The following is a 56740-nucleotide window of genomic DNA, read 5'->3' on the forward strand; positions in this document are numbered from 1 at the left end:
CGCCTGGTTGCTCGGTCATCACCGAGAAATCCACAGACTTGCCGTCGATACGTGGTGGTGTACCGGTTTTCAGGCGACCGACACGCAGTGGCATTTCACGCAGACGGTGAGCCAGGGCGATTGACGGCGGATCACCGGCACGGCCGCCGGAAAAATTCTGCAAACCGATGTGGATAAGTCCACCGAGGAACGTACCGGTGGTCAACACCACGGAATCGGCGAAGAACCGCAGACCCATTTGCGTGACAACACCACGGACTTGTTCCTGCTCGACGATCAGGTCGTCAGCAGCCTGTTGAAATATCCACAGGTTCGGCTGGTTTTCCAGAATTTCGCGGACAGCAGCTTTGTACAGAATCCGGTCAGCTTGCGCACGGGTCGCCCGTACCGCTGGGCCTTTGCGGCTATTCAACACGCGAAACTGGATGCCGCCCTTATCGGTAGCCATGGCCATCGCGCCGCCGAGGGCGTCGATTTCCTTGACCAGATGGCTTTTGCCAATGCCACCGATGGCCGGGTTGCAACTCATGGCACCGAGGGTTTCCACGTTATGCGTCAGCAACAGGGTTTTTGCCCCCATACGTGCTGAGGCCAGTGCTGCCTCGGTACCGGCATGACCGCCGCCGATGACGATCACTTCAAAACGGGAAGGGAAATCCACCACGCACCTCGTGCCTGCTTAAGTAGGTAATTCAGGAATAGTTTGAGATCAGGTTTTCGGACCTGGTCGACAAGTATAGGGACTTCGCCCTTCCTAAAGAACCCTTTGCACAAAATTTAACCAGCTGTGGAGAACTCGAGGTTAAAAGAATAAAAAAGAGAGAAATTTATAAAACCTTTGTTTTTATGTTTATTTCTACTGAACCACCTTTCTGTGGATAGATCCCTACAGCCCTTTATATTCAATATGTACAGAGATTCAAAACCCTGTGTTCATGTGCCAATGAGGTCCTTGGATAACCGGTTTAAGCCTGTGGATGAAAGGGGTGGTTATCCACAGAGGGGTTTATATCCAGTTTTCAGGCCCTGTTATCAACTGCCCTTAGTGGCAGTTATTCACAGGGCTTAATCCCCAGAAAATCGATAAAACGGCGTTTTCCAGACGCAAAAAAAATCGCCAACGAGGGTTCGCTGACGACAAAGAAGCCGATGGAGGGAAGTGCGAGGGCTATTGTGAGAGAACGTAACAGAGGCTAATAATAGGCATTATCATTAACTCGCCTATTTTCCCATGTCCCTAACCGCCCACACTGCTGCGATCGAGCAAATCTACGAGCAACACCATTCGTGGCTATACGGTTGGCTCAAGGGAAAACTGCATGACGCCTGCGATGCCGCCGACGTCGCGCATGACACGTTTGTGCGGATTCTGGCGGCGCGCAATGCTGCACAAATACGCGAGCCACGGGATTATCTAGCGACCATTGCACGCGGTATGGTCATTGATCGTTATAGAAGACACGCCATCGAAGTCGCCTATTTGCAGACTCTGGCGGCTCGACCGGAAGCCACCGCCATCAGCGAGGAAGACAAGGCGCTGATCATCGAAACCCTGGTTGCTGTGGATAAAGCCTTGGCCGGGCTCGGTGCCAGGACCCAACACATCTTCATGCTGTCGCAGATAGATGGCCTGACTTATCAACAGATTGCCCTGCAGTTAAAGGTTTCGCTGACGACAGTGAAGAAGCACATGATCCGCGCCCTGACGGAATGTGCCCTGATCATGGCGCAACGTTGATGGCCATCGCCCCCAATCGCCAGATATTCGAAGCAGCCGCCAGTTGGTACGTGCAGTTTCAGGCAGATCCGCCGACGCTCGCCGAACAGAAGGCCTGGCAGCTGTGGATAGATAGCGACCCGGCGCATCTGGCGGCGTGGAACCAGATGGAACAATTGCAGCGCCACCTCGGCACGCTGCCACAGGATCTGAAACGTCGCGCGCTGAATAACGGCCAGCAACGCCGCCAGGTGCTGAAGTTATTGCTGCTTGCGGCGGGCACGGGGTTCGTGGGCTGGAATGTTCAGCAACACACTTCCTTGGGGAATGTCTGGGCGGACTATAAAACCGGCGTTGGCCAGCGTCGTAATATCACATTGGCGGATGGCAGCCAGATTCAACTCAACACCGACACTGCCATTGATGTGTCTTTCGACCCGGCGCAGCGGCTGATTCGCCTGCGCTCCGGCGAGATCCTCATTCAAACCGGCAAGCTTGGCGATCAACGGCCCTTTTTCGTCGAAACCCGGGATGGCCGGATTCAAGCGCTGGGCACGCGTTTCTCCGTTCACCTGTTATCTGGCTCAACTCGTGTTGGAGTGCTGGGAGATCGGGTCAGTGTTCAGCCCGGTGATACTTCAACGACCGCAAAAATCCTGCAGGCAGGCGAAGGCGCGGATTTTGATCGTCAGCACATAGGGCTCATTCACCCCTTCAAATCCTCCGAAGTGGCGTGGATCAACGGCCAACTGATCGTTCTCGATGCACGCTTGGGCGATGTTATCGAAGAATTGGGCCGTTATCGCAGCGGCGTTTTGCATTGCGACGCGCGTGCCCGGGAGTTGCGGGTATCCGGGACATTCCGCCTCAATTCAACCGACGCAGTCCTGGCGAATCTTCAGGCGTCACTACCGATCAACGTGCGCTATTTCACTCGTTACTGGGTCTCGATCAGCCACAACGTTTGAACGGAATTTCACCTGGGGAAAATAAATCGACAACAGGGTTATCTTTTTTTGCCCTGACCCGGCCTTACAGGTAATCGCGATAAACGCGGCTCTTTGCCACCTTCAGGGCTTATCCACACATGCGTCTTCCCACGTTTCGTCAGCGTTTTGCCTACCACTGCATTGCCTATAGCTTACTGATGACCAGTGCTGCTTCCTGCCTGGTACTGAGCCAAAGCGCCTTCGCTGCGACAACAGCCCAGCGTTACGCCATTGCTGCCGGTCCGCTGGACAATGCGCTGAGCCAGTTCGCCTCCGCCGCCAACGTGATTCTGTCGTTCTCGCCGCAACAGACCAGCCGCTTGCGCAGCGCCGGGCTCAACGGCAATTTCACTGTCGATCAGGGATTCGCTCAACTGCTGCAGGGCTCGGGTTTGCAAGCCGTACCGCAGGCACCGGGCAGTTATATTCTGCAGGCGCTACCGAATGGCGACTCACTGGAACTGGCCCCGACCAACATCAACGGGCAGTTGGCCAACCCGATGAACCTCGATTACGCCGCCGATATCGGCTACAAGGCGCAGAACAGTCGGATCGGTACGAAAACCAGTACGCCGTTGTCGGAAACGCCGCGCTCAGTGTCAGTCGTCACCGCCCAACGCATGAAGGATCAGAAATCTCAGACGCTCACCGAAGTGCTCGGCTACGTGCCGGGAATCTTCGCGCCACCCTTTGCCGCCGGCGACAGCCTGGCCGGGGATCTGTTCTACATTCGCGGTTTCAACGCCACCGATTACGGCTACGGTCTATTGCGCGATGGACTACGCGTTCAGGGCAATCGTTATGACACCAGCACCGAGCCTTACGGACTGGAGCGCGTCGAGATCTTCCGTGGCCCGTCTTCTCTGCTGTATGGGGAAAACGCTCCGGGCGGTCTGGTCAATCTGGTGAGCAAACGTCCGACTGCCGCCCCCCATGGCGAAGTGCAATTGGGTTATGGCTCGAACAACCGCCGGCAGATCGGCGTCGATGTCTCCGGACCACTCAATGACAGCGGCGATGTTCTCGGGCGCGTGGTGATGCTAGGGCGCAAGTCGGACACCCAGACCGATCATGTCCCGGACGACCGGATCTACATCGCGCCATCCCTGACCCTGAATTTCGATGATTTCAACACGCTGACTCTGCTGGCCAACTACCAGAAGGATCACACCAACATGGAACTTGGCCTACCCGCCGCCGGGACGTTGCTGACAAACCCCAACGGCAAATTATCCAAAGGCACCCTGCTCGGCGATCCGGACTGGAACACTTTCGAACGGGAAACCTGGAGCACCGGTTACGAATTCAGTCACTCGTTCAACGACGACTGGCAGTTCCGGCAGAACTCGCGCTACATGCAGTCGCGCATCACCCGTCACGAAACCTGGCCGGGTAACCTCAATAACGGCGGGTTCGGCACGCGCCTGAACATGACCGCGTACGATCGCTTCAACAAATCGATGGTGTATTCGCTGGATAACCAACTGGAAGGCAAATTCCAGGTCGGTGGTCTGGAAAACACCGTGTTGTTCGGCGCCAGCTACGACCGCACGTCGTTCAACCAGGACTGGAATGCCGGCATCGTCGGGCCGATCGATGTGTATAACCCGGTTTACCTGCGTGATCCGACCACGCCGATTGCGGTGCAAAACACCTTGCTCGAGCAACAGATGAAAGGCGTTTATGCACAGATCCAGAGCAAGTATGACCACTGGCTGTTCCTGCTGGGTGGCCGTCAGGACTGGGTCGACAGCGATTTCCGCGACAAGGTCGCCCAGTCGAGCAATATCAGTTCCGAGGACAAGAAGTTCACCTATCAGGGTGGGGTGATGTATCAGTTCGACAATGGCATGACGCCGTATGTCAGCTATTCCACTTCGTTCGTCCCGGTGCAGCAGATTTCCAATGCCGGCGCGCCGCTCGACCCGATCACCAGCAGCCAATACGAAGTCGGCCTGAAGTACGAACCGATCGGCTGGGACAGCGCATTCACTGCATCGGTGTATGACCTGCGTAAAAAAGACGACACCTACTTTGACGCCACCACGTCGAGCTACCGCCAAGTGGGCGAAAGCCGTTCCAAAGGCGTGGAACTTGAGCTCAACAGCAATCTGACCCAAAACCTCAATGTCACTGCGGCCTACACCTACACCGACGCGCGTATCACCAAGGATGCCGCCACCTCGTTGGTCAAAGGCCATCAAATGACCGGCGTGCCGCGCAATCAGGCCTCGGTCTGGGCGAAATACCGCTTTCACGATGGCGACTTGAAAGGCCTGTACGTGGGTGGCGGTGTGCGTTACTTCGACAGTGCGTTCGCTTACACCTCGCCGTCTCTCTACGGCAAGCTCGATGCCGGCGATGTCACGTTGGTGGATGCGGCGATTGGTTATCAGATCGACACGCACTGGAGCGTCGACTTGAACGCGAAGAACCTGTTCGATAAGGAATATGTGTCGGGATGCAACGATGCTGGCCGTTGCTATTGGGGTGAAGACCGCACCCTGCTCGGTACGGTCTCGTACAACTGGTAAACGAAATAGGGGCTGTGGATAAATTGTCCACAGCCCCCTTTTTTCATTTGCCGATACAGAAACTGGAAAAGATCCTTCCCAGCAGATCATCAGAGCTGAAGGCTCCGGTGATTTCCCCTAGAGAATGCTGGGCCTGACGCAAATCTTCGGCAAGCAATTCACCGGCACCCGCCAATGTCAGTTGGGCGCGACCGTGTTCCAGCGCGGCGCTGGCGTGACGTAGAGCCTCCAGATGGCGCCGGCGTGCACTGAAGCTGCTTTCCGAGGTTTGCTCATAACCCATGCAAGCCTTGAGATGGTCGCGCAGCAAGTCCAGTCCTTCACCGGCCGATTTTGCGCTCAAACTGATCGTCACGTGGCCGTCTTCGCTGGTTTCCAAGGTGATCTTTTCCCCGGTCAGATCGGCTTTGTTGCGGATCAGAGTGACTTTCGCAGGGTCCGGTCGGGTTTCGAGGAATTCCGGCCACAGGGCAAACGGATCCAGCGCTTCCGGCGCAGTGGCGTCGACCACCAGCAACACCCGATCAGCTTCGCCAATGGCTTTCAAAGCGCGCTCGACACCGATCTTTTCCACATGATCATCGGTATCCCGCAGCCCCGCCGTATCGACAACGTGCAGCGGCATGCCGTCGATGTGGATATGTTCGCGCAGGATATCCCGCGTGGTGCCGGCAATCTCGGTCACGATGGCCGCTTCACGTCCAGCCAACGCATTCAACAAGCTCGACTTGCCAGCATTCGGCCTACCGGCAATCACCACGGTCATGCCATCGCGCAACAACGCGCCCTGCCCGGCTTCGCGCAGTACTGTGGATAATTCATCGCGGACTTTGTCGAGCATGTTCAGCACATGGCCATCGGCGAGGAAGTCGATTTCTTCTTCCGGGAAGTCGATAGCGGCTTCGACGTAGATGCGCAGGCCGATCAGTTGTTCGGTCAAGTTATGCACACGCTGGGAAAATGCGCCCTGCAAGGAGCGCAGGGCATTGCGCGCCGCCTGTGCAGAACTGGCCTCGATCAAATCGGCAATTGCCTCAGCCTGGGCCAAGTCGAGTTTGTCGTTAAGGAAGGCACGCTCACTGAATTCACCCGGACGGGCCAAACGGCAACCCAACTCCAGGCAGCGCTTGAGCAACATATCCAGAACGATCGGGCCGCCGTGGCCCTGTAGCTCCAGCACATCTTCGCCGGTGAACGAGTTTGGCCCCGGGAAATACAGTGCCAGGCCTTCGTCCAGCACTTGCTGGTCGTCACTGAAAAACGGACCGTAATGGGCGTAACGCGGTTTCAATTCGCGGCCGCTGATGGCTTTCGCCGCCACGCTGGCCAGCGGCCCGGAAATACGGACGATGCCGACACCACCGCGACCTTGAGCGGTGGCGACAGCGGCGATGGTTTCACGAGGTACGCTCATTAACCGGAATCCAGACAAAAATGACAGATAGCAAAACGCCCCACTAGGGGGCGTTTTGAGTGGTTATCCACAGTGTAAATCAAGCGGCTGCTTTGGTAGCCCGTTCGATCTTACGCGTGATGTACCACTGTTGGGTGATGGACAGGCAGTTGTTCACAACCCAGTACAGCACCAGACCAGCCGGGAACCACAGGAAGAAGAAGGTGAAGATGATTGGCATCATTTTCATGACCTTCGCCTGCATCGGATCCGGAGGAGTCGGGTTCAGCTGCTGCTGGATAAACATGGTTGCGCCCATGATGATCGGCAGAATGAAGAACGGATCCTTGATCGACAGGTCCGTGATCCACAGCATGAACGGCGCCTGGCGCATTTCCACGCTTTCCAGCAGCACCCAGTACAGCGAAAGGAAAACCGGCATCTGCACGAGGATTGGCAAGCAACCACCCAGCGGATTGATCTTCTCTTTCTTGTACAGCTCCATCATGGCTTGCGACATTTTCTGCCGGTCATCGCCATGTTGCTCTTTCAGAGCAGCCAGTTTCGGCGCAACGGCACGCATGCGCGCCATCGATTTGTAGCTGGCGGCCGACAGAGGGAAGAAAAGACCCTTGATCAGCATGGTCAGGAAGATGATCGACCAGCCCCAGTTACCGACAATGGCGTGGATGTGTTGCAGCAGCCAGAAGATTGGCTGGGCAATGAACCACAGAATGCCGTAGTCGACGGTCAGTTCCAGACCTGGGGACAACTCTTTCAGCACAGCCTGGCTTTTCGGACCGGCGTACAGCACAGCGCTGGTTTCAACTTTGGCACCCGGTGCAGCGGTCAATGTAGGACCGGTGTAACCGATGATGTAGTTGCCTTTGCTGTCTTTACGGGTCTGGACGATATTGTTTTCGCCCTTGGCCGGAATCCACGCGGTCACGAAGTAGTGTTGCAGCCAGGCTACCCAACCACCGGTGACGGTTTCTTTCAGTTGTGCCTTGTCCATGTCCTTCATGGACACTTTCTTGTACGGCTCCGAACTTGTCCACAGGGCGGCGCCCAGGTAAGTCGCGGTGCCAGTAGCAGTAGTGGACGAAGGATCAGCGCTGTTATCACGCTTCAATTGAGCAAACATTGCGCCGTTCCAGGGCTGAGCGCTCTGGTTATCCACAATGTAGGAAACAGCTACGTCATACAGGCCGCGTTTCAGGGTGAAACGCTTGATGTAATTGACGCCGTCCTTGCTGAACTTCAGGTCTACGACCAATTGGTCCTGACCGTCAGCCAGTTGATAAGTCTTCTTCTCCGAGGAGTAGACCGGGCGACCGGCCGGATTTGCGTCCGGGCCATTGGTGCCGATCAGACCGCTTTGGGCCAGATAAACACGTTCGCCGCCGTTATCGAACAGCTGGAACGGAACATCAGGACGATCCTGACGACGTGGATACAAAGGCAAAGTCAGTTGAGCAACATCGCCACCTTGTGGATCGATCGCGAGATCGAGCACGTCGGTTTTGATCTGGATCAGATCCTTGCTGGCGGCTACCGGCGTTTCGGCTGGTGCGCTGGTATCGCTAGCGGCGCGCGGAATATCGTCACTGGCGGCAGCATTATTGCCAGTGGCGGTGTCCGGCAAACCGGATGTAGTCGTACTGGAAGCAACATTCTGAGTCGGCAAGGCAGCCTGACCGTAGTCCTGGTTCCATTTAAGGACCATAACGTAGGCCACGATTGCCAGGGCGACGATCAGGATCGTGCGTTTGATATCCATGATTACTCGGCCATCGAAGAAGAACGGGAGGTAGGGATAGGTGGAACCGGGTCATAACCACCGGGATTCCACGGATGACAGCGACCTAAACGACGAAAGGTCAGCCAGCCACCGCGCAGAAGGCCATGATTTTCGATGGCTTCATACGCGTAGCAGGAACAACTGGGGTAGAAACGACAGTGGCTGGCCATCAAAGGACTAATGGCATAGCGATAAAACTGGATCGGAACGAGGGCCAGTTTACGCATCGGTACTGTCTACCCCTACAGTTTCGGTTTTGACTTCTGGAACTGGCTTGCTGCGTGCCAGACGCTTCCAGAGCTTGCCGAAATGCTGAATCAATTCGGGGTTTTCTACATCGCCCAGACCTTTGCGCGCGACGATTACGATATCCCAGCCGACCAGTGATTCCTGGTGCAGACGGAACGATTCGCGCATCAAACGTTTGAGGCGATTGCGCTCAACGGAGAGCTTTACGCTCTTTTTCCCGATAACCAGCCCGAGACGGGGGTGATCAAGATCGTTGTTGCGTGCAAGGAGCAGGAGATTTTTCCCCGGAACCTTGCCGGTAGGGGAGTCAAAGACTGCCTTGAAATGCCGGGGGGTAAGCAGACGCTTTTCCCGACTGAAGTCCTGACTCACCTCCAGTACCGGATTATCAAACTGCCAGACGCGCACGACCTTTGGCGCGGCGACGCGACAGGACTGCACGGCCGTTCTTGGTAGCCATGCGAGCACGGAAACCGTGAGTACGGGCGCGTTTGATAGTGCTTGGTTGGAAAGTACGTTTCATTGTCGTGTTACCTGGTTCGTCCACAACGGGCCGGAATGGCCCCCGTTTTAAGAGACCGGGGATTCTAGAGAAAGCAAGCCTTCAGGTCAATTTCCAACCAGCGTTTCCTTATAAATAGATCTCGAGGTGTTCTTTGCCTGATCACCAGCTCGCCATACATAAAAATAAAGAAGGGAATTATTTAAAGCTTTTCTGTAAAGCTTATAAAAGCTAGGCACGCCTTCTTCTGTGGATAAGTGACACCAGGCCATGTTTTACCTGATGTACAGAGAATGACAACTACAGTGGAAAACCGTGTTCAGCCTGTGCTGCGCCATCGGATAACCTGTGCGTGGAATGGGCTGTTATCCACAGGCGAGTTATCCACCGAGTTCAACCCCCAGTTGTCCAGTGCCCTTAGAGGCGGTTATCCACAGAGCTTATTCACACACCGTTGGTCGCTTTGTTAACGGTTTACGCATTGATAAATCATGGTCACCGGGCAACCTGCATGTGGATAAGTGGACGGCTCGCCGCTACAATGGCCGCTTGTTTTTGCCTCACCGGCTTTCAACTTAGGGGATATCCGTGTCAGTGGAACTTTGGCAGCAATGCGTGGAGCTTTTGCGCGAGGAGCTGCCTGCCCAACAATTCAACACCTGGATCCGTCCACTACAGGTCGAAGCCGAAGGCGACGAGTTGCGCGTCTACGCACCGAACCGTTTTGTGCTGGACTGGGTCAACGAAAAGTACCTCGGTCGCGTCCTTGAACTGCTGGATGAGCATGGCAACGGCATGGCGCCTGCGCTTTCCTTGTTAATAGGCAGCAAACGCAGTTCCGCTCCGCGTGCCGCACCGAACGCGCCGCTTGCAGCCGCGCAGGTTTCCCAGCAGGCCCAGGCAAATGCCACGCCTGTGAATACGCCGGCACCCACGCAGACGCCAGCGCCGGCAGCCAAGCGTTCGACGCAGAAAAGCCCTGAAGTCAGCGATGAACCGTCTCGCGACAGTTTCGATCCGATGTCCGGTGCCGCTTCGCAGCAAGCCCCGGTCCGCGCCGAACAGCGCACCGTGCAGGTCGAAGGTGCGCTCAAGCACACCAGTTACCTGAACCGCACCTTCACTTTCGAAAACTTCGTCGAAGGTAAGTCCAACCAGCTCGCCCGAGCGGCGGCCTGGCAAGTGGCGGATAACCCGAAGCACGGCTACAACCCACTGTTCCTTTATGGTGGCGTTGGCCTGGGTAAAACTCACTTGATGCACGCGGTGGGTAACCATCTATTAAAGAAGAACCCGAATGCCAAGGTCGTGTACCTGCATTCCGAGCGTTTCGTGGCCGACATGGTCAAGGCGCTGCAGCTGAACGCGATCAACGAGTTCAAGCGTTTCTACCGTTCGGTGGATGCTTTGCTGATCGACGACATTCAGTTCTTCGCCCGTAAAGAGCGTTCGCAGGAAGAGTTTTTCCACACCTTCAACGCCCTGCTTGAAGGTGGCCAGCAGGTCATTCTCACCAGTGACCGCTATCCGAAAGAAATCGAAGGCCTTGAAGAGCGCCTCAAATCCCGCTTCGGCTGGGGCCTGACGGTAGCCGTCGAGCCGCCGGAACTGGAAACCCGAGTCGCGATCTTGATGAAGAAGGCCGACCAGGCCAAAGTCGAGTTACCGCACGATGCCGCGTTCTTCATTGCCCAGCGTATTCGCTCCAACGTCCGTGAGCTGGAAGGCGCACTGAAGCGTGTGATCGCTCACTCGCACTTCATGGGCCGCGACATCACCATCGAGTTGATCCGCGAATCCCTGAAAGACCTGTTGGCGTTGCAGGATAAATTGGTCTCTGTGGATAACATTCAGCGCACTGTCGCCGAGTACTACAAGATCAAGATTTCCGACTTGTTGTCCAAGCGCCGTTCGCGCTCGGTCGCTCGTCCGCGTCAGGTAGCCATGGCGTTGTCCAAGGAACTGACCAACCACAGCCTGCCGGAAATCGGCGATGTGTTTGGCGGCCGCGATCACACCACCGTGTTGCACGCCTGCCGCAAGATCAACGAACTTAAGGAATCCGACGCGGACATCCGCGAGGACTACAAGAACCTGCTGCGTACACTGACCACTTGATGAACACCAGCGCAGCTTATTAAGGCAAGGGACTAGACCATGCATTTCACCATTCAACGCGAAGCCCTGTTGAAACCCCTGCAACTGGTCGCAGGCGTCGTCGAGCGTCGACAGACCTTGCCGGTACTGTCCAACGTGCTGTTGGTAGTCGAAGGCCAGCAACTGTCGCTGACCGGTACCGACCTTGAGGTCGAGCTGGTCGGTCGTGTGCAACTTGAAGAGCCGGCTGAAACAGGCTCCATCACCGTGCCTGCGCGCAAGCTGATGGACATCTGCAAAAGCCTGCCCAACGATGCGCTGATCGACATCAAGGTCGACGAGCAGAAGCTGGTGGTAAAAGCCGGCCGTAGCCGTTTCACCCTGTCGACCTTGCCGGCCAACGATTTCCCGACGGTTGAAGAAGGCCCGGGTTCGCTGACCTGCAGCCTTGAGCAGAGCAAACTGCGTCGTTTGATCGAACGCACCAGCTTCGCCATGGCTCAGCAGGACGTGCGCTACTACCTCAACGGCATGCTGCTGGAAGTGTCCGAAGGCATCATTCGCGCCGTGGCCACCGACGGTCACCGTCTGGCCATGTGCTCGATGAAAGCTGATATCGGCCAGCCGGATCGCCACCAGGTGATCGTGCCGCGCAAAGGTATTCTGGAACTGGCGCGTCTGCTCACCGAGCCGGACGGCAATGTCAGCATCGTGCTGGGTCAGCACCACATCCGCGCGACCACCGGCGAATTCACCTTCACCTCGAAACTGGTCGACGGCAAATTCCCGGACTACGAGCGCGTGCTGCCTAAGGGTGGCGACAAACTGGTACTCGGCGATCGCCAGGCGCTGCGCGAAGCGTTCAGCCGTACCGCGATTCTGTCCAACGAGAAGTACCGTGGTATCCGTCTGCAACTGGCCAGCGGTCAGTTGAAGATCCAGGCCAACAACCCGGAGCAGGAAGAAGCGGAAGAAGAAGTGGGCGTTGAATACAACGGCGGCTCCCTGGAAATCGGCTTCAACGTGAGCTACCTGCTCGACGTGCTGGGCGTGATGACCACCGAGCAGGTTCGCCTGATCCTGTCCGACTCCAACAGCAGTGCGCTGGTGCAAGAGTCCGACAACGACGATTCGGCTTACGTTGTCATGCCGATGCGTCTGTAATCAGCTGACCCTGGATGTCCTTAAGTCGTGTTTCGGTCACCGCGGTGCGCAACCTGCACCCGGTGACCTTCTCCCCCTCCCCCCGCATCAACATTCTTTACGGCGCCAACGGCAGCGGCAAAACCAGTGTTCTGGAAGCCATTCATCTGCTGGGGCTTGCCCGTTCGTTTCGTAGCACGCGGCTTTTGCCGGTCATCCAGTACGAACAGCTCGCTTGTACCGTGTTCGGTCAGGTCGAATTGGCCGAGGGTGGGCACAGCGCGTTGGGCATTTCCCGTGATCGCCAGGGCGAGTTCCAGATCCGCATCGACGGCCAGAACGCCCGCAGCGCTGCGCAACTGGCGGAGATCCTGCCGCTGCAGTTGATCAACCCCGACAGCTTCCGTCTGCTCGAAGGCGCGCCGAAGATTCGCCGGCAGTTTCTCGACTGGGGCGTGTTCCACGTCGAGCCACGGTTCATGGCCACCTGGCAGCGTTTGCAGAAGGCCTTGCGCCAGAGAAACTCATGGCTGCGGCATGGTACACTTGACGCCGTTTCGCAAGCGGTTTGGGACAGGGAACTGTGCCAGGCCAGCGCTGAAATCGATGAATACCGCCGCGCTTACATCAAAGCCTTGAAACCAGTCTTTGAACAAACCTTGAGCGAACTGGTTGAGCTCGAAGGTTTGACGCTCAGCTATTACCGAGGCTGGGACAAAGACCGGGAATTGAGCGCCGTATTGGCTGGTTCCGTGCAACGGGACCAGCAAATGGGTCATACCCAGGCCGGACCGCAACGGGCTGATTTGCGTCTTAGATTGGGCGCACACAACGCCGCGGACATTTTGTCCCGGGGTCAGCAGAAGTTGGTGGTCTGTGCACTGCGGATTGCCCAAGGGCATCTGGTCAGCCAGGCCCGCCGCGGTCAGTGTATTTATCTGGTGGATGATCTGCCGTCCGAGCTGGACGAGGGCCACCGTCGCGCGCTGTGCCGCTTGCTGGAAGACTTACGCTGCCAGGTGTTCATCACCTGTGTAGATCACGAATTATTGAGGGAAGGCTGGCAGACGGAAACGCCAGTCGCTCTGTTCCACGTGGAACAGGGCCGTATCACCCAGACCCACGACCATCGGGAGTGAAGGCATTGAGCGAAGAAAATACGTACGACTCAACGAGCATTAAAGTGCTGAAAGGCCTGGATGCCGTACGCAAACGTCCCGGTATGTACATTGGTGACACCGACGATGGCAGCGGTCTGCACCACATGGTGTTCGAGGTGGTCGACAACTCGATCGACGAAGCCCTCGCCGGCCACTGCGACGACATCAGCATCATCATCCACCCGGATGAGTCCATCACCGTTAAAGACAACGGCCGTGGCATCCCGGTAGACGTGCATAAAGAGGAAGGCGTTTCCGCCGCCGAGGTCATCATGACCGTCCTCCACGCTGGCGGTAAGTTCGACGACAACTCCTACAAAGTATCCGGCGGTCTGCACGGTGTAGGTGTGTCGGTAGTGAACGCCCTGTCCGAAGAGCTGGTACTGACTGTTCGCCGCAGCGGCAAGATCTGGGAACAGACCTACGTCCACGGCGTACCTCAGGCACCGATGGCCATCGTTGGCGACAGCGAAACCACCGGTACCCAGATCCACTTCAAGGCTTCCAGCGAAACCTTCAAGAACATTCACTTCAGCTGGGACATCCTGGCCAAGCGCATTCGTGAGCTGTCCTTCCTCAACTCCGGTGTCGGCATCGTCCTCAAGGATGAGCGCAGCGGCAAGGAAGAGCTGTTCAAGTACGAAGGCGGCCTGCGTGCGTTCGTTGAATACCTGAACACCAACAAGACTGCGGTCAACCAGGTGTTCCACTTCAACATCCAGCGTGAAGACGGCATCGGCGTGGAAATCGCCCTGCAGTGGAACGACAGCTTCAACGAGAACCTGTTGTGCTTCACCAACAATATTCCGCAGCGCGACGGCGGTACTCACCTGGTGGGCTTCCGTTCGGCACTGACGCGTAACCTGAACAACTACATCGAGCAGGAAGGTCTGGCGAAGAAGCACAAAGTCGCCACCACCGGTGACGATGCCCGTGAAGGCCTGACCGCGATCATCTCGGTGAAAGTGCCGGATCCTAAGTTCAGCTCGCAGACCAAAGACAAGCTGGTCTCTTCCGAAGTGAAGACCGCGGTCGAACAGGAAATGGGCAAGTACTTCTCCGACTTCCTCCTGGAAAACCCGAACGAAGCCAAGCTGGTCGTCGGCAAGATGATCGACGCCGCGCGTGCTCGTGAAGCTGCGCGCAAGGCCCGTGAGATGACCCGCCGCAAAGGCGCGCTGGACATCGCCGGCCTGCCGGGCAAGCTCGCTGACTGCCAGGAAAAAGACCCGGCACTCTCCGAACTGTACCTGGTGGAAGGTGACTCCGCGGGCGGCTCTGCCAAGCAGGGACGTAACCGCAAGACCCAGGCGATCCTGCCGTTGAAGGGCAAGATCCTCAACGTCGAGAAAGCCCGATTCGACAAGATGATCTCTTCCCAGGAAGTGGGCACCTTGATCACCGCGCTGGGCTGCGGTATCGGTCGCGACGAGTACAACATCGACAAGCTGCGTTATCACAACATCATCATCATGACCGATGCTGACGTCGACGGTTCGCACATCCGTACCCTGCTGCTGACCTTCTTCTTCCGTCAGTTGCCGGAGCTGATCGAGCGAGGCTACATCTACATCGCTCAGCCGCCGCTGTACAAGGTCAAGAAAGGCAAGCAAGAGCAATACATCAAAGACGACGACGCCATGGAAGAGTACATGACGCAGTCGGCCCTGGAAGATGCGAGCCTGCACCTGAACGAAGAAGCCCCGGGTATTTCCGGTGAAGCGCTCGAGCGTCTGGTGAACGACTTCCGCATGGTGATGAAGACCCTCAAGCGTCTGTCGCGCCTGTACCCACAGGAACTGACTGAGCACTTCATCTACCTGCCGGCCGTGAGCCTGGAAAAGCTCGGCGACCACGCAGCGATGCAAGAGTGGCTGGCCCAGTACGAAGCGCGTCTGCGCACCGTCGAGAAGTCCGGTCTGGTCTACAAGGCCAGCCTGCGTGAAGATCGTGAACGTGGTGTGTGGCTGCCAGAGGTCGAACTGATCTCCCACGGCCTGTCGAACTACGTCACCTTCAACCGCGACTTCTTCGGCAGCAACGACTACAAAACCGTCGTCACCCTTGGCGCTCAACTGAGCACCCTGCTCGACGAAGGCGCTTACATCCAGCGTGGCGAGCGCAAGAAAGCGGTCACCGAGTTCAAGGAAGCACTGGACTGGCTGATGGCTGAAAGCACCAAGCGTCACACCATTCAGCGATACAAGGGTCTGGGCGAAATGAACCCGGATCAACTGTGGGAAACCACCATGGACCCAAGCGTGCGCCGCATGCTGAAAGTCACCATCGAAGACGCCATTGGCGCAGATCAGATCTTCAACACCCTGATGGGTGATGCGGTCGAACCTCGCCGTGACTTTATCGAGAGCAATGCGTTGGCGGTTTCGAACCTGGATTTCTGATCCCGGTTTGCGTCAAACAAAAAAGGCCAACGCATTGCGTTGGCCTTTTTATTGGCGGATCAAAAGATCGCAGCCTGCGGCAGCTCCTACGGAGATAGGTGTAGGAGCTGCCGTAGGCTGCGATCTTTTGATCTTTTACTCGGATGCTGCAGACACACTCTCCAACCGATACCCATACCCATAAATCGTCAACAACTGCCAACCCCGATCCGCCGTTAGCCCGAGCTTGTTGCGCAGACGATAGATATGCGTATCCAGCGGCCGTGAAGAAGCCATCTCCTCATGCGGCCAAAACCGCTCGTACAGATAGTCCCGTGACAACGGCCGCCCCAGGTTGCTGAACAGACACCGCGCCAGCCGATACTCGCGTTCGGTCATGACAATAGGCTTTCCCTCACGAGTGACGGTCAGTTCAGCGTCATCAAACGTCAAATCGTTAAAGCTCAGCACTTCCGTCGCCGCTGTCCGCTGCTGGCTGTGCCGGCGCAGCACCGCAGCCACCCGCGCCTTCAACTCATTCGGTCGAAACGGCTTGCTCACATAATCATCCGCCCCCGCATTCAACGCCTGAACGATATCGCTCTCGCCATCACGGCTGGTAAGCATGATCGCTGCCGGTGGCGCTTCCATATGCTCGCGAGTCCAGCGCAGCAGGGCCAGGCCGGTGAGGTCGGGCAGTTGCCAGTCGAGGATCAGCAGGTCGAAGGTTTCCCGGCGTAGCTGTCGCAACAAGTCTTCGCCACGCTCGAAGCTGTGCAGTGACCACGGCTGTTCGCCGGCATCGGCCATTTGCTGCAGGGTTTGCTCGACCCGGCGCAGTTCGGCGGCTTCGTCGTCCAGTATCGCAACGCGCATACGCGGTGGTTCCTTGTTGCATGGGCAGTTGGGCGTCAACCATAGTCGCTTGGTCATCACCTTGAAAGTAAGCGGCCCGCCGTTGGTCGACGTCCGCTATGATTCTTCGAGTCTACGTCTCAGACCTGTGACCTATGAAAGCATTCACCCTGCCCTGCCCTTTTTCCCCATGAACAATCAGCGCCGGCGCGAAAGCCGTGAGCCGAGTCAGGTGCAGCGACTGTTTCGACAGTTGGTTCGCGAATGGTTGTGGATAAGTCTAGTGCTGTTGCCGCTGACTGCACTGCTGTCTTATCGCGCGCAGATCAGCTTGCACGATGCGACGCCGGCAGCGGGCGCTTTGTTGTCGGTGGTGCTGGTTGCCGGGATTCTCGGGCTGCTGCTCTGGCGCCCGCGCTGGGCGCTGTGGATTACGTTGATCGGCATGGCCTGCGCGCTGCTGGTCAGTGCCGGGCTGGCGGAGATGCGCCAATGGTGGTCGCCGACGCCGGCGGTGCTGGGCATGTTGTTCGGTTATCTGATCTGGAACTGGCGGCGCTTGAGTGTGGTGCTGACCTATTTCGGTTGGGAGCTGGCACGGCTCGACAGCGAACCGAAGGTGTTCCCCGAACGCCGTCGCTCGCAATTCACCGGCGCTGATCGCTTGCAGGGCCAGATCATGGCGCTCGAGCAGGCCATGAGCCGTACCCGTGATACTCGGCGTTTCATCGCCGATGGTCTGGAGTACCTGCCTGTCGCCACGCTGATCAGTGACCCCAAAGGCCAGATCCTGCTGGGTAACCGCAAGGCTCGCGCGCTGTTCGATGATCCTCTGGTGGGCGACGATGTGCTTGGTCAACTCGCCCGTCTCGGCTATCCGGAATTATCCACAGAGCAGCGCCCGCCACTGTCGGCCCTGCCGCTATTGGAGTTTCGCGATTACAAGGAGCGCAGTCTGCGTCTGGAACGTGCTGCGCTGCTGCCGGTGGACGGTGACACGCCGATTGGCTGGCTGTTGAGCCTGACCGACCTCAGCGCTGAACGTGCGGCCGAGGAGCAACGCAGCGTGTTGCTGCGCTTTCTCTCTCATGATTTGCGTGCACCGCACTCGGCGATCCTCGCTTTGCTCGATGTGCATCGGCATCAGGCCGGCGCCGACGCACCGCTGTTCGAACAGATCGAACGGCAGGTACGCCGCGCGCTGGATCTGACCGATGGGTTTGTTCTGCTGGCGCGGGCCGAATCCGAGACTTACCAATTTCAACCGACGCTGTTCGCGATGCTGGTGCTGGACGTGTTGGATCAGGCGTTGCCCATTGCCCAGCAAAAACGCATCGAGCTGTCGCATGACATGGACGAGCAATCCCAGGAGCGCCTGATCAATGCTGACCAAGGCTTGCTGACCCGCGCCCTGTTCAACCTGCTGGAAAACGCGATCAAGTACAGCCCGGCAGATACCACTATCACCCTGCGCGTCAGTTGCCGCGAGGAATGGTTGCACTGTGAATTGATCGATCAAGGCAAGGGCATTGCCGCCGACGAATTGCCCGACCTGTTCAGCCAATACCGACGTTTTTCTTCCGCGCAGGGCATCGACGGCGTGGGCCTCGGCTTGTCGATGGTCAAAGCGGTGGTCGACCACCATGGCGGTAAAATCGAATGTCACAGCGTGGTCGATCAAGGCACCACGTTCCTGCTCGAATTACCGCTGATCCCAGAATGAACAGGCACAAAAAAACCGGCTATATCCGCCGGTTTTTTTACATCCGAAAAACTTATGCACGTTTTATGGTGTTTTATGAGCTTGAGAAATATATAAGTAAATCAATCACTTATTACCAATATTCAAGCGGTTTCAACAAAACCGTACACAGGTTATCCACAAAATCTCAGACAGCGATCTGATCATTTGAGGCCGGCGCTTGTGGGGCCGGTGGCAGCGAGCCCATCTCGCGCTGAGTTTTCTCATTCCAGGCTTGCACTCGGTCGTTCAGCTCGGCGATGGCGCGCGGGCCTGTCCCCTCGGCGTACATCGGTTCGCCGATGACCACGGTGATCACCCCGGACTTCTTGCCCCAGCCGACTTTCGGCCAGAACTTGCCGGCATTGTGTGCAATCGGCAGTACCGGAAGCGCCGCATTCACCGCCAAAGCGCTGCCACTGCGGGAGAACTTGCCGACAGTGCCAAACGGCACGCGTGTGCCTTCCGGAAAGATCAGCACCCAAACGTTGTCCTTGAGCAACTCGTCACCCTTGGCCGCGACTTGTTTCAAAGCCGCTTTCGGGTTGTCGCGATCAATCGCGATCGGCCGCAGCATGGCCATCGCCCAGCCGAAGAACGGCACGTACAGCAGTTCGCGTTTGAGCACTTGGCTCAACGGCGAGAAATAAGCAGAGAGAAAGAACGTCTCCCAGGTGCTCTGGTGGTTCGATTGAATCACGCAGGGCCGGTCAGGCACGTTTTCCGCGCCTTTGATTTCGTAACGTATACCGAGAAACACCTTGGTCAACCACAAGGCGCAACGGCACCAGTACACGTTGATAAAACGATAACGCGCCTTGAACGGCAAAAACGGCGCGATAAAAAAACTCAAGCTGCACCACAGCAGGGAGGTGGTGCCCAGCAGCAGGTAAAAGAGAAAAATTCTGATGGCCCGCAGTATCGACATAGTGACGTTTACCGTTACGGGGCAATGCCCGAGTGTTCAAGCGCACTCCCGATCAATCCCTGGTCAGGAACTTCAGAAGTACTCTAGTTGTGGATAAGTTCTGCGGCAATCGCCGCCAGATCGTCAAAAATCAGAGTGCCAACCGGCAGGGTTTTGCCCTGAGTCTTTGCGCCTTTTCCGGTCTTTACCAAAACTGGCTGTGAATCGACGGCTTTGGCGGCCTCCAGGTCACCAAGGCTGTCGCCGACGAACCAGACGTTGGCCAGCTCGACGTTGTAATGCGCTGCGATGGTTTTCAACATTCCCGGTTTCGGCTTGCGGCAATCGCAGCCTTCGTCCGGACCATGCGGGCAATACACGATCAGCCCGACTTCACCGCCCTGCTCCGCTACCAGTTCGCGCATGCGCGCGTGCATGGCATCGAGGGTGGCGAGGTCGTAATAGCCGCGCGCAATGCCCGACTGGTTGGTGGCGACCGCCACCGTCCAGCCGGCCTTGCTCAACTGCGCAATCGCTTCGATCGAGCCGGGCAACGGAATCCACTCCGCCACTGACTTGATGTAAGCGTCGGAGTCGTAATTGATCACTCCGTCCCGATCGAGAATCAGCAGTTTCAACAGCAGTCCCTCAACCCAGCAGCGAAATGTCGGCAACGCCGAGGAACAGGCCACGCAGACGCGCCAGCAGCGCGTAACGGTTGGCCCGCACATTGGCGTCGTCGGCATTGACCATTACCGCGTCGAAGAACGCATCGACTGGCTCACGCAGTGCAGCCAGGCGTGCCAGCGATTCGTTGTACTGACGCGCCGCGGCCATTGGCTGCACCGCCTGATCCGCTTGCTGGATCGCCGAGTACAGCGAGAACTCGTTGGCGTTGTCGAAATACTTGGCTTGCACCTCGGTCGGCACCGCGCCTTCGACTTTGCTCAACAGGTTCGATACTCGCTTGTTCACCGCCGCCAGCGCTGCCGCTTCCGGCAGTTTGCGGAAGGCCTGCACCGCTTGCACACGCTGATCGAAGTCCAGCGCCGAACCCGGCTTCAGGGCACGAACCGACAGGTAAGTGGCGACTTCGACGCCTTCGTCTTCGTAACGCGCACGCAGACGATCGAAGATGAATTCCAGCACGGACTCGTTGAGACCGGCAGCCTTGACCTTGGCACCGAATGCGGCCACGGCGAAAGCCACTGCGTCGTTCAGGTCCAGATCGAGTTTTTTCTCGATCAGGATACGCAGCACGCCGAGTGCCGCGCGGCGCAGGGCATACGGGTCTTTGCTGCCGGTTGGCAGCATGCCGATACCGAAGATACCGACCAGGGTGTCGAGCTTGTCAGCGATAGCAACGGCTGCACCGGTCAGGGTCGCTGGCAGTTCAGCACCGGCACCGCGAGGCATGTACTGCTCGTTGAGCGCCAGCGCGACGTCTTCCGGCTCGCCGTCATTGAGGGCGTAGTAGTAACCGGCGACACCTTGCATCTCCGGGAACTCGCCGACCATTTCAGTCGCCAGGTCGCACTTCGACAGCAGGCCTGCGCGAGCAGCCCAAGAGGCGTTGCCACCGATGCGTGCGGCGATGTACGCAGCGAGCTTGGAAACGCGCTCGGCCTTGTCGTAGACGCTGCCGAGTTTTTCCTGGAACACCACGTTCTTCAGGCGATCATTGAAAGCTTCGAGCTTCTGCTTCTTGTCTTGCTTGAAGAAGAACTCGGCGTCGGTCAGACGTGGGCGAACCACTTTCTCGTTACCGGCGATGATCTGCTGCGGGTCTTTGCTTTCGATGTTGGCCACAGTGATGAAACGTGGCAGCAACTTGCCGTCGGCATCCAGCAGGCAGAAATACTTCTGGTTGTCCTGCATGGTGGTGATCAGCGCTTCCTGCGGCACGTCGAGGAAGCGTTCCTCGAACGAGCACACCAGCGGCACCGGCCATTCAACCAGCGCGGTCACTTCGTCGAGCAGCGCTGGCGGAACGATTGCCGTGCCTTCCTGACGGGTGGCCAGCTCTTCGGTGCGCTTGCTGATGATTTCGCGACGCTCGTTGGCGTCGGCCAGCACGTAAGCGGCACGCAGGTCGGCGAGGTAGCTCGACGGCGAACCGATGCGCACGCTTTGCGGGTGGTGGAAACGGTGACCACGGGAGTCACGGCCAGCCTTCTGCGCGAGGATTGTGCAATCGATGACCTGGTCACCGAGCAGCATCACCAGCCACTGGGTCGGACGCACGAACTCTTCCTTGCGCGCACCCCAACGCATGCGTTTCGGGATCGGCAGGTCGTTCAGCGAATCTTCGACGATGGTCGGCAGCAGGCTCGCGGTCGGCTTGCCGGCGATGCTCTGGCTGTAACGCAGTTTCGGGCCGCTCTGGTCGATCTCGCTCAGATCGACGCCGCATTTCTTGGCGAAACCCAGGGCTGCCTGCGTCGGGTTGCCGTCAGCGTCGAACGCCGCCTGACGTGGCGGGCCGTCGAGGTTGATGCTGCGATCCGGCTGTTGAGTGGCCAGCGCGGTGATCAGCACAGCCAGACGACGCGGCGCGGCGTAGACGGTTTTAGTCTCGTAGCTCAGGCCTGCGGCTTGCAGGCCCTTGTCGATACCGGCGAGGAACGCCTCAGCCAAGGTGTTCAGGGCTTTTGGCGGGAGTTCTTCGGTGCCCAGTTCAACCAGAAAATCTTGCGCACTCATTGTGCAGCCTCCAGCTTGGCCAGTACTTCGTCACGCAGGTCCGGGGTCGCCATCGGGAAGCCCAGCTTGGCGCGTGCCAGCAGGTAGGCTTGCGCAACGGAACGCGCCAGGGTGCGTACGCGCAGAATGTATTGCTGACGCGCGGTCACTGAGATCGCCCGGCGCGCATCCAGCAGGTTGAAGGTGTGCGACGCCTTCAGGACCATTTCGTAGCTCGGCAACGGCAGCGGCTGGTCGAGTTCGATCAGGCGCTTGGCTTCGCTTTCATAGAAGTCGAACAGTTCGAACAGTTTGTCGACGTTGGCGTGTTCGAAGTTGTAAGTGGACTGTTCCACTTCGTTCTGGTGGAACACGTCGCCGTAGGTCACTTTGCCCATCGGGCCGTCAGCCCAGACCAGGTCGTAGACCGAATCCACGCCTTGCAGATACATGGCCAAACGCTCGAGACCGTAAGTGATCTCGCCCGTTACCGGGTAGCACTCGATGCCGCCAGCCTGCTGGAAGTAAGTGAACTGGGTCACTTCCATACCGTTCAGCCAGACTTCCCAGCCCAGACCCCAGGCGCCGAGGGTCGGCGATTCCCAGTTGTCTTCGACGAAGCGAATGTCGTGAACCAGTGGGTCCAGGCCGACATGCTTGAGCGAGCCCAGGTACAGTTCCTGGAAGTTGTCCGGGTTCGGCTTCAGGACGACCTGGAACTGATAGTAGTGCTGCAGACGGTTCGGGTTTTCGCCGTAACGGCCGTCAGTCGGACGGCGGCTTGGCTGCACGTAAGCGGCGTTCCAGGTTTCCGGGCCGATGGCGCGCAGGAAGGTCGCGGTGTGGAAAGTGCCGGCGCCTACTTCCATATCGTAGGGCTGAAGTACCACGCAACCTTGCTCGGCCCAGTATTGCTGGAGCGCGAGGATCAAGTCTTGGAAGGTACGCACGGCTGGCGTAGGCTGGCTCACGAAATTCACCTGTTTCTTGGGCTGCGATTTAAAGAGCGGGAGTATACCCGATTCATTGCTGCGCACGCCCCCTGGAGCCTTATGCCACGCTGCTTTTGGTGTACCGAAGATCCGCTGTACATGGCTTATCACGACCAGGAGTGGGGCACGCCGCTACGCGATGCGCAGGGTTTGTTCGAGTTGCTTTTGCTCGAAGGGTTCCAGGCCGGGCTGTCGTGGATCACCGTGTTGCGCAAACGCGAGCGTTATCGCGAGGTGTTGTTCGGCTTCGACGTGCAGCGTGTGGCGCAGATGAGCGACGCCGAAATCGACGAATTGATGCTTGATCCGGGGATCATCCGCAACCGCCTCAAACTCAATGCCGCCCGCCGTAATGCCCAGGCCTGGCTGGCGCTGGAGGATCCGGTCGGGTTCCTCTGGTCGTTTGTTAACGACCAACCGATCATCAATCATTTCAAGGATCGCAGCGAAGTCCCGGCGATCACCCCCGAAGCGCTGGCGATGAGCAAAGGCCTGAAAAAGGCCGGGTTCACGTTCGTCGGCCCGACCATTTGCTACGCATTGATGCAGGCTTCGGGCATGGTCATGGACCACACTCAGGACTGCGACCGCTACGCGCAGCTCGTCAACGGCGGTTAGAATGGCCGCCTCGCGCACCGCACAAGATCAGGAGTGACCTGTGGAAAAGTTTAAAGGCGCCTTGCTGGTAGGCGCTCTGCGGCTGTTTGCCCTGCTGCCATGGCGGGCCGTGCAGGCCGTGGGTTCGGCGATCGGCTGGATCATGTGGAAAACCCCCAACCGCTCCCGCGACGTGGTGCGGATCAACCTCGCCAAATGTTTTCCACAGATGGACCCTGCCGAACGTGAACGTCTGGTCGGGCAGAGCTTGAAAGACATCGGCAAGTCGCTGACCGAAAGCGCCTGCGCGTGGATCTGGCCGGCGCAGCGTTCGATCGATCTGGTGCGCGAAGTCGAGGGCCTCGACATCCTCAAGGATGCATTGGCCTCGGGCAAAGGCGTGGTCGGCATCACCAGTCACCTGGGTAACTGGGAAGTGCTCAATCACTTCTATTGCAGCCAGTGCAAACCAATCATTTTCTACCGTCCGCCCAAGCTCAAGGCGGTGGATGAATTGCTGCGCAAACAGCGCGTGCAACTCGGCAACAAAGTCGCTGCTTCCACCAAGGAAGGCATCCTCAGTGTCATCAAGGAAGTGCGCAAAGGTGGTGCAGTGGGCATTCCCGCTGACCCGGAACCGGCCGAATCCGCCGGGATCTTCGTGCCGTTCTTCGCGACTCAAGCGCTGACCAGCAAATTCGTGCCGAACATGCTCGCTGGTGGCAAAGCCGTCGGCGTGTTCCTGCATGCGCTGCGCCTGCCCGACGGTTCTGGCTACAAAGTGATCCTCGAAGCGGCGCCCGAAGCCATGTACAGCACCGATACTGCCGAATCCTGCGCAGCGATGAGCAAAGTGGTCGAGCGTTATGTGGCGGCGTATCCGAGCCAGTACATGTGGAGCATGAAGCGCTTCAAGAAACGTCCACCCGGCGAAGAGCGCTGGTATTAACGAAGTTGGCACACTCTGTGGATAACTTGTAGGAGCTGCCGAAGGCTGCGATCTTTTGATCCAGCTTGAGGTTATCCACAGAACCGTTCATCAAAGGGCGCAACAAGATGTCCGAACACCGCAAATCCTTCCGCATCAAGATCACCCACGACAGCTTTGGCGAATGCCTCGGGCAGACGCGCAACCTGTCGCCCACCGGGGTGTTTGTGCAGCATCCGGTTTTGGCTTCTTTGCCCAAAGGTGCAGTGGTTTACGGCCAGGTGCAGGGGTTGCCCACAGGCGCGCCGCGGGTGCGCATGGAAGTGGTGACAGTGGATGCCGACGGTATTGGTCTTCGTTACCTTTGATTCACTGCGCCTGACGATCCAGTTTCTTTAGAAACACCGTCATTTCCTTTTCGGCCTGCTTGTCGCCATGGGCGCGGGCCGCTTCCAGACCTTGTTCCCAGGCTTGCCGCGCGGCGGCGTGATCGCCCAGCGCCAGATGCGCCTTGCCCAATAGTTTCCATGCCGCCGAATACTTCGGATCAAAACCGACACAGCGCTGGAAATGCTCGGCAGCCTTGGCGTTTTCGCCGAGATCCAGACAGCCCTTGCCCAGGCCGAAGCGCAGCAGGGAGTTATCCACACCCTTGGCGAGCATTTTTTCCAGGGATTCGAGCATGGGAGATTCCTTGAAGGAGGTGTGTCAGGATGAGTCTTGCTTAGGGATATCCCCATCGCGAGCAGGCTCACTCCTACAGGGGAACGCATTCCAAATGTAGGAGTGAGCCTGCTCGCGATGGCGCCAGTCTGATCACCCAAAAATCCGGATCAGAAGAAGCTCAACCCGACATGAAACAGCTTTTCCACATCGCGAATATGCTTTTTATCCACGAGGAACAGAATCACATGGTCGCCCGCCTCGATCACCGTGTCGTCGTGGGCGATGATCACTTGTTCATTGCGGATCACCGCGCCAATCGTGGTGCCCGGCGGCAGGCCGATCTTTTCGATAGGCTTGCCGATGACCTTGCTCGACTTCGCATCACCGTGGGCAATCGCCTCGATGGCTTCCGCCGCACCGCGACGCAGTGAGTGCACGCTGACGATATCGCCACGACGGACGTGGGCCAGCAGCGTGCCGATGGTCGCTAGTTGCGGGCTGATGGCGATGTCGATGTCGCCGCCCTGAATCAGGTCGACATACGCCGGGTTGTTGATGATGGTCATGACCTTCTTCGCCCCCAGCCGTTTCGCCAGCAGCGACGACATGATGTTGGCTTCGTCGTCGTTGGTCAGCGCAAGGAAGATGTCGGCGTCGGCGATGTTCTCTTCCAGCAGCAGGTCGCGATCAGACGCGCTGCCCTGCAACACCACGGTGCTGTCGAGGGTGTCGGAGAGATAACGGCAGCGCGCCGGATTCATCTCGATGATCTTCACCTGATAACGGCTTTCGATGGCCTCGGCCAGACGTTCACCGATCTGCCCGCCGCCAGCGATGACGATGCGTTTGTAGGTTTCGTCGAGACGGCGCATTTCGCTCATCACCGCGCGAATATTCTCACGGGCAGCGATGAAAAAGACTTCGTCATCGGCTTCGATCACTGTGTCGCCCTGCGGCAGGATCGGCCGGTCACGGCGGAAAATCGCTGCCACGCGGGTTTCGACATTCGGCATGTGTTCGCGCAATTGGCGCAGTTGCTGACCCACCAACGGCCCGCCGTAATAAGCGCGCACCGCCACCAGTTGCGCCGCGCCTTCAGCGAAGTCGATCACCTGCAACGCACCGGGATGCTGAATCAGGCGTTTGATGTAATTGGTCACCACTTGCTCGGGGCTGATCAGCACATCGACCGGAATCGCTTCGTTCTGGAACAGCTGTTCCTCGCGATTGAGGTAGGACGCTTCGCGCACTCGGGCGATCTTGGTCGGGGTGTGGAACAGTGTGTGGGCGACCTGGCAGGCGACCATGTTGGTTTCGTCGCTGTTGGTCACCGCGACCAGCATGTCGGCGTCGTCGGCACCGGCCTGACGCAACACCGAGGGCAGCGAGCCACGGCCCTGCACGGTACGAATATCGAGGCGGTCGCCGAGGTCGCGCAGGCGTTCGCCGTCGGTGTCGACCACCGTAATGTCGTTGGCTTCACTGGCCAAATGCTCGGCCAGCGAACCGCCGACCTGTCCCGCACCGAGGATGATGATTTTCATCCAGTCACTCCGTTGAATCCGTTTAGCCGCGCGCGGCAGCGATCTTGATCAGCTTGGCGTAGTAGAACCCGTCATGCCCGCCCTGCTGGGCCAGCAATTGGCGACCATGGGGCTGTTTGATCCCGGCGCTGGTGGCCAGATCCAGCTCGCGGGCACCGGGGGTGCGCTCAAGGAACGCGGCGATGACTTCGGTGTTCTCGGTCGGCAGGGTCGAGCAGGTGGCGTACAGCAGGATGCCGCCGACCTCGAGGGTTTTCCACATGGCGTCGAGCAGTTCGCCTTGCAGTTGCGCGAGGGCGACGATGTCGTCCGGCTGACGGGTCAGCTTGATGTCTGGATGACGGCGGATCACGCCGGTGGCCGAGCACGGTGCGTCGAGCAGGATGCGCTGGAAGGGTTTGCCGTCCCACCATTTCTCGGTGTCGCGACCGTCGGCGGCGATCAGTTCGGCATCCAGACCCAAGCGCTCAAGGTTCTCTTTGACCCGCACCAGACGCTTGGCTTCCAGATCCACCGCGACTACGCCGGCCAGTGCCGGTTCGGCTTCGAGGATGTGGCAGGTCTTGCCGCCGGGCGCGCAGCAGGCGTCGAGTACGCGTTGGCCCGGCGCCAGATCGAGCAGGTCGGCGGCCAGTTGCGCCGCTTCGTCCTGCACGCTGATCCAGCCTTCAGCGAAACCCGGCAGGCTGCGCACGTCGGCGGCGGCTTCGAGGATGATGCCGTCGCGGCTGTACACGCATGGCGTTGCAGCAATGCCGGCTTCAGTCAGCAGACCGAGGTAGGCGTCGCGGTTGTGATGGCGACGGTTGACCCGCAGGATCATCGGCGGATGCGCGTTGTTTGCTTCGCAGATGGCTTCCCACTGCTCCGGCCAGAACGCCTTCAGGGATTTTTGCAGCCAGCGCGGGTGAGCGGTGCGCACCACCGGGTCACGTTCCAGCTCGGCGAAAATCGTTTCGCTTTCGCGCTGGGCATTGCGCAACACGGCATTGAGCAGGCCTTTGGCCCACGGCTTTTTCAGCTTGTCGGCGCAACCGACGGTTTCGCCGATGGCGGCGTGGGCCGGCACGCGGGGGTAGAGCAATTGGTAGAGCCCGACCAGCAGCAGCGCCTCGACATCGGCGTCGGCCGTTTTGAACGGCTTCTGCAGGAGTTTTTCCGCCAGCGCCGACAGGCGTGGCTGCCAGCGCGCAGTGCCGAACGCCAGATCCTGAGTGAAACCGCGATCGCGATCCTCGACCTTGTCCAGTTGCGTCGGCAGAGAGCTGTTCAGTGAGGCTTTGCCGCTGAGGACGGCGGCGAGTGCCTTGGCGGCGGCCAGACGCGGATTCATTGCGCGTCCACCGCAACGCCGAGCACGGTGCCGACGGCGAATTTCTCGCGACGGCTGTTGAACAGGTCGCTGAAGTTCAGCGCCTTGCCGCCGGGCAATTGCAGACGGGTCAGGCACAGGGCTTGTTCGCCGCAGGCGACGACCAAACCGTCCTTGCTGGCGCTGAGGATTTCACCCGGTGCGCCTTTGCCGTCGGCGAGTGTCGCCGCCAGCACTTTCAGTGCTTCACCGTTAAGGGTGCTGTGGGTGATCGGCCATGGGTTGAAGGCGCGTACCAGTCGCTCCAGCTCAACCGCCGGACGGCTCCAGTCGATGCGTGCTTCGTCTTTGTTCAGTTTGTGCGCGTAGGTGGCGAGTTCATCGTTCTGCACTTCGCCTTCCAGCGTGCCGGCAGCCAGACCGGCAATCGCTTGCACCACGGCTGGCGGGCCCATTTCGGCGAGGCGGTCGTGCAGCGTGCCGCCAGTGTCTTCACCGGTGATCGGCGTGACGACCTTGAGCAGCATCGGCCCGGTGTCGAGGCCGGCTTCCATGCGCATCACGGTCACACCGCTTTCGGCATCACCATGTTCCACGGCGCGCTGGATCGGCGCCGCACCGCGCCAGCGTGGCAACAAGGATGCGTGACTGTTGATGCAACCCAGGCGCGGAATATCCAGCACCACTTGCGGCAGGATCAGGCCGTAGGCAACCACGACCAGCAAATCCGGTTTCAGTGCGGCCAACTCGGCTTGAGCGTCGGTGTTGCGCAAAGTCGGCGGCTGCAACACCTGGATATTATTTTCCAGCGCGAGCTGTTTGACCGGGCTCGGCATCAGTTTTTGCCCGCGACCGGCCGGACGATCCGGTTGGGTGTAAACCGCAACGATCTCGTAGGGGCTGTTCAGCAGGGCCTTGAGGTGTTCGGCAGCGAATTCCGGGGTGCCGGCAAAAACGATGCGCAGTGGCTCAGTCATGAAGGGCGTCTCATAAAAAGAAAAAGGCTTGCCGCAGCAAGCCTTTGAAGGAGGGGCATCAAGCGTTCTGGCGGTGCTGCTTTTCCAGTTTCTTCTTGATCCGGTCGCGTTTGAGCGTGGACAGGTAATCGACGAACAATTTGCCGTTGAGGTGGTCGCATTCGTGCTGGATGCACACCGCGAGCAGGCCTTCGGCGATCAGCTCATAGGGCTTGCCGTCGCGGTCCAGCGCCTTGATTTTGACCTTCTGCGGGCGGTCGACGTTTTCGTAGAAACCCGGTACCGACAGGCAGCCTTCCTGGTATTGGTCCATTTCTTCGGTCAGCGATTCGAACTCGGGGTTGATGAACACCCGGGGTTCGGTGCGGTCTTCGGAAAGGTCCATCACGACGATACGTTTGTGCACGTTGACCTGGGTCGCGGCAAGGCCGATGCCCGGCGCTTCATACATTGTTTCAAACATGTCATCGACCAACTGACGCACTTCGTCGTCCACTACAGCCACAGGCTTGGCGATAGTGCGCAGACGCGGGTCCGGGAATTCGAGGATGTTTAAAATGGCCATAGGCTTTGATTGCTGCACACGTTGAGTAAAGTCGGGCGATGGCCTGGCAGGTCCGAAGATGCAGGCTACCGTTGTGAAGCGTAGCTTGTGCATTTTGCACAAGCGAGCCACGGGGGCTCTGACGGTTCACGCGAATGCACATGATAAAGGGATTCACTGCATGAGGAAAACACTACTCGCCCTGCTGCTGTTGGCTTCGGCTGGCGTGGCGCAAGGGCAAGTGCAACTCAGGGAAGGTTTTCCACAGCAATACACGGTGGTTTCGGGGGACACACTCTGGGACATATCCGGCAAATACCTGCGCGAGCCCTGGCAGTGGCCACAGCTGTGGCGGGCCAATCCGCAAATCGAAAACCCCAACCTGATCTATCCCGGCGACACGCTGACGCTCAGTTATGTCGACGGCCAGCCGCGTCTGACCCTGAATCGCGGCGAGTCGCGCGGGACCATCAAGCTCTCGCCACGAATCCGCACCAGCCCTATGGCCGAGGCGATTCCGAGCATTCCGCTGAAATCCATCAACAGTTTTCTGCTGAGCAACCGCATCGTCGACAAGGCTGAAGACTTTGATAAGGCGCCATACATTGTCGCTGGCGATGCCGAACGTGTGCTCAGCGGCACCGGCGACCGCATTTTCGCCCGCGGCCATTTCGACCCGAATCAACCGGTCTACGGGATCTTCCGTCAGGGCAAGGTCTACACCGATCCTGAGACCAAGGAGTTTCTCGGGATCAACGCCGACGACATTGGAGGCGGTGAAATTGTTGCCACCGAGGGTGACGTCGCCACCCTGGCGCTGCAACGTACCACCCAGGAAGTGCGCCTCGGTGACCGCTTGTTCAGCGGCGAAGAGCGTTCGATCAACTCGACCTTCATGCCCAGCGCACCGACCAGCAAGATCAACGGCGTAATCATCGACGTGCCGCGTGGCGTCACCCAGATCGGCGTGATGGATGTGGTCACCCTGAACAAGGGCAAGCGCGACGGTCTGGCTGAAGGCAACGTGCTGGTGGTGATGAAAACCGGCGAAACCGTGCGCGACCGTATCACTGGCCAGCCGCTGAAAATTCCCGATGAACGCGCCGGTTTGCTGATGGTATTCCGCACCTACGACAAGCTCAGTTACGGCCTCGTGCTCAACGCATCGCGCTCGCTGGCGGTGCTCGACAAGGTGCGAAATCCGTAAGCAGGCTTCACAAGTTACCAACAGAGTTATCCACAGCTTGTTCCGAATGGTTCGGGGCTTATAACGATCAAGGATGATCCATGATGATGTCTGCCTGCACACCAGTTTCCCCAGCGGAACTGGAAGCGCGCCTGCGCCTGCACCGCTTGCCGGAAATCGGCCCCAAGCGTTTTAGCAAATTGCTCGAAGCCTTTGGCTCGGCGTCGAAAGCCATCAGCGCCCCGGCCAGCGCCTGGCGTTCCCTGGGCATGCCGGCGTCGAGTGCCGACGCGCGGCGTTGCCCTGACGTGCGTGACGGTGCCAGCCACGCAATGCGCTGGCTAGAGCGCCCGGGGCATCATTTGTTGATGTGGGATCAGGCGGATTACCCGGCACTGCTGGCGCAGATTCCCGATCCGCCGCCGTTGCTGTTTGTCGCTGGCGATCCGCTGATTCTGGAAAATCCGCAATTGGCGATGGTCGGTAGCCGCCGCGCCTCGCGTCCGGGAATGGACACGGCGACCGCGTTTTCCCGCAGCCTCGCCGGAGCGGGTTTTGTGATTAACAGTGGTTTGGCGCTGGGCATTGATGCCGCCGCGCATCAAGCCGCGTTGGATGTCGGCGGGTTGACCATCGGTGTGCTGGGCACCGGGCTGGAAAACTTTTATCCACAGCGCAATCGGCGCTTGGCAGACGCGATGATCGCCTCGGGCAGCGCGGTGGTTTCAGAGTTTCCGCTGGACGCCGGGCCGACGCCGAGCAACTTCCCACGGCGTAACCGGATCATCAGCGGTTTGTCCCTCGGCGTGCTGGTAGTCGAGGCCAGCGTCGCCAGTGGTTCATTGATTACCGCGCGCCTGGCGGCGGAACAGGGACGCGAGGTGTATGCGATTCCAGGCTCCATCCATCACCCCGGCGCGCGAGGCTGCCACCAGTTGATCCGTGACGGCGCGGTGTTGGTGGAAACCATCGAGCACATCCTCGAAGCGTTGCGTGGCTGGCAGCATTTACCGTTGTCCACAGACACACCAAAAGCCGATCACCCCTTGCTCGCCCTGCTCCACGCCGCGCCGCACACCAGCGAAGCCTTGGCCGGCAGCAGCGGCTGGGGGCTACCCAAAGTGCTGGCGGCGCTCACCGAACTGGAAATGGATGGTCGCGCCGTGTGCGAAAACGGTCGCTGGTTGGCCAGGACGAGCTAGGTTTTACAAGGAAGATCGGTAAACTGCGCGAAACCTGTTTGCGGAGAGTTTTTTCATGGTCAACAGTTGGCGTGTGCAACAAGCCGCACGAGAGATTCGCGCCGGGGCGGTGATTGCCTATCCAACCGAAGCCGTCTGGGGGCTGGGTTGCGACCCGTGGAATGAAGAAGCGGTGGATCGGCTGCTGGCGATCAAGAATCGTTCGGTGGTCAAAGGCCTGATTCTGGTCGCCGACAACATTCGCCAGTTCGACTTCCTGTTCGAGGACTTCCCGCAAGAGTGGATCGACCGCATGGCCAGCACCTGGCCGGGGCCGAACACCTGGCTGGTGCCGCATCAGGGCTTGTTGCCGGAATGGGTCACCGGCATGCACGACACCGTAGCGCTGCGCGTCAGCGATCACCCGCAGGTGCGCGACTTGTGTTCGATGGTCGGGCCGTTGATTTCAACCTCGGCCAACCCACAGGGACGCCCGGCGGCGCGTACGCGTTTACGGGTTGAGCAATATTTCCGTGGGCAGGTTGATCTGGTGCTGGGCGGTAGCCTCGGCGGACGGAAAAACCCTAGCGTCATACGTGATCTTGCAACCGGTAAGGTCATTCGTCCCGACTGACCCGATTTCTACCTGATGGGCTTGCGAACTCCTCGACTGCATAGACGAGGAGTTTTTCGTCCGCCTGCGATTTATCCCTGAATCTGTCGCGCAAGTTAAACAATCCGTTGTTTATATTGGTTCTTCGTGTGTCAGATAAAATCTATAAACAAGAAGTTTCAGTAACTTTTCCCACGTCATTATCAGAAGTCGCGCAGTGGCGATATTTCCAAAAGCATCCATTATTTCAATGCGCTCAGGAAACTTCGATAAGTTAACGTCTGCGGAGAAGGAATGGACACTACGAATTTGCAACTCAAGGACTATCTGCAGGGGCTTCAGGAAACGCTGAACAAGCAACATGCTGATTATCGAATCGCTATTCTCGATACGGGAGCAGACATCAGCGAGTTTGAACGATTCATCGGCCGCCAGTTTCGTCTGCGGTTAAAGCATTACATGCTGACTTCCAGAGCCAGGGCACTTGAAACGAAGCTGGCGATTTCATCGCGCAGCACGCATTTTCTGTTGTACCAGCGCGATCAACTGACGGCGGTATTAAGAGTGACCCCCTCGCCGTTCGAATGGGCATCGCTGGCCCATCAGTATGTCTCGCCGACCGTGGCGCTGGCGCGTCATGTCGAGTTCAGTCGCCTGATTACCCATTCGCAGCAACACCGGCCGGTACCGATCAATGCGCTGCTGGCTGCCGCCACCGAATGGGCGATCGATCACGGGTATCAAGGCGTTACCGCTTTGTGCAGACCACCTCAACGACGTCTGTTCCAGCGTTTCGGCCTGACGCCGCTCACCTCAAGCTCAGTGCATATCGAACAACGCGCTCGTGGTGATTACTGGCTGTTGTCTGCCGAATGGCGGCAAATCCTTACCGCGCTTCAACAGCCCTGCCCCATTAACGCCAATTACCCGGAGACTCACAATGAATGCGTCCGTCAGTTTTGAACAACAGTTGATTGTGCTTGATCAACGAATTGAAAAGGCTTGGGCCGATATTCTGGATAATTCCCGGCTGGTCAAGGCCATCCGCGAAGCCAGTGTCTCCAAAGCATTATATGCAATCTATATGATCGAGACGTTTCATTACACCGCGCACAATGCACGAAACCAGGGCCTTGTCGGCGTGCGGCATGCCGATAATCCGGTGTATGCAAAGTTCTGTTTTGAACATGCGGCGCAAGAAGTCGGTCATGAAAAGATGGCTCTGCATGATGTTATGAGTCTGGGTTTGAAAAATGAAAGCTTTGATATACCGCCGGCACTTCCTGAAACTGAGGTACTGATTGCGTATTTGTACTGGATTTCTTTTACCGGTAATCCGTTACAGCGGCTTGGATACAGTTACTGGGCGGAAAACGCCTATCACTTCATTACTCCGCTGATCGACAAACTGAGTGAAACACTGGCTCTGAAGCCAGCACAGCTGACGTTCTTCATTGCTCACTCAGATATCGATGTCGAGCATTTCAACGAGATCAAATTGATCCTGCAACGCACCTGCAAGCACCAGGCTGACTGGGATGCCATTGCCACCGTGATGGAAACCAGTCTGCGCCTGACCGGCAACATGCTTGAGGCGGTTTACAAGCAGTATGAGGCCTGGCAAAACGGCCGCGCGCCGCGGTATGAATTCCTTCATGCCCTGGATAAATCATGATGCCCTCAAGTGCGTTCCCGGGATGGGTACGTGGAGGTTGTGATGGCTGAATACTTCAAGCGATTGAACTACGCGCTGGGGGATGAAGACACGGCGCTCGAGTACTCCATTCTGCCCGAGCATGCCCGGCACGTGGCGGGCGTTGCCGGTTGTGGTGGTCGCGTTCTGCCGTTGCTGGCCCGCAGTCCGGCCCGCATGACTTGCGTGGATATCAGTGCGCCACAACTGGCCTTTACCCGCTTGCGTTTTGCCTTGCTGGCGCAGACCGATCACGATTCATTCATGGACTTCATGGGTTACCGATCGGGGACCTCGGCGATAAGGCGCAAGTCCATTTTTCAGCAACTGGACCTGCCCTCGGCGGATCGTCACTGGCTGGCGGACCTGTTTCATTCCCGTCATTGGCAGGCACCGGTTTACATGGGGGCCTTCGAGCAGACCCTGCAGCGATTGGCAAAGATCAACGGACTGTTCACCGGTAAGGCCGGCCGAGCGATTTTCCAGTGCGACGACCTGGGCGAGCAAGCGGCGTATTACTCAAGCCATTTCCCTCTCAAACGCTGGAAGGCTGTGGTCGCCTTGTTGGGAAATGCAGCGGTGCTGAATTCGCTGCTGTACCGCGGGGCATTTCCTCGCAACAACCTGGGTGTCAGTTCCCGCGAGGTGTATCTGGGTATTTTCCATACCTTGTTTACCACGCAGGTCGTGCGCGAAAGCTTTTTCCTGCAAATGCTGTTTTTCGGTGAACTGCGATATCCGCAAGGCTTGCCGCTTGAGTGTGATCCGCAGGTTTTCCGACAGGCTCGCAAGGCACTTCAGGTGTGCGAGTTGAGCGTGGTGCAGGGGGATATTTTCGACTGCGTTGCCAGGTGCAGGGATGTCGATTTTGTCTCGCTTTCCGACGTGACTTCATTCTTGCCCCCAGCCGACAGCAGCCGTGTCCTGCAGCGAATCCAGCCTGCCTTGAGCACGCATGCGCTGACGGTCATTCGCGGCCATCTGCATGTGGTCAGGCCCGATAGCAAAGGCTTCTGCGACGTTACCATGCAATATCAGGACGCCATCGCACGCGAAAAAACCCAACTCTGGCGAGTACAGGTGTACCGCCATACCTCATCTGTGCAGGTATCTCGATGAATACACCTCATCCGACCGTCAATTGGGTCAAGAACCGCGTTCGTCAGGCGCGTGACGATCAGCAGCAACTGTTCGATGCCGGGCTCAATGGCCTGCAGCTGGTGAAGCGCGAGGGCAAGGTCATAGAGTTGGGCAATGGCGAACAGTTGACCGAGTTTCTTTCATGCTCCTATCTGGGCCTGGAGAGCGATCCCCGTCTGATTCAAGGCGCAGTGCAAGCCGTCGAGTCTTTCGGTGTGCAGTTCGCGGCCGCCCGGACCCGAGCGCTGCTGCCGCCGATGCGTGAACTCGATGAGCAGTTGAACCGCATATTCCAGGGGCATACGGTGACGTTCAACTCGGTGGGCAGTGCTCATCTGGGTTGTCTGCCACTGCTGGGCTCCGGCGAGTTGCCATCGTATCCCTTGCGGCGCGGCCCAGGCTGGATCGTTGACCGCGCCGCCCATGCCTCGATGCAAGTGCTGCAAGGCATCCTGTGGCAGTTCGGCCCGGTCCAGCGCTGCGATTGCAGTGATCTTCAGCAAGTCGAAGACGCCTGCTCCATCGCTGTCGCTGCAGGCAATACGCCCATCATCCTGACTGACAGCATTGGCTCGATGCGCGGGCTCTATCCCGTTAATCGATTGCTGCAACTGGCTGAGCGCTTTGAGGGTTACCTCTATGCGGATGACGCTCACGGCACGTCGATCCATGGCGAGGCCGGAGGCGGCTATGCCCTTGTTGCTGCCACTGAGCCGTTGCGCGCTCGTTTGATCCTGCTGTCGTCGTTGTCCAAGGCCTTCGGTGCAACCGGCGGTGCGATCACTGTGCTGACCGCGGCGGATGCCGAGCTGATTCGGCGCCATGCCTCGACTTATACCTTCGGTGGGCCCCTGTCCATGGGCGGTGTCGGCGCGGCCGTCGCCTCGGCCAATATTCATCTTTCTGCACAACTAGGCCGGTTGCAGGCCTCGCTATGGCGAAATGTGGCGGTAATTGATGACCTGCTCGGGCCGGTGCTGGGCAATCACCAGATTGCTTCACCCATACGTTTTGTCCGGGTCGGCGCCGAGCGTGACGCCATCAACCTGGCGTTGCACCTGCGTCGGCACGCCATCGCGGTCACCACTGCCTTGTTTCCGGTGGTAGCCAAGGGTGAAGCCATACTGCGGCTGGCCATCAGTGCGAATCACAGCCACGCCCAGTTGGAACATCTGGCCAGTGTCGTCAACGACAGGTTCGCCGAACTGGGCATTCGTCAGGGAGAGCCGCGGCATGCGCAGTGATCCTATGAGGCAGGCCAGTTCGAAGGCCATTCACGCGGCAGCGACAGAAGCCTTCACGAGAAAGTTGGCCCATGCGCGATCCCTGCCATGGTTCTGCACGTTGTATCCGCAGATTCGGCACGTACAGACCGCAGAGGATCTGCATCGGCTTCCGATCCTGGCTGTGGAGGACGAACAGGGTGGCTTGCTGTTTACCCAACTCGGCGCAGCGTCACACCGTGCACCGGGTGGCGGGCTGACCCTGACCTCGGGTGGCAGCACCGGTAACCGCAAGCACATTACCCATTCCTGGGCATTCAACGAAAGCATCGTGCCCCTTGGGGCGCGGATGTTCGCTGCGACCGATGAGCATCCCCGTGTCGTCATTAATTGCCTCACGCCCGGTGAAATGCAGGGTGCCTTTCAATACGCGGCGGCCATCGTCCAGCACATCGGCGCGCGCCTGCTGCCTGCAGGCGCACTGATGGGCGTTCAGCGCATAGCCGGGTTGATTCAGTCACAAGCGGCCGATGCACTGATCTGCACCCCCTCTTTTGCGGCGGCACTGTTCAATCATGCCGATGTCGATAAGGCGCAGTTGAGCAGTCTGAGATGGCTCTACTACATTGGCGAACCCTGCCGTCAGCCCCTGCGTGACCAACTGGCCCGGGACTGGCCGGCCTTGAGCATACGGTCGTTGGGCTATAGCTCGACGGAGACCGGGCCGATCGGCTTCCAGTGTGCGCACCTCGAACATGGTTTCTACCATCTGCACGCGGATGCGATGCTGCTGGAAGTGGTTGATCCCGTCAGCCTGCGAGCGCTGGCCGACGGTGAAACCGGCGAGTTTCTGCTGACCCCTTTGCTGCCCGATCAGGTGCCGTTGCTGCGGTACCGCATTGGCGACCGTGGCGGACTCCTGGGCAGGCAATCGAACTGTGCCTGTGGCAGCGCTCTGCCAATACTGGAGCTGGAGGGGCGAGTCGAGAGCTCGATCAAGCTGGGCGGTGCGCTCATCACTCAGAAACAGGTTCTGAGCGTGCTCGCAGAGGCGTTGCCCGAACTGCATGCTTCGGATGTGCAGGTGCAAATCGATCGACAGGCCGACGGCGCGCACATGTGGCTGCTCATCGCGCAGGAGCGATTGCCGGCCGGTGCAGAACGCATTATCGAAGGGGCTTTGCGCAACGAGGCGCAAGCGAGCGCATTGCTCGGACTGCCAGGTGTGCTGGGCTTGCAGGTGCGGCGTCTGGCTCGGGGTGATTTTGAAACCACCGTGGCCGGCAAAACGCCGTTCTTCGTTGAGTTGCGAGGCGCCTCGGGCGAGTCATGACGACTCGTCCGGGGGCTTCGTTGGCTGGCTACGTGTCAGGGCAGCAGGACGGTGGAGCCGGTGGTGCGCCGTGCCGACAATTCGGTTTGCGCCTTCGCCGCATCAGCCAGTGGGTAACGCTGGCTGATGTCCACCTTCAACTTGCCGCTGATGATCATCTCGAACAATTCATCGGCCATCCGCTGCAGATTCTCGGCATTGTTGGCATAAGTCGCCAGGGTCGGCCGGGTCACGTAGAGCGAACCCTTGGCGGCCAGAATACCCAGGTTCACGCCGTCCACCGCACCGGAGGCATTGCCGAAGCTCACCACCAGGCCGCGCGGCGAAACGCTGTCGAGGGAAGTCAGCCAAGTGTCCTTGCCAACACCGTCATAGACCACCGGGACTTTCTTGCCATCGGTCAATTCCAGCACGCGCTGCGCAACGTTTTCGTGGCTGTAATCGATCGTCGCCCACGCCCCGTTGGCCTTGGCCAGTTCGGCTTTCTCTTTGGAACTTACGGTGCCGATCAGCTTCACGCCCAGTGCCTTGGCCCATTGGCAGGCCAGTGAACCGACACCCCCGGCAGCGGCATGGAACAGAATGGTTTCGCCACCCTTGAGCTCATAGGTCTGGCGCAGCAGATATTGCACGGTCAGGCCTTTGAGCATGACCCCGGCAGCCGTTTCGAAACTGATTTCGTCGGGCAGGTGCACCAGATTGTCTTGGGGCAAAACATGCAACTCGCTGTAAGCGCCCAATGGGCCGCTGCCATAGGCGACGCGATCACCGACTTTGAACCGGGTGACGTCGCTGCCCACGGCATCGACGAGGCCCGCACCTTCAGCACCCAGGCCGGACGGCAAGGCTGGCGGCGCGTAAAGGCCGCTGCGGTAATAGGTATCAATGAAGTTCAGGCCGATGGCCTTGTTGGCCACACGCACCTGATTCGGGCCGGGGGTAGCGGGTTCGTAGTCAACATATTCGAGCACTTCGGGGCCGCCGTGGGCGCGGAACTGGATACGCTTTGCCATCTGCCTGCTCTCCTTGGGTCTTTCGTGAGCCCCCTATCCAACTCCCATGCTTGATCTTCGTCAACTGCGGCGCGTTAGTCTGCGGTGGTATGCTACGCGCCCATTTGCGTCGCCCGCCCGCGGGGCGCCGCCCGATTCAAGGTGAAGCCATGACGACCCGCACCGACGCCGTAAAGGCCTATCTGCTCGACCTGCAAGACCGCATCTGCGCCGCACTCGAACTCGAAGACGGCGGCACGCGCTTCGTCGAAGACGCCTGGACCCGGCCCGCTGGCGGTGGCGGTCGCACCCGCGTGATCGAGAACGGCACGCTGATCGAAAAGGGCGGCGTCAACTTCTCCCACGTCTTCGGCAGCGGTCTGCCACCGTCCGCGAGCGCCCATCGCCCGGAATTGGCCGGTCGCGGTTTTGAAGCCCTCGGCGTGTCGCTGGTGATTCACCCACACAACCCGCATGTGCCGACGTCCCACGCCAACGTGCGCTTTTTCATCGCCGAGAAGGAAGGTGAAGAGCCGGTCTGGTGGTTCGGCGGCGGCTTCGACCTGACCCCGTATTACGGCAACGAAGCAGACTGCATCCACTGGCACCGCGTCGCCGAACAGGCCTGCGCGCCGTTCGGCGCGGACGTCTACCCGCGCTACAAAGCCTGGTGCGACACCTACTTCCACATCAAGCATCGCCACGAACCGCGCGGCATCGGCGGTCTGTTTTTCGATGACCTGAACGAGTGGGACTTCGATACCAGCTTCGCTTTCATGCGCGCCATCGGTGACGCCTACATCGACGCTTATCTGCCGATCGTGCAACGGCGCAAAAACGATGCGTTCAGCGCTCAACAGCGTGAATTCCAGGAATTTCGCCGTGGCCGCTACGTCGAATTCAACCTGGTCTACGACCGCGGCACGCTGTTTGGTCTGCAATCGGGCGGGCGTACCGAATCGATTCTGATGTCGCTGCCGCCGCAAGTGCGGTGGGGCTATGACTGGAAGGCTGAGCCGGGCAGCGAAGAAGCGCGCCTGACCGAATATTTCCTGCAAGATCGCGACTGGCTGGCCGAGGCCTGAGGATTGCTGATGGATCGTTACGTCGTTTTCGGTAACCCGATTGGCCACAGCAAATCGCCGATGATTCACAAGCTGTTCGCTGAACAGACCGGCCAGAGTCTCGACTACAGCACGCTGCTGGCGCCGCTCGACGACTTCTCCGCCTGCGCCACGGCGTTTTTCCAGGAAGGTCGCGGCGCCAACGTCACCGTGCCGTTCAAGGAAGATGCTTACCGTCTGGCCAACAGCCTGACGGCTCGCGCGCAACGGGCCGGCGCGGTGAACACCCTGAGCAAACTGGCCGACGGCTCGCTGCTCGGCGACAACACCGACGGCGCCGGACTGGTGCGTGATCTGACGGTGAATGCCGGGTTCAGCCTGACCGGCAAACGCATCCTGTTGCTGGGTGCTGGCGGTGCAGTGCGTGGGGCGCTGGAGCCGTTGCTGGCGGAGAAGCCGGCGTCGGTGATCATTGCCAATCGCACGGTGGACAAGGCTGAGCTGCTGGCCGAGTTGTTCTGCGATCTGGGGCCGGTGTCGGCCAGTGGTTTCGACTGGTTGCGCGAGCCGGTGGACGTGATCATCAATGCCACGTCGGCGAGCCTCACCGGTGATGTACCGCCGATTGCGCCTAGCTTGATCGAGCCGGGCAAGACCCTGTGCTACGACATGATGTACGGCAAAGAGCCGACGGCGTTTTGCCGCTGGGCCAGCGAGCAGGGTGCGGCGTTGGTGATGGATGGGTTGGGGATGTTGGCGGAGCAGGCCGCTGAGGCGTTCTTTTTGTGGCGGGGCGTCCGACCCGACACGGCGCCAGTGCTGGCCGAACTCCGCCGCCAACTGGCCCAGTAATCCTTGTAGGAGTGAGCCTGCTCGCGATAGCGGAGTATCAGTTGAAACATGTGTATCTGACACTCCGCTATCGCGAGCAGGCTCACTCCTACAGGGGTATGCTGTTATTGTTGGATCAATCCTCAAACCGGATCGGACATTTCTCCGGCCCTTCCAGCTTGCGCAACTCTTCCACCACCTGCGGCCGCGCCCCGCGCAGCGTCAAACTGCGATTCTGACTCAACAACCGCCGCGCCTCCTGATGCAGCATCTCCACCCCCGAATAGTCGATGAAGTTGATCTGCTGCGCCTCGATCACCACCCGCGCGCCGTGCATGCGTTGCAATCTCACCTGCAGATAATGGCTGGCGCCGAAAAAGATCGAGCCGCCGACGCGTAAAACATCGTCCTCACCGTCGCGCCAATGCTGCACACGCGGTTGCGAAGTGCGCTTGAGGTAGAAAAACAGTGAGGCCAGCACGCCGGCATAAATCGCCGTTTGCAGTTCCAGCAGCAAGGTCGCGAGGCACGTCAGGGCCATGACCACGAACTCGGCCCGACTGACTCGCAGCAATGAGCGAATGCCGCGATGATCGACCAGCCCCCAGGCGATCAACAGAATACTTCCGGCCATGGCGGGAATCGGAATATGCGAAATCAGCCCCGCGCCGAAAATCGCAAACAACGCCACCCAGATCGCCGAAAAGATCCCGGCCAGCGGCGAGCAGGCGCCCGCCTCGTAGCTCAAGCCCGAACGGGTAAACGATCCCGCCGACAACGACCCGGAAAAGAACGCGCCGACAATATTCGATAGACCCTGCGCGCGGACTTCCTGATTGGCATCAAGCAACTGTTGCGACCGCGCCGAAATCGAGCGGGCAATCGACAGGCTGGTGACCAGTCCGAGCATGCCCACCGCCACGGCGCTCGGTAGCAACCGCAGAATCAAATCCAGATCCAGCGGCAACCCACTGAACGGTGGCAACCGCCCAACGAATGCGCTGACCAAATGCACGTGGCCGAACATCGCCGGCCACAGCCATACCAGCAGGCTGGCCAATACGAGGGTTATCAACAGCGTCGGCCAGCGCGGCAGCAATTGTTTCAACACCACACCGACGACCACTGTCGCCACACCGAGCAGCAGCGACGGTTTATCCACAGACCGGAAGTGTTGCAGCAGATCCATCAGACTCGCTAGCGCCGTAGCCTGCGCCGGCAGTTCCAGCCCCAGCAGGTTCGGCAATTGCCCGATGGCAATCACCACCGCCGCGCCGAGGGTGAACCCCAGCACCACCGAGTGCGAGACGAAATTCACCAGCGCGCCGAAGCGCAGCAAACCGAGCAACCACTGGAAAACTCCGGCGAGGAAAGTCAGCAGCAGGATCAGGGTGATGTAGTCCTGCGACGCCGGCACCGCTAAAGGGCTGACGCTGGCGTACAGCACAATCGAAATCGCTGCGGTCGGACCACAGATCAAATGCCACGATGAGCCCCACAGACAAGCGATCAACACCGGGATGATCGCAGCGTAGAGACCGTATTCAGGTGGCAGGCCGGCGATCAGCGCGTAGGCAATCGACTGGGGTAACGCGAGAATCGCACCGCTGAGGCCGACGATCAGATCCCGTCCGACGCTGGCGCGGGTCTGTCGCGGTAGCCAGGTGAGGAAGGGGAAGAGAGAGTGGCGGCTGGGGAAGGCCATGGGGCCTCGCGGGTGGGGGTTTGTTCAAGGTTATCAGGGTGACAGGGAAAGGGCCCTCACCCTAGCCCTCCCGAAACGTCGGACCGCCCGGAGGGAGAGGGGACTGACCGAGGTGTTTGGTGGAGATGCACCGACCTGCAATTTCGGAGTTGAGCGTAAGTTTAGAATCCAACAACGATCGGCTCCCTTTCCCCTCGCCCCCTCTGGGGGAGAGGGCTGGGGTGAGGGGGAATAAATCTCAAGCCGTGAACAATTCCAGCAACTCCACGATCAAAGCTTCGCCTTGACCGCCGCCAACGCATCCTTCCCGTCAGCCGTCTTCACCCCGTCCAGCCACTTGTCCAACACCGCCGGATTCGCCTTGATCCACGCCTTCGCCGCCTCGGCATTGCTGACTTTCTTGTTCACCACCTCAGCCATGATGCTGTTCTCCATTTCCTGAGTGAACGACAGATTGGTCAGCAATTTACCCACATTCGGACACGCCTCGGCGTAGCCCTTGCGCGTCAACGTAAACACGCTGCCGGTGTCGCCAAAGTACTTCTCGCCACCCTTGAGGTAATGCATTTTCAACTGCACGTTCATCGGGTGCGGGGTCCAGCCGAGGAAGGTGACGAATTTCTGCTTCTTCACCGCTCGCGACACTTCCGCCAGCATCGCCTGTTCACTGGATTCGATGAGCTTCCACTGACCCATGTCGAAGTCATTCTTCTTGATTATTTCCTGCAGCGAGATATTCGCCGGCGCGCCCGAACCGATGCCGTAAATTTTGCGCTCGAACTTGTCCGCGTATTTGTTCAGGTCGGCAAAGTTATGCACACCCGCATCCCACACGTAGTCCGGCACGGCGAGGGTGAACTCGGTGCCGTCGAGGTTCTTCGCCAATTGCGTGACGTCACCGGTGGCGACGAACTTGTCGTAGAAACCCTGCTGCGCCGGCATCCAGTTGCCGAGGAACACATCCACCTGGCCATCCTTCAACCCGCCAAAGGTGATTGGCACCGCGAGGGTGTCGACTTTGGCCTTGTAGCCCATGCCGTCCAGCAGAAACCCGGTGATCGCGTTGGTCGCGGCAATGTCGCTCCAACCCGGATCGGCCATTTTCACCGTGTCGCAGCTCTGCTCGGCGAATGCCGAGGCGCTGCTCAGGGCGAGCAGGCCAACCGTCACTACTGTGGATAACTTACGCATGGACTTCCCCTTAACATTATTGGTTTTGGCAGGGTTGTGGATAACGTGCTTTGCGTTCCAGATCATCGAGGTCGATGTGGTTGCGCATGTATTGCTGACTGGCGTCCACCAGCGGCTGGTGATCCCAGCTCTTCAGCTTGCCGATGGTTAACGCGTCGGCAACAAATCGGCGGCGGCGCTGGCTGGCCAGCACTTCCCGGTGGATCGCCGGAATGTCCCACTTGGCCCGCGCTTCGGCGAGAAAATCGTCGAACAGCTGGCGATGTTGTGGCGATTGGCTGAGTTCTTCCAGTTCGCGCGGGTCGTTGCTTACATCGAAGAGTAGGCAAGGGTCGCTTTCACTGTAGATAAATTTGTAGGCGCCGCGACGGATCATCATCAACGGGCTGATTGTGCCTTCGGCCATGTATTCGCCAAACACTTCGTCATGACCGCCCTGCCCTTGCAAGTGCGAGACCAAGGAGCGGCCATCCAGCGGCAGACCCGGTTCAAGCGTGCCGCCCGCCAGTTCAACGAAGGTCGGCAGCAGGTCTGCAGTCGACACGGCAGCGCTGACCCGGCCTGCCTCGAACTGGCCCGGCGCACTGATCAACAGCGGCACGCGGGCGGCCATTTCGTACCAGTGCATTTTGTACCAGAGGCCTTTCTCGCCAAGCATGTCGCCGTGGTCCCCGGAGAACACAATGATGGTGTCCTCGATCAGCCCGGTTTCTTCGAGGGTTTGCAGAAGTTTGCCGACATTGGCGTCGATATAGCTGCACGCCCCGAAGTACGCCCGACGCGCATCGCGAATCTTATCCACAGGCAGCGGCTTATCCCACAGGTCATAAACCTTGAGCAGACGTTGTGAGTGCGGATCGAGTTCGTGTTGATCCGGGGTTGGAGGCAACGGGATATCGGCATCGTCGTACAAATCCCAGAATGCTTTGGGAATGGTGTACGGGTCGTGCGGGTGAGTCATCGACACGGTCAGGCAGAACGGCTGATCGCCATCCTCGCGGATGTGATCGAACAAGTATTGCTGGGCCTTGAACACCACTTCTTCATCGAAATCGAGTTGGTTGGTGCGCACGCATGGCCCGGCCTGCAATACCGACGACATGTTGTGATACCAGCTCGGCCTTACGTCCGGTTCATCCCAGTTCACTGCCCAGCCGTAATCGGCCGGATAGATGTCGCTGGTCAGGCGTTCTTCGTAGCCGTGCAACTGATCGGGGCCGCAGAAATGCATCTTGCCCGACAGTGCGGTGCGGTAGCCGAGACGGCGCAGGTAATGGGCGTAGGTCGGCACATCGGCAGGGAAATCGGCAGCGTTGTCATAGGCGCCGATCTTGCTCGGCAACTGGCCGCTGACGAGAGTAAACCGCGACGGCGCGCACAAAGGGCTGTTGCAATAAGCGGCATCGAACACCACGCCTTGGGCGGCGAGGCGGGAAAGATTCGGTAGTTTGATCGGCGAAGGGCCGTAGAACGGCAACATTGGCGCGGCCATCTGATCGGCCATGATGAAAAGAATATTCTTGCGCTTCATGTGATCGCGGCATTCCATAGTGAATATTTATGCGACATTGCTGCGATCGAGCATGGAGTCCATGCTGTATCGGGTAAAGCCCGCGCCGGGCAATGACTAGGATAAGCACCGCTTATGTATGAAGCCTTGGGTGATCTGTCCCTCGACCTGTTACGTGCTTTCGAGGCGGCGGCGCGACATCGCAGTTTTACCGCCGCGTCGGTTGAACTCGGCACCACCCAGCCGGCTATCAGTCAACAGATCAAACGTTTGGAAGAACAACTGGGCACGCGCTTGTTTGATCGCATCTATCGCGGCATAGAACTGACCGAAGTCGGCGCGATCCTGTTCGAGCAGGTAGCCCTCGGTTTGCAGAATATCGACGCAGGATTGAGCGCGATCAGCGCTCAACAGCAACACGAGGTGCTGCAAGTCGCCACCGACTTTGCCTTCGCCGCGTATTGGCTGATGCCGCGCTTGCATCGCTTCCATGAGGCCAACCCCCACGTCGATGTCAGCCTTGTCACCAGTGAGCGAAATCACAATATGCTGCGCACGGATATCGACGTGGCGATCCTGTTTGGCGATGGACGTTTTAAACAGGGTGAAAGCCATTGGCTGTTCAGCGAAGAAGTGTTCCCGGTGTGCAGCCCGCAATTGCTCAAGGAGCGTCCGGCGCCCCTGCCCGCTCACGCGCTGCTGGATTTGCCGCTGTTGCATTTGCGCGGAGAAAACAGCAGCAACTGGTTCGACTGGAGCGGTCTGTTCCGCGAATTGGGCATCACCACGCCGCCAGCGCCGGGGCAATTGCGCTTCGACAATTACACGCTGTTGATTCAAGCGGCGATTGGCGGCCAAGGCGTGGCGATCGGTTGGCGGCACCTTGTGGATAACTTGCTGAGTCAGGGTTTGCTGTGTCGACCCATAGCCGAAACGACCCTGTCGCGCCTCGGTTATTACGTAGTGCTGCCGCAACGCAAACGCCGCGGTGCGTTGATTCAGCAGTTTGTCGATTGGTTGATGGCGGAACAGGCGAGCAGCGCGGAGTCCTTGAGTGGGCTGGCGCTGCCTTCGATTGCGGTTTGAGGATCAAAAGATCGCAGCCTGCGGCAGCTCCTACACCGATCTCATGTAGGAGCCGCCGCAGGCTGCGATCTTTTACGAATCTGAAGCCGCGACAAAATTCACATGCTGGCCCACATGCAGATTCAACCGCAGCTCATCGGCAATCCCCACCGCCACGCGATTCAATCGCTCCAGCGGTTCGGCCAGCCCCGGCTCCAGGTTGCCGCCGACCTGGCTGAAATGCTCAATTGTCAGCCCGGCCACGCCATGCGGCGCATTGACCAACGTCCACTGCAGCGGACTGCTTTGCAGTGCTTCGCGGATTTCCTCAGCGGCGTGACGTTGCAAGCGGTCATCCAGATCCGGCTCGTCGAGCACGGCAAAATCGCCCACCAGAAACAACCGCGACACATTGGCCAATTGCAGACCATCGACCAGCGCATCGACCGCCAGCACCTGTTCAACCGGGCCGAGCACGATGGAACGTTCGACGTGATCGCTGCTGAACGGCAACCCCGGCGCGTCCAGCAGGCAAATCACCGCCGAGCTTCCCGCTACGCTTTGATTGACCCGCTCGACATCGAACAGATCACCACTTTTAGTGCGCAGACCCGGACGCGGCGCGAGTGCGGTCAAATCGTCGAGAATGGCGATGACTTCATGCTGGCGGCGCAGCAACTCAGCCATCAACGCACCGCCCAGGCTACTCATGGCACCATAGAGCACCACTTTTACCGCCGGGGTTTCGGCATTTTTCATGACTGATCTCTTTTGTTATCCCTTGTATGGCGTGTGACATACGGGCAACGCCGAGGGTTCGAACCGATTTCCGAGGGTTTCAGATGCAAGCGATCAAGGGCTACCACGCCCACGTCTATTTCGACGCCAACTCCATCGATCAGGCGCGCGCGTTGTGTGAACAAGCCGCGCAGTTGTTCCCCTTGAAAATGGGCCGCGTCCACGAACGCCCGGTCGGCCCGCACCCGGACTGGAGCTGCCAATTGGCCTTCGGCCCTGAGCTGATCGGCGATGTGCTGCCGTGGCTGGCGCTCAATCGTCAAGGCCTGGTGGTGTTTCTGCACCCGGACACCGGTGACGATTTGCTCGACCACACCGAACATGCGATCTGGATGGGCGCGATGCGGCCGCTGAACTTGTCTGTTTTTTGATCAGAGCGTTTCTTCGGCTTCGCCCGGCAGATGCTCGTCCAGGTGCAGCCATGGCAACTGGCTGTCCGTCCAGATATGCCGTTCGGCGGTTGCCAGCTCAGGGTGATCAAGGGTGGCGATGGTCACGTCGATACTTTCGGGGCTGAGCAACGTGATCAGTGCCAGTTGCGCGCCGCAGTTCGGACAGAAGAACCGCGCGCAACTCTGCGACGAGTCATAACGCGACGGCGTCCCGGCCAACCATTGAAAGTTCGCTGCGGGAACGGTGATCCACGTCGTGACAATCCCGCCGCTGACCTTGCGGCAAATCGAGCAATGGCAGTGGGCGATGTCGTGCAACGGCCCGTTGAACTGATAACGAATGTGTCCGCAATGGCAGCCACCGCTGTGCAATTGGCTCATGTTCAAAGTCCTCCCGCCCGTAATCATTGACTCTAGTTCGCATCCGACGGCCGGTTGACCGTTCATTCAAAGCTTTCTCCAGCGAAAGGTAGCTGAAAGCTTCCGCGATTAGGATCGCCTCACTTCCGGCAACAGACCGGTTGGCCAATGCGTGTGATGCCTCGCACGAATGGCCCAATTAACAACAACAATGGTGATTCTGATGTCCTCTGTAGCCCGCCTCCTCGCTCTGACTCCGCCCGTACGCCTTGTGCTTCCCGTTCTGCGCTGATCCCGCCCGATCCGCTCACTCAACTAGCCGCGCTACGCCTGGAGTATTCCCATGCTGACTTTCCTTGGCTTCGCCATGGTCATCACGTTCATGTTCCTGATCATGACCAAGCGCCTGTCCGCGCTGATCGCGCTGATCATCATCCCGATCGTCTTCGCCCTGTTCGGTGGTTTCGCCCCGAAGATCGGCCCGATGATGCTCGAAGGCATCACCAAACTGGCGCCGACCGGCGTGATGCTGATGTTTGCCATTCTCTACTTCGCGTTGATGATCGACTCCGGCCTGTTCGACCCGGCCGTGCGCAAGATCCTCAAACTGGTCAAGGGCGACCCGCTGAAGGTGTCGGTCGGCACCGCCGTCCTGGCGCTCGTGGTTTCCCTCGACGGTGACGGCGCGACCACCTACATGATCTGCGTAGCGGCGATGCTGCCGTTGTACAGCCGCATCGGCATGAGCCCGCGGATCATGGCCGGCCTGATCATTCTCGCCGGCGGCGTGATGAACATGACCCCGTGGGGCGGCCCGACCGCCCGTGCCGCGAGTGCGCTGCATGTCGACCCGTCGGACATTTTCGTACCGATGATTCCGGCCATGGCTGCCGGTGTCGTGGCGATTCTGCTGATTGCCTACTTCTACGGCAAACGTGAGCGTGCGCGCCTCGGTGAGCTGCATCTGGTTGGCGATGATATCGATCACAGCGAAATCAGCGTCTCGCAATTCCCGGATGCCCGCCGTCCGAAGTTGATCTGGTTCAACGGCGCCCTGACCTTCGGCCTGATGTGCACCCTGATCGCCGGCCTGCTGCCGTTGCCGGTGCTGTTCATGGTCGCGTTCAGTATCGCCATGATCGTCAACTACCCTTGCCTGCAGATGCAGAAGGATCGCGTCGCGGCTCACGCCGGCAGCGTGCTGGCAGTGGTCGGGCTGATCTTTGCGGCGGGTATTTTCACCGGTATCCTGTCGGGCACCGGCATGGTCGATGCGATGTCGAAAAGCCTGTTGGCGGTGATTCCGGATTTCCTCGGCCCGTACCTGGCCGTGATCACGGCGCTGGTGAGCATGCCGTTCACCTTCTTCATGTCCAACGACGCGTTCTACTATGGCGTGTTGCCGGTGTTGGCCGAAGCCGCCAGCCACTATGGGATCACCGCAGTGGAAATGGCCCGTGCCTCGATCGTCGGTCAGCCCGTCCACTTGCTGAGCCCGTTGGTGCCATCTACCTACTTGTTGGTGGCCCTGGCCGGCATTGATTTCGGTGACCACCAGCGTTTCACCCTGAAATGGGCGATCCTGGTGTGCATCTGCATTCTGATTGCTGCACTGCTGTTGGGGACTTTCCCGGTGTTCAGCACTCTATAAGCCCAAGACTCACCGTTTCGGGTCCTGGCTTCGCGGTTTGAAGCCCGGACCTTTTTCGGTTTAACAATCGCTCAAAGGAATACACATGGAATGGCTGACCAACCCCGAAATCTGGGTTGCCTTCTTCACCCTGACCGCCCTGGAAATCGTCCTCGGCATCGATAACATCATCATGATTTCGATCCTGGTCAGCCGCATGCCTAAACACATGCAGCAGCGCACCCGGATCTTCGGTCTTGGCCTGGCCATGATCACCCGCATCCTGTTGCTGCTGTCGATCACCTGGGTCATGCGCCTCACCGCCGACCTGTTCGAAGTGTTCGGCCAAGGCATTTCCGGCCGCGACCTGATCCTGTTCTTCGGTGGTCTGTTCCTGCTGTGGAAGAGCTCACAAGAGATGTACCACGCGCTGGAAGGCGAAGACGAAAGCGACGACACGCCTGGCGGCAAGGGCGGCAACTTCCTCTACACCATCATTCAGATCGCGATCATCGACATCGTCTTCTCGCTGGATTCGGTGATCACCGCTGTCGGCATGGTTTCCCACGTGCCGGTGATGGTCGCGGCGATTGTCGTGGCCGTGCTGGTGATGATGCTGGCCTCGGGCAAGATCAGCGAGTTCATCGATAAGCACCCGTCGCTGAAGATGCTCGCGCTGTCGTTCCTGCTGGTGGTCGGTACCGTGCTGATTGCCGAGTCGTTCGACGTGCATGTGCCGAAAGGCTACGTCTACTTCGCCATGGCGTTCTCGCTGGCGGTTGAGGCGATCAACATCAAACTGCGCGGCGCAATGGCCAAGAAGAAACAGCAGCAAGACCCGGTGAAACTGCGCAAGGATATCCCGGGCCAATAATCCGGTAGGCCTGAATTACGCAACATCCCTTGTAGGAGTGAGCCTGCTCGCGATAGCGGTCTGTCAGTCAACATCAATGTTGAAGCTGACGGCCCTATCGCGAGCAGGCTCACTCCTACATTTGTTTCTGCGTTCAGGCAGGGGGAACGAGGTTGTCGAGCACCCGATTCACCGCCAACTCACCCAACATGATCACCTGCGCAATCCCCAGCAACGAACTGCGCTGCGGCCCGTCGATAAACCCCGCCAGATCACTGGCCATGATGCTCGCCGACGCCAGCGATTCGCAGGCATGCACCAACAGGGTTTCGTTATCCACGGCGGGATCGATGAGGAAGATGTTGCTGGGCCTGCGCGTTGCGGCGGGGTCTTGTTTGAGGCCGGGGCAGAGATAGAAATCGAGAGCGCGGTTGGCGGCTTCTTTCATGCGCTGTGCTTCGGTGATGGGGTCGTGCGGTGCTGGATCGGTGTCCGGGGGATCTGGTGTGATCTTTGTCATTGGCTCTAACCTCTTTGAAGAGTGAGGCTGCAACCAATCCGCTACTAAACAAAGTGGAGGCAGCTATGCGCAGGTTAGTAGACCGATGAGCCACGAAATCGGCGCACCCGAAGGCGCCCTGCGCACAGCCACCATAAAAGTGCAGGAGCGAAAGCCTGACTCATGGAGATTTGTGCGACGTGGTATCAGCGAGCTACTAAACCCGACCACTGATAAGCAGTGGCCAGCCAACGATAGAACCCCGCCCCAAGGCGCACAAGCCGGCGGATTCTGGCGTAGCCGTAGGCAACGGCGCAAGGTTTTGTAGCCTTTCTGACGTAACACCGCGTGTGCTTAAACACCCAGCAAAATCCGCGTTTAACACCCTCCACGACATCACCACAAAACCTGTGGGAGCTGGCTTGCCAGCGATAGCGGCGTGTCAGGCAACATCAATGTCGGCAATGCCGCCCTCATCGCTGGCAAGCCAGCTCCCACAGGGTTTTCAGCCCCCACAGTGGCACATCGCAACCCTTTGAAACGGGATTCAAAGGTTGACGCCCCCCCGCTCCGCTCGTTAGCTTCCCCGCTCGCCTCAAACGACAAACAAGGAGTGTTCATGTCTGGAAAACCCGCCGCGCGCGTCACCGACCCGACCACCTGCCCCATTCCCGGTCACGGCACCAACCCGATTGCCAGCGGCTCCGGCGACGTCTTCTTCAACGGCCTCGCCGCCGCCCGCCTCGGCGACACCTGCACCTGCGGCCAAGCCCTCAATGGCGCGTTCTCCGCGACGGTGTTCATCAATGGCAAAAACGCCATGACCCTCGACAGCACCGCCAGCCATGGCGGCGTCGTGGTCGGCGGCTCCGGTGACGTCATCATCGGCAGCTCGCACACGCCTGCGCCGTTCATTCCGCCGCTGCCGATCGTTGGCCAGCCGCTGATTGAATTTAAAGCCGTCAGCGCCGGCAACGGCGAACCCATCGCCGCACAAGGCTACGAAATCGAAACCGCCGAAGGCCGCATCGTCAAAGGCCAGACCAACGAAAAAGGCATGACCCAAAGCGTCGCCACGCGCCAGCCGGACCTGGCCATCGTGCGCTGGACAGCCTGACTTTCAAGGAAGAACCATGACCGGACAATGCATCGCTCCAGACGACCTGGACATGAAAAAGCTCTGGGACAGCACCTGCGAGCTGCCCACCTGCAAACGCGAAACCAACACCGCCGGCCCCAACCCGAAAACCCGCGTCGAAGTCCCGCTACTGACCTGCAACTGCCTGTGGCGCCGCTTCCAGAAAGAAGCCGAAGACTGGGTCGCCCCCGGCGGCGTCCTCATCGCCGACCCCCAAGCCCGCAACCGCAAAATCAATGCCGCGTACGCGCAGCTGTGGCTGGCGGATAACCGCTTTCAGTGGGCGGGGCTGGCGGCGTTTGCTTCGAAGCAGGTGGGGTGTGGACTGTTACATGCTGCCAGTTTGCAAAAAGGCATTGCCGCTGAAAAAGAGGCTCATCGAAAGTTGCGTGAAGCGCCTGCGGAGACTCTTTATGAGGGGTTTGGATTCAAGTTCAGCCGCACCGACCCCAAGGTTCAGGCCGAAGTCGATAAGGCCACATCAGAGAATCCGGTTCCTACTACCGACATTACCTTGGGCGACAGCTCCAGATCGCTGGTTCAACAGCAACTGGACTACGTTTACGAGATGCTTGCGTTGGGCAACACGGCTTTATTTCTGGACGTTTATCCCTTGCACCGTTTTTTTATGGTGCGTGGATACAAGGAAATGGAGAAATGCCTGAGGAGCCGGCCAGAAATTGCCAACGATGTAATGTGGCCCATCGGTAAAACCGTTCGATTCGGCGTCGCTCACAAGGAGATCTTTGATACGTTTGAAGCCATTGATGCAGGAAACATCGCCGACAGCGTTAACTCCATGGCCGCTCATGAGCAAATCAATATTCTGCAACCTGCAATGTATGAAGACGTGCATTTCGCCTCTCTCATCCGTGGTACTCACGCTTCAGACATAGTTTCTGTCGTCACGGGACTGCTTTCAGGCGTACCAGAGGGGATACAACTCACTTTGGCGAGTCAGTGCAAAGCGCCCGACAGCCGAAGCGTCACATTTAGCAGCAATCCGTTAGCCAATTTGGCGGACAAGGATCAAAGGATGAAATTCGTTCTGCGTGCTGCCGCACAGTTCAATAATTTGTTGAAAAATCCGACAACAAAAAGTCAGTTGCAAAGCTCCATCAGTGATATCGCTAGTGGAAAGGGTGTGCACCAGTGACTCATTCGAATCAACGGCTTTTGATACTGTTTTTTTCCGTTCTTCTGGTCACAGGGGTCTTAATGTACTCCCGCTGGAGTCCCAAGACCCTATCCGTTCATATCGGAAAACCCTACGAACGGGTCATTAAGGATTCAACTTTCCCGGTCGAAGATAAAACGGCGATCTATCCTGGCGATCCTAATGACCCGAAGGATCCCGCGCGCCCAGGCTCTACATGGATTAGCAGCCCGACCATCATTGAGTTTGATGATCCTGTTAATGGCTTCAAACTTCCCCCGACTGTATTCGGCGCTGTGACGTATGCAAGCCAGAGAGTCTCGACACTGACGACCTCGCCGATGATAGAAACTTTGCCGTTCGCAGAAGCTCTGGATCGATTAGTTGTTACTCAGAGCAACCTCAAATCGCGAGGATGGAAGCTTGAGCCTTTGGAAAAAAACGACTGGTTCAATCTTGACTCCATTCCGGAACGTGAGCGGCTACGGGCGAAACTCTTTGATCAAGCTGTTGGCATTGATTTGTACGTACCGGGAAAGTACAGCTTGCTGCTCTTGATCAAGTGCTACGCAAGCTGTGACAAGCAAGATCCGACGACTGCGAAATATCTGATTGATATCAGTGTGGGTCGGGATCGAAGCGGAGCATGAGTAATCGGTACAAGTGGCGCAGTCGATACTGGCGCAGAGCAGCGTTTTTCATGCTGTATGTATGCCTGACGTCTTTCCACTATCCGCTGGATTTTCTGGTCGTTCGCATCGGCAAGCCCTATGCCGAAGTCGTCAAAGACTCCAGTTTTCCTGTTGAGCGGAAAACAGCCGTGTACCCAAGTGACCCGCCCAAGGTCGACTCGACCTGGATTGGCAGCCCGGTCGTGATCACTTTTGATGACCCTGAACATGGCTTCACTTTGCCCAAAACCATCTACGGGGCGGTGGGCTACACCAAAGAGAAAGTAGACGGCATAACAACGTCTCCAATGGTTGAAACACTTCCCTTCGACCAGACGGTGAAACTTTTGAGTGAGCTGCAAGCGAGGTTCAGGGACGCCAAATGGATTCCTGAACCCGTTGAGGGAAATGATTGGATCAAAGTGCAAAGCGATGATGAAAAGCGACAGCTACAAGCGAAGCTTTTTGATCAGGCGGATGGGGTCATTCTGCTGGTTCCGCACAAATACAGCCTGTTGATGCACATCAAGTGCTATGCGCGTTGTGATGAGCGGAATGTGGAAACGGCCAAGTATCTGATCGACATCGGGCTCAGTAAAGACCATTTCAGTGATTGATTCAGCCACACCCGCAAACCCTGTGGGAGCTGGCTTGCCAGCGATGGCGGCGTGTCAGGCAGCATCAATGTCGGCAGTGCCGCCCTCATCGCTGGCAAGCCAGCTCCAACAGGGATTTGTGGTGATTGTGGAAGGGGGTGGATGAAGTGCTTTTCATGACACTTTTGTTTCAATCCACACTTTAGCTGTGCAATGCTGGCGCCCAGTCCGTTAGCCAACTACAGCTTAAGTATCAAAAACGTAGAAACCGCGCGGTACCGTCCACTTGCCCCTCTGGGGCGCTGCTATTACAGGGGGTTTGCATGCTCACCCTGCTCAATCTGCTTTCCGCCGTGGCCTTGCTGATCTGGGGCACGCACATCGTTCGAACCGGCATCCTGCGGGTTTACGGCACCAATCTGCGCCATGTGATCGGCCAGAACATGTCCAAGCGCTGGCTCGCGTTCGTTGCCGGCATCGTCGTCACCGCGATGGTGCAGAGCAGCAACGCCACGGCCATGCTTGTCACTTCCTTCGTCGGCCAGGGCCTGATGGCGCTGACCCCGGCGCTGGCGACCATGCTCGGCGCCGACGTTGGTACCGCGCTGATGGCGCGGGTGCTGACGTTTGACTTGTCGTGGCTGTCGCCGCTACTGATTTTCCTTGGGGTGATTTTCTTTCTGTCGCGCAAACAGACGCGGCTCGGGCAGATGGGCCGGGTCTCCATCGGGCTCGGGCTGATCATTCTCGCGCTGCAATTGATCGTCGAGGCCGCTGCGCCGATCACCCACGCACAAGGGGTGAAGGTGATTTTCGCCTCGCTGACCGGCGACATCCTCCTCGATGCCTTGGTCGGCGCGTTGTTCGCGATGATTTCCTACTCCAGCCTCGCCGCCGTGCTGCTCACCGCGACCCTCGCCGGCGCCAGTGTGATCAGCCTGCCGGTGGCGATCGGTCTGGTGATTGGCGCCAACATCGGCAGCGGCATTCTTGCGTTCATGAGTACCAGCATGCAGAACGCTGCCGGCCGGCAAGTGGCGCTGGGCAGTCTGTTGTACAAACTGATCGGCCTGCTGCTGATCATTCCGGTGCTCGACCCGCTGGTGCACTGGATCGACAGCCTCGATTTCAGCCCGCAGGAAATGGTCATCGGCTTCCACCTGCTCTACAACACTGCACGCTGCCTGATTCTGCTGCCAAGCGTTGGGCCGATGGCGCGGCTGTGTGCGTGGCTGCTGCCGGAGCGCCCGGAGGCCAATGGCACCGCCAAGCCACGGCATCTCGACGCCACCGCGCTGGTCACGCCGAGTCTGGCACTGGCCAACGCCGCACGGGAAACCCTGCGCATGGGCGATCTGCTGGAAAACATGCTCGACGCGACCCTCGATGTGTTGCGTGGCAAGCAGACCGCCGTCACTCAGGAAATACGTCGGCTGACCGACGACGTCGAAGCGCTGTATAGCGCGATCAAACTGTATCTTGCGCAGATGCCCCGCGAGGATCTCGGCGAGCAGGACAGTCGGCGCTGGGCCGAGATCATCGAGCTGGCGATCAACCTCAAATTGGCCGCAGACCTGATCGAACGCATGCTGCGCAAGATCCAGCAGCAGAAAACCTCGCAGCGCCGCTCGTTTTCCGAGGAAGGCCTGGAGGATCTGGCCGGACTGCAGCAGCAATTGATTTCCAATCTGCGTTTAGGTCTATCCGTATTCCTGAGCGGCGACCGGGAAAGCGCTCGGCAGTTGCTGCGTGAGAAACGCCGTTTTCGCGCACAGGAGCGGCGTCTGGCCCATGCGCATGTCAGCCGTTTGCAACGCAAGATCGTGCAGAGTATCGAGACCAGTTCGCTGCATCTGGAGTTGATTGCCGACATGAAGCGGCTCAATTCGCTGTTTTGCGGCAGTGCCTATGTGGTGCTGGAAACGGCGGACACCGGCGCGCTGCCGGCGGACGATATTGCCGACATTACGCATTCGCCTTGAACGTTTTACGGCTGGGTTTAGTCAGTTACTTTGATTCAGCCTTCAGGCCGCTATCGCGAGCAGGCTCACTCCTACAGGGGGACGCATTCCAAATGTAGGAGTGAGCCTGCTCGCGATGGGGCCCTGACTGACGACACGGATCTCCAAATCAGCCGTATGGAAGCCTGTTATGCGTTGCCTGTTGTTCGCCTGTCTGTTGCTCGGTTCCCTGCCCGCCTTTGCCCTGG

General features: G+C 58.7%; 54 protein-coding genes (2 of these 54 running past the window's edge). 31 read left to right on the forward strand and 23 right to left on the reverse strand.

The annotated features are described in order from the left end of the window. Positions 1-661, reverse strand: the 5' end (the start) of a protein-coding gene (mnmG, locus tag AK821_RS11100; protein WP_053125290.1) for a tRNA uridine-5-carboxymethylaminomethyl(34) synthesis enzyme MnmG. Its footprint begins 1238 nt before the window's first position; only the first 661 of its 1899 coding nucleotides appear in the window; the start codon lies at positions 659-661; its stop codon lies off the left edge, out of view. A 570-nt stretch (positions 662-1231) separates the two neighbouring features. Here mnmG and AK821_RS11105 point away from each other — a divergent pair. From AK821_RS11105 to AK821_RS11115, 3 genes are all read left to right on the forward strand, one after another. Next, positions 1232-1738, forward strand: a complete 507-nt coding sequence (locus tag AK821_RS11105) for a sigma-70 family RNA polymerase sigma factor (RefSeq protein ID WP_064389675.1) — start codon at positions 1232-1234, stop codon at positions 1736-1738. Then, complete coding sequence (locus AK821_RS11110) at positions 1738-2685, forward strand: FecR domain-containing protein (RefSeq protein WP_064389676.1); 948 nt, start codon at positions 1738-1740, stop codon at positions 2683-2685. Before AK821_RS11105 ends, AK821_RS11110 begins: the two co-directional genes overlap by 1 nt. A 119-nt stretch (positions 2686-2804) precedes the next feature. Continuing rightward, a complete protein-coding gene (locus tag AK821_RS11115) occupies positions 2805-5240 on the forward strand; it encodes a TonB-dependent siderophore receptor (RefSeq protein ID WP_064389677.1) in 2436 nt (811 codons plus the stop codon). Between the two features lie 43 nt (positions 5241-5283). Here the strand turns inward: AK821_RS11115 and mnmE are convergent, their stop codons facing one another. The 5 genes from mnmE to rpmH all read right to left on the reverse strand — a co-directional run bounded on the left by mnmE (position 5284) and on the right by rpmH (position 9206). Next, the gene (mnmE, locus tag AK821_RS11120) at positions 5284-6654 is read right to left on the reverse strand and encodes a tRNA uridine-5-carboxymethylaminomethyl(34) synthesis GTPase MnmE (protein ID WP_064389678.1); all 1371 of its coding nucleotides are present in this window, start codon (positions 6652-6654) and stop codon (positions 5284-5286) included. Between the two features lie 79 nt (positions 6655-6733). Beyond that, positions 6734-8413, reverse strand: a complete 1680-nt coding sequence (gene yidC, locus AK821_RS11125; protein WP_064389679.1) for a membrane protein insertase YidC — start codon at positions 8411-8413, stop codon at positions 6734-6736. 2 nt (positions 8414-8415) lie between these two features. Then, the gene (yidD, locus tag AK821_RS29455; protein WP_010465488.1) at positions 8416-8661 is read right to left on the reverse strand and encodes a membrane protein insertion efficiency factor YidD; all 246 of its coding nucleotides are present in this window, start codon (positions 8659-8661) and stop codon (positions 8416-8418) included. Continuing rightward, complete coding sequence (gene rnpA / locus AK821_RS11130) at positions 8654-9055, reverse strand: ribonuclease P protein component (protein ID WP_064389783.1); 402 nt, start codon at positions 9053-9055, stop codon at positions 8654-8656. Before rnpA ends, yidD begins: the two co-directional genes overlap by 8 nt. Positions 9056-9071: 16 nt before the next feature. Further along, positions 9072-9206 (reverse strand): 50S ribosomal protein L34, encoded by a 135-nt coding sequence (gene rpmH, locus AK821_RS29460; protein WP_003213577.1) that lies wholly within the window; start codon positions 9204-9206, stop codon positions 9072-9074. 567 nt (positions 9207-9773) lie between these two features. On the opposite strand from rpmH, the gene dnaA reads away from it, so the two are divergent. The 4 genes from dnaA to gyrB are packed head-to-tail and all read left to right on the forward strand — an operon-like array spanning position 9774 to position 15987. After that, entirely contained in the window at positions 9774-11303 is a 1530-nt protein-coding gene (gene dnaA, locus AK821_RS11135; RefSeq protein ID WP_064389680.1) for a chromosomal replication initiator protein DnaA, read from the forward strand. Between the two features lie 39 nt (positions 11304-11342). After that, positions 11343-12446, forward strand: a complete 1104-nt coding sequence (dnaN, locus tag AK821_RS11140; protein WP_007911887.1) for a DNA polymerase III subunit beta — start codon at positions 11343-11345, stop codon at positions 12444-12446. 14 nt (positions 12447-12460) lie between these two features. Continuing rightward, positions 12461-13564, forward strand: a complete 1104-nt coding sequence (gene recF / locus AK821_RS11145; RefSeq protein ID WP_038359568.1) for a DNA replication/repair protein RecF — start codon at positions 12461-12463, stop codon at positions 13562-13564. A 5-nt stretch (positions 13565-13569) separates the two neighbouring features. Further along, entirely contained in the window at positions 13570-15987 is a 2418-nt protein-coding gene (gyrB, locus tag AK821_RS11150) for a DNA topoisomerase (ATP-hydrolyzing) subunit B (RefSeq protein ID WP_007911885.1), read from the forward strand. A gap of 135 nt (positions 15988-16122) precedes the next feature. Here the strand turns inward: gyrB and AK821_RS11155 are convergent, their stop codons facing one another. Further along, positions 16123-16842, reverse strand: a complete 720-nt coding sequence (locus AK821_RS11155) for a response regulator transcription factor (protein WP_064389681.1) — start codon at positions 16840-16842, stop codon at positions 16123-16125. A gap of 169 nt (positions 16843-17011) precedes the next feature. Here AK821_RS11155 and AK821_RS11160 point away from each other — a divergent pair, with 169 nt between their 5' ends. Then, a complete protein-coding gene (locus AK821_RS11160) occupies positions 17012-18544 on the forward strand; it encodes a sensor histidine kinase (RefSeq protein WP_064389682.1) in 1533 nt (510 codons plus the stop codon). Positions 18545-18710: 166 nt separating this feature from the next. On the opposite strand, the gene AK821_RS11165 is transcribed toward AK821_RS11160, so the two are convergent. From AK821_RS11165 to glyQ, 4 genes are all read right to left on the reverse strand, one after another. Next, entirely contained in the window at positions 18711-19490 is a 780-nt protein-coding gene (locus AK821_RS11165; protein WP_064389683.1) for a lysophospholipid acyltransferase family protein, read from the reverse strand. A gap of 83 nt (positions 19491-19573) precedes the next feature. Beyond that, positions 19574-20113, reverse strand: a complete 540-nt coding sequence (gmhB, locus tag AK821_RS11170) for a D-glycero-beta-D-manno-heptose 1,7-bisphosphate 7-phosphatase (protein WP_163030175.1) — start codon at positions 20111-20113, stop codon at positions 19574-19576. A gap of 4 nt (positions 20114-20117) precedes the next feature. Beyond that, positions 20118-22172, reverse strand: a complete 2055-nt coding sequence (gene glyS, locus AK821_RS11175; RefSeq protein ID WP_064389685.1) for a glycine--tRNA ligase subunit beta — start codon at positions 22170-22172, stop codon at positions 20118-20120. Continuing rightward, positions 22169-23122, reverse strand: a complete 954-nt coding sequence (glyQ, locus tag AK821_RS11180) for a glycine--tRNA ligase subunit alpha (RefSeq protein WP_025112261.1) — start codon at positions 23120-23122, stop codon at positions 22169-22171. Before glyQ ends, glyS begins: the two co-directional genes overlap by 4 nt. Before the next feature lie 81 nt (positions 23123-23203). Here glyQ and AK821_RS11185 point away from each other — a divergent pair, with 81 nt between their 5' ends. The 3 genes from AK821_RS11185 to AK821_RS11195 all read left to right on the forward strand — a co-directional run bounded on the left by AK821_RS11185 (position 23204) and on the right by AK821_RS11195 (position 25036). Next, a complete protein-coding gene (locus tag AK821_RS11185; RefSeq protein ID WP_064389686.1) occupies positions 23204-23761 on the forward strand; it encodes a DNA-3-methyladenine glycosylase I in 558 nt (185 codons plus the stop codon). A 40-nt stretch (positions 23762-23801) separates the two neighbouring features. Further along, complete coding sequence (locus AK821_RS11190) at positions 23802-24689, forward strand: lysophospholipid acyltransferase (protein WP_064389687.1); 888 nt, start codon at positions 23802-23804, stop codon at positions 24687-24689. 107 nt (positions 24690-24796) lie between these two features. Continuing rightward, positions 24797-25036: a PilZ domain-containing protein gene (locus tag AK821_RS11195; protein ID WP_007911864.1), complete on the forward strand. Its 240-nt coding sequence runs from the start codon at positions 24797-24799 to the stop codon at positions 25034-25036. Between the two features lies 1 nt (position 25037). Here AK821_RS11195 and AK821_RS11200 read toward each other — a convergent pair whose 3' ends face one another. The 5 genes from AK821_RS11200 to def form a co-directional block, all read right to left on the reverse strand. After that, the gene (locus AK821_RS11200; RefSeq protein WP_064389688.1) at positions 25038-25352 is read right to left on the reverse strand and encodes a tetratricopeptide repeat protein; all 315 of its coding nucleotides are present in this window, start codon (positions 25350-25352) and stop codon (positions 25038-25040) included. Between the two features lie 149 nt (positions 25353-25501). Next, positions 25502-26878 carry a Trk system potassium transporter TrkA gene (gene trkA / locus AK821_RS11205; RefSeq protein ID WP_064389689.1) on the reverse strand — a complete coding sequence of 459 codons (1377 nt, stop codon included), beginning with the start codon at positions 26876-26878 and terminating at the stop codon, positions 25502-25504. Positions 26879-26900: 22 nt separating this feature from the next. Next, on the reverse strand, positions 26901-28211 hold the full coding sequence (gene rsmB / locus AK821_RS11210; RefSeq protein WP_064389690.1) for a 16S rRNA (cytosine(967)-C(5))-methyltransferase RsmB: 1311 nt from the start codon (positions 28209-28211) through the stop codon (positions 26901-26903). Then, a complete protein-coding gene (gene fmt / locus AK821_RS11215) occupies positions 28208-29167 on the reverse strand; it encodes a methionyl-tRNA formyltransferase (RefSeq protein ID WP_064389691.1) in 960 nt (319 codons plus the stop codon). The genes rsmB and fmt overlap by 4 nt, the downstream gene beginning before the upstream one ends. 58 nt (positions 29168-29225) lie before the next feature. Next, positions 29226-29732, reverse strand: a complete 507-nt coding sequence (gene def / locus AK821_RS11220) for a peptide deformylase (RefSeq protein WP_038359594.1) — start codon at positions 29730-29732, stop codon at positions 29226-29228. Positions 29733-29892: 160 nt separating this feature from the next. On the opposite strand from def, the gene AK821_RS11225 reads away from it, so the two are divergent. The 8 genes from AK821_RS11225 (at position 29893) to AK821_RS11260 (ending at position 38080) form a co-directional block, all read left to right on the forward strand. Continuing rightward, positions 29893-30918 carry a LysM peptidoglycan-binding domain-containing protein gene (locus AK821_RS11225; RefSeq protein WP_064389692.1) on the forward strand — a complete coding sequence of 342 codons (1026 nt, stop codon included), beginning with the start codon at positions 29893-29895 and terminating at the stop codon, positions 30916-30918. An 80-nt stretch (positions 30919-30998) separates the two neighbouring features. Further along, positions 30999-32099 (forward strand): DNA-processing protein DprA, encoded by a 1101-nt coding sequence (gene dprA / locus AK821_RS11230; protein WP_064389693.1) that lies wholly within the window; start codon positions 30999-31001, stop codon positions 32097-32099. Positions 32100-32154: 55 nt separating this feature from the next. Beyond that, the gene (locus AK821_RS11235) at positions 32155-32712 is read left to right on the forward strand and encodes an L-threonylcarbamoyladenylate synthase (RefSeq protein WP_064389694.1); all 558 of its coding nucleotides are present in this window, start codon (positions 32155-32157) and stop codon (positions 32710-32712) included. A gap of 273 nt (positions 32713-32985) precedes the next feature. After that, complete coding sequence (locus tag AK821_RS11240) at positions 32986-33654, forward strand: hypothetical protein (protein WP_064389695.1); 669 nt, start codon at positions 32986-32988, stop codon at positions 33652-33654. Continuing rightward, complete coding sequence (locus AK821_RS11245) at positions 33632-34366, forward strand: iron-containing redox enzyme family protein (RefSeq protein WP_064389696.1); 735 nt, start codon at positions 33632-33634, stop codon at positions 34364-34366. Before AK821_RS11240 ends, AK821_RS11245 begins: the two co-directional genes overlap by 23 nt. Positions 34367-34408: 42 nt before the next feature. Further along, complete coding sequence (locus AK821_RS11250; RefSeq protein WP_064389697.1) at positions 34409-35503, forward strand: DUF3419 family protein; 1095 nt, start codon at positions 34409-34411, stop codon at positions 35501-35503. After that, on the forward strand, positions 35500-36768 hold the full coding sequence (locus AK821_RS11255) for an aminotransferase class I/II-fold pyridoxal phosphate-dependent enzyme (protein ID WP_064389698.1): 1269 nt from the start codon (positions 35500-35502) through the stop codon (positions 36766-36768). Before AK821_RS11250 ends, AK821_RS11255 begins: the two co-directional genes overlap by 4 nt. After that, positions 36758-38080, forward strand: a complete 1323-nt coding sequence (locus tag AK821_RS11260; protein WP_236708305.1) for a phenylacetate--CoA ligase family protein — start codon at positions 36758-36760, stop codon at positions 38078-38080. Before AK821_RS11255 ends, AK821_RS11260 begins: the two co-directional genes overlap by 11 nt. A 35-nt stretch (positions 38081-38115) precedes the next feature. Here AK821_RS11260 and AK821_RS11265 read toward each other — a convergent pair whose 3' ends face one another. Next, positions 38116-39093 carry an NADPH:quinone reductase gene (locus tag AK821_RS11265; RefSeq protein ID WP_064389699.1) on the reverse strand — a complete coding sequence of 326 codons (978 nt, stop codon included), beginning with the start codon at positions 39091-39093 and terminating at the stop codon, positions 38116-38118. Between the two features lie 149 nt (positions 39094-39242). Here AK821_RS11265 and hemF point away from each other — a divergent pair, with 149 nt between their 5' ends. Continuing rightward, positions 39243-40157, forward strand: a complete 915-nt coding sequence (hemF, locus tag AK821_RS11270) for an oxygen-dependent coproporphyrinogen oxidase (RefSeq protein ID WP_064389700.1) — start codon at positions 39243-39245, stop codon at positions 40155-40157. A gap of 9 nt (positions 40158-40166) precedes the next feature. After that, positions 40167-40988, forward strand: a complete 822-nt coding sequence (aroE, locus tag AK821_RS11275) for a shikimate dehydrogenase (RefSeq protein WP_064389701.1) — start codon at positions 40167-40169, stop codon at positions 40986-40988. 115 nt (positions 40989-41103) lie between these two features. Here the strand turns inward: aroE and AK821_RS11280 are convergent, their stop codons facing one another. From AK821_RS11280 to betC, 3 genes are all read right to left on the reverse strand, one after another. Beyond that, on the reverse strand, positions 41104-42672 hold the full coding sequence (locus AK821_RS11280; protein WP_064389702.1) for a SulP family inorganic anion transporter: 1569 nt from the start codon (positions 42670-42672) through the stop codon (positions 41104-41106). A 270-nt stretch (positions 42673-42942) separates the two neighbouring features. Continuing rightward, complete coding sequence (choX, locus tag AK821_RS11285) at positions 42943-43863, reverse strand: choline ABC transporter substrate-binding protein (protein ID WP_064389703.1); 921 nt, start codon at positions 43861-43863, stop codon at positions 42943-42945. 16 nt (positions 43864-43879) lie between these two features. Further along, positions 43880-45394 (reverse strand): choline-sulfatase, encoded by a 1515-nt coding sequence (gene betC / locus AK821_RS11290; protein WP_064389704.1) that lies wholly within the window; start codon positions 45392-45394, stop codon positions 43880-43882. 114 nt (positions 45395-45508) lie between these two features. Between betC and AK821_RS11295 the strand changes: the two genes are divergently transcribed. Further along, a complete protein-coding gene (locus tag AK821_RS11295) occupies positions 45509-46459 on the forward strand; it encodes a choline sulfate utilization transcriptional regulator (RefSeq protein WP_064389705.1) in 951 nt (316 codons plus the stop codon). Positions 46460-46531: 72 nt separating this feature from the next. On the opposite strand, the gene AK821_RS11300 is transcribed toward AK821_RS11295, so the two are convergent. Next, positions 46532-47197: an NAD(P)-dependent oxidoreductase gene (locus AK821_RS11300; RefSeq protein WP_064389706.1), complete on the reverse strand. Its 666-nt coding sequence runs from the start codon at positions 47195-47197 to the stop codon at positions 46532-46534. A gap of 83 nt (positions 47198-47280) precedes the next feature. Between AK821_RS11300 and AK821_RS11305 the strand changes: the two genes are divergently transcribed. Beyond that, complete coding sequence (locus AK821_RS11305) at positions 47281-47607, forward strand: DOPA 4,5-dioxygenase family protein (protein ID WP_064389707.1); 327 nt, start codon at positions 47281-47283, stop codon at positions 47605-47607. On the opposite strand, the gene AK821_RS11310 is transcribed toward AK821_RS11305, so the two are convergent. Then, on the reverse strand, positions 47608-48009 hold the full coding sequence (locus AK821_RS11310; RefSeq protein ID WP_064389708.1) for a GFA family protein: 402 nt from the start codon (positions 48007-48009) through the stop codon (positions 47608-47610). Between the two features lie 322 nt (positions 48010-48331). Here AK821_RS11310 and AK821_RS11315 point away from each other — a divergent pair, with 322 nt between their 5' ends. Together AK821_RS11315 and AK821_RS11320 are read left to right on the forward strand one after the other, a co-directional pair. After that, positions 48332-49639 carry a CitMHS family transporter gene (locus tag AK821_RS11315; RefSeq protein WP_064389709.1) on the forward strand — a complete coding sequence of 436 codons (1308 nt, stop codon included), beginning with the start codon at positions 48332-48334 and terminating at the stop codon, positions 49637-49639. Positions 49640-49724: 85 nt separating this feature from the next. Further along, positions 49725-50492 carry a TerC family protein gene (locus AK821_RS11320; protein ID WP_034152222.1) on the forward strand — a complete coding sequence of 256 codons (768 nt, stop codon included), beginning with the start codon at positions 49725-49727 and terminating at the stop codon, positions 50490-50492. Positions 50493-50625: 133 nt separating this feature from the next. Here AK821_RS11320 and AK821_RS11325 read toward each other — a convergent pair whose 3' ends face one another. Beyond that, positions 50626-50991 carry a DUF6124 family protein gene (locus tag AK821_RS11325; RefSeq protein ID WP_064389710.1) on the reverse strand — a complete coding sequence of 122 codons (366 nt, stop codon included), beginning with the start codon at positions 50989-50991 and terminating at the stop codon, positions 50626-50628. A 598-nt stretch (positions 50992-51589) separates the two neighbouring features. Between AK821_RS11325 and AK821_RS11330 the strand changes: the two genes are divergently transcribed. From AK821_RS11330 to AK821_RS11355, 6 genes are all read left to right on the forward strand, one after another. Next, a complete protein-coding gene (locus AK821_RS11330) occupies positions 51590-52087 on the forward strand; it encodes a PAAR domain-containing protein (RefSeq protein WP_064389711.1) in 498 nt (165 codons plus the stop codon). A gap of 16 nt (positions 52088-52103) precedes the next feature. Next, positions 52104-53264, forward strand: a complete 1161-nt coding sequence (locus tag AK821_RS11335; RefSeq protein WP_064389712.1) for a DUF2515 family protein — start codon at positions 52104-52106, stop codon at positions 53262-53264. Positions 53265-53326: 62 nt separating this feature from the next. Further along, entirely contained in the window at positions 53327-53914 is a 588-nt protein-coding gene (locus tag AK821_RS11340) for a hypothetical protein (RefSeq protein WP_064389785.1), read from the forward strand. Further along, the gene (locus AK821_RS11345) at positions 53911-54552 is read left to right on the forward strand and encodes a hypothetical protein (protein ID WP_224790800.1); all 642 of its coding nucleotides are present in this window, start codon (positions 53911-53913) and stop codon (positions 54550-54552) included. The genes AK821_RS11340 and AK821_RS11345 overlap by 4 nt, the downstream gene beginning before the upstream one ends. 302 nt (positions 54553-54854) lie before the next feature. After that, positions 54855-56513: a Na/Pi cotransporter family protein gene (locus AK821_RS11350; RefSeq protein ID WP_064389713.1), complete on the forward strand. Its 1659-nt coding sequence runs from the start codon at positions 54855-54857 to the stop codon at positions 56511-56513. 169 nt (positions 56514-56682) lie between these two features. After that, on the forward strand, positions 56683-56740 hold the 5' end (the start) of the coding sequence (locus tag AK821_RS11355; protein ID WP_064389714.1) for a M16 family metallopeptidase. The gene runs 1334 nt beyond the window's last position; 58 of the gene's 1392 nt are visible here — the first part of the coding sequence; its start codon is at positions 56683-56685; its stop codon lies beyond the right edge, outside the window.

Origin of the sequence: Pseudomonas sp. RIT-PI-r (assembly GCF_001297015.1) — a bacterium.
Lineage (GTDB): Bacteria > Pseudomonadota > Gammaproteobacteria > Pseudomonadales > Pseudomonadaceae > Aquipseudomonas.

What these genes read in the sequence shown, in the direction of transcription:
- AK821_RS11165 (WP_064389683.1), bottom strand. Translation starts at nt 19,490, where the DNA reads ATGTCGATACTGCGGGCCATCAGAATTTTTCTCTTTTACCTGCTGCTG.
- AK821_RS11260 (WP_236708305.1), top strand. Translation starts at nt 36,758, where the DNA reads ATGCGCAGTGATCCTATGAGGCAGGCCAGTTCGAAGGCCATTCACGCG.
- dprA (WP_064389693.1), top strand. Translation starts at nt 30,999, where the DNA reads ATGATGATGTCTGCCTGCACACCAGTTTCCCCAGCGGAACTGGAAGCG.
- AK821_RS11330 (WP_064389711.1), top strand. Translation starts at nt 51,590, where the DNA reads ATGTCTGGAAAACCCGCCGCGCGCGTCACCGACCCGACCACCTGCCCC.
- AK821_RS11340 (WP_064389785.1), top strand. Translation starts at nt 53,327, where the DNA reads ATGTACTCCCGCTGGAGTCCCAAGACCCTATCCGTTCATATCGGAAAA.
- AK821_RS11300 (WP_064389706.1), bottom strand. Translation starts at nt 47,197, where the DNA reads ATGAAAAATGCCGAAACCCCGGCGGTAAAAGTGGTGCTCTATGGTGCC.
- AK821_RS11250 (WP_064389697.1), top strand. Translation starts at nt 34,409, where the DNA reads ATGGCTGAATACTTCAAGCGATTGAACTACGCGCTGGGGGATGAAGAC.
- AK821_RS11105 (WP_064389675.1), top strand. Translation starts at nt 1,232, where the DNA reads ATGTCCCTAACCGCCCACACTGCTGCGATCGAGCAAATCTACGAGCAA.
- mnmE (WP_064389678.1), bottom strand. Translation starts at nt 6,654, where the DNA reads ATGAGCGTACCTCGTGAAACCATCGCCGCTGTCGCCACCGCTCAAGGT.
- AK821_RS11200 (WP_064389688.1), bottom strand. Translation starts at nt 25,352, where the DNA reads ATGCTCGAATCCCTGGAAAAAATGCTCGCCAAGGGTGTGGATAACTCC.
- hemF (WP_064389700.1), top strand. Translation starts at nt 39,243, where the DNA reads ATGACGACCCGCACCGACGCCGTAAAGGCCTATCTGCTCGACCTGCAA.
- AK821_RS11345 (WP_224790800.1), top strand. Translation starts at nt 53,911, where the DNA reads ATGAGTAATCGGTACAAGTGGCGCAGTCGATACTGGCGCAGAGCAGCG.
- AK821_RS11240 (WP_064389695.1), top strand. Translation starts at nt 32,986, where the DNA reads ATGGACACTACGAATTTGCAACTCAAGGACTATCTGCAGGGGCTTCAG.
- def (WP_038359594.1), bottom strand. Translation starts at nt 29,732, where the DNA reads ATGGCCATTTTAAACATCCTCGAATTCCCGGACCCGCGTCTGCGCACT.
- AK821_RS11320 (WP_034152222.1), top strand. Translation starts at nt 49,725, where the DNA reads ATGGAATGGCTGACCAACCCCGAAATCTGGGTTGCCTTCTTCACCCTG.
- fmt (WP_064389691.1), bottom strand. Translation starts at nt 29,167, where the DNA reads ATGACTGAGCCACTGCGCATCGTTTTTGCCGGCACCCCGGAATTCGCT.
- dnaN (WP_007911887.1), top strand. Translation starts at nt 11,343, where the DNA reads ATGCATTTCACCATTCAACGCGAAGCCCTGTTGAAACCCCTGCAACTG.
- AK821_RS11235 (WP_064389694.1), top strand. Translation starts at nt 32,155, where the DNA reads ATGGTCAACAGTTGGCGTGTGCAACAAGCCGCACGAGAGATTCGCGCC.
- rsmB (WP_064389690.1), bottom strand. Translation starts at nt 28,211, where the DNA reads ATGAATCCGCGTCTGGCCGCCGCCAAGGCACTCGCCGCCGTCCTCAGC.
- rpmH (WP_003213577.1), bottom strand. Translation starts at nt 9,206, where the DNA reads ATGAAACGTACTTTCCAACCAAGCACTATCAAACGCGCCCGTACTCAC.
- AK821_RS11265 (WP_064389699.1), bottom strand. Translation starts at nt 39,093, where the DNA reads ATGGCAAAGCGTATCCAGTTCCGCGCCCACGGCGGCCCCGAAGTGCTC.
- AK821_RS11310 (WP_064389708.1), bottom strand. Translation starts at nt 48,009, where the DNA reads ATGAGCCAATTGCACAGCGGTGGCTGCCATTGCGGACACATTCGTTAT.
- AK821_RS11335 (WP_064389712.1), top strand. Translation starts at nt 52,104, where the DNA reads ATGACCGGACAATGCATCGCTCCAGACGACCTGGACATGAAAAAGCTC.
- AK821_RS11325 (WP_064389710.1), bottom strand. Translation starts at nt 50,991, where the DNA reads ATGACAAAGATCACACCAGATCCCCCGGACACCGATCCAGCACCGCAC.
- AK821_RS11255 (WP_064389698.1), top strand. Translation starts at nt 35,500, where the DNA reads ATGAATACACCTCATCCGACCGTCAATTGGGTCAAGAACCGCGTTCGT.
- AK821_RS11185 (WP_064389686.1), top strand. Translation starts at nt 23,204, where the DNA reads ATGCCACGCTGCTTTTGGTGTACCGAAGATCCGCTGTACATGGCTTAT.
- AK821_RS11160 (WP_064389682.1), top strand. Translation starts at nt 17,012, where the DNA reads ATGAACAATCAGCGCCGGCGCGAAAGCCGTGAGCCGAGTCAGGTGCAG.
- AK821_RS11155 (WP_064389681.1), bottom strand. Translation starts at nt 16,842, where the DNA reads ATGCGCGTTGCGATACTGGACGACGAAGCCGCCGAACTGCGCCGGGTC.
- yidD (WP_010465488.1), bottom strand. Translation starts at nt 8,661, where the DNA reads ATGCGTAAACTGGCCCTCGTTCCGATCCAGTTTTATCGCTATGCCATT.
- aroE (WP_064389701.1), top strand. Translation starts at nt 40,167, where the DNA reads ATGGATCGTTACGTCGTTTTCGGTAACCCGATTGGCCACAGCAAATCG.
- AK821_RS11350 (WP_064389713.1), top strand. Translation starts at nt 54,855, where the DNA reads ATGCTCACCCTGCTCAATCTGCTTTCCGCCGTGGCCTTGCTGATCTGG.
- choX (WP_064389703.1), bottom strand. Translation starts at nt 43,863, where the DNA reads ATGCGTAAGTTATCCACAGTAGTGACGGTTGGCCTGCTCGCCCTGAGC.
- AK821_RS11195 (WP_007911864.1), top strand. Translation starts at nt 24,797, where the DNA reads ATGTCCGAACACCGCAAATCCTTCCGCATCAAGATCACCCACGACAGC.
- trkA (WP_064389689.1), bottom strand. Translation starts at nt 26,878, where the DNA reads ATGAAAATCATCATCCTCGGTGCGGGACAGGTCGGCGGTTCGCTGGCC.
- AK821_RS11225 (WP_064389692.1), top strand. Translation starts at nt 29,893, where the DNA reads ATGAGGAAAACACTACTCGCCCTGCTGCTGTTGGCTTCGGCTGGCGTG.
- AK821_RS11315 (WP_064389709.1), top strand. Translation starts at nt 48,332, where the DNA reads ATGCTGACTTTCCTTGGCTTCGCCATGGTCATCACGTTCATGTTCCTG.
- AK821_RS11305 (WP_064389707.1), top strand. Translation starts at nt 47,281, where the DNA reads ATGCAAGCGATCAAGGGCTACCACGCCCACGTCTATTTCGACGCCAAC.
- AK821_RS11245 (WP_064389696.1), top strand. Translation starts at nt 33,632, where the DNA reads ATGAATGCGTCCGTCAGTTTTGAACAACAGTTGATTGTGCTTGATCAA.
- AK821_RS11280 (WP_064389702.1), bottom strand. Translation starts at nt 42,672, where the DNA reads ATGGCCTTCCCCAGCCGCCACTCTCTCTTCCCCTTCCTCACCTGGCTA.
- AK821_RS11115 (WP_064389677.1), top strand. Translation starts at nt 2,805, where the DNA reads ATGCGTCTTCCCACGTTTCGTCAGCGTTTTGCCTACCACTGCATTGCC.
- AK821_RS11295 (WP_064389705.1), top strand. Translation starts at nt 45,509, where the DNA reads ATGTATGAAGCCTTGGGTGATCTGTCCCTCGACCTGTTACGTGCTTTC.
- yidC (WP_064389679.1), bottom strand. Translation starts at nt 8,413, where the DNA reads ATGGATATCAAACGCACGATCCTGATCGTCGCCCTGGCAATCGTGGCC.
- recF (WP_038359568.1), top strand. Translation starts at nt 12,461, where the DNA reads ATGTCCTTAAGTCGTGTTTCGGTCACCGCGGTGCGCAACCTGCACCCG.
- glyS (WP_064389685.1), bottom strand. Translation starts at nt 22,172, where the DNA reads ATGAGTGCGCAAGATTTTCTGGTTGAACTGGGCACCGAAGAACTCCCG.
- AK821_RS11110 (WP_064389676.1), top strand. Translation starts at nt 1,738, where the DNA reads ATGGCCATCGCCCCCAATCGCCAGATATTCGAAGCAGCCGCCAGTTGG.
- betC (WP_064389704.1), bottom strand. Translation starts at nt 45,394, where the DNA reads ATGAAGCGCAAGAATATTCTTTTCATCATGGCCGATCAGATGGCCGCG.